Origin of the sequence: Chryseobacterium sp. JM1 (assembly GCF_000737715.1) — a bacterium.
In the GTDB taxonomy this organism is placed as follows: domain Bacteria; phylum Bacteroidota; class Bacteroidia; order Flavobacteriales; family Weeksellaceae; genus Chryseobacterium.
Genome location: NZ_JPRN01000008.1, coordinates 57,672 through 115,342, shown reverse-complemented (window position 1 = coordinate 115,342; position 57,671 = coordinate 57,672). Strand labels below are relative to the sequence as shown.

Sequence of the window (57,671 nt, the reverse complement as noted above, 5' to 3'; positions counted from 1 at the left end):
AGCCACATAACCGTGGGCTTCTTTTGGAAGAAGAACCATTTTCACAGGAGCTCCCAAGTTTTTCAGAGCCTGGAAATATCTTTCCGTCTGCAGAGTGAAAGTTCCCGGATTATTATCCGCATCACCATGAACCAAAAGCATTGGTGTTTTCATTTTGTCTGCATTCATGAACGGAGACATCGTGTTATAGATCTCCGGAATATCCCAGTAATTTCTCTGCTCGCTCTGGAAACCAAATGGAGTCAGCGTTCTGTTGTAGGCTCCACTTCTTGCAATACCACACGCAAAAAGCTTGGAATGAGTCAATAAGTTAGCCGTCATAAAAGCACCATAAGAATGTCCTCCAACAGCTACTTTTTTCTTGTCAATATATCCTAACTGATCCACCGCATTGATCGCCGCTTCAGCGTTGGCTACCAACTGTGGAATGAAAGTATCATTCGGTTCTGTTTTTCCTTCCCCGATGATCGGGAATGCAGCGTCATCCAGTACTGCATAACCTTTCGTGGTCCAGTATACGAAAGATCCGTAGTATGGGAACGTAAAGTCATTCGGATTCTGGGTATTCTGACCTGCTGTATTTTTATCTTTATATTCTGTCGGGTAAGCCCAGATCAGTAAAGGAAGTTTTTCTTTCTTAGCTTTTCTATCGTAATTGGCAGGTAGATAAAGGGTTCCTGTCAAAGTAACTCCATCATTTCTTTTGTATGTGATCACTTCTTTGTAAACATCTTTAATACTTTCAAAAGGATTTGCAAATTGAGTTACGGCTTCTGCTTTATTCGATTTAATATTCTTTTTAAAATAGTTCGGGTAAAGGCTTGGCGACTGTTGAGTCGTTAAGATTTCACCTTTAGACACATTAAGAATATCAATGATTTCTTCTTTACCATTCTTTACGTTGGAAGTGTAGAGTCTTTTCTTTTTAAGCGATTTCACGTCCATTTCGTCGATGAAAGGATGCTGTCCGTCTTTGGTAAATCCGTCCCCGATCAGGTAGGTCTTTCCTCCTTTCATATCAATGACATACCTTCCATACTGGTTTTTCGTCGTATTAAAATTCCCCGGATCACTGTAAACATCCTGATAATTTCTGTCATCAAAAACTTTAGACTCGCCATTATTAAGATCTACAAGGTAAGATTTTGTATTCCTTGTGTCATACCAGCCTTCAGAAACTACGGCATAGTGATCATTGGTCCAGCTTACGCCTTCATATCTCTGTTTTGTCTTAAAGAATGATTTTGGAGCGGCAGCAAACGGTGCTTCCCACGTAAAGATTTCATCTCTATATTCAGCAGGTTTAGACTGGTCACCTCCATCCAATGCCTGAGCATATAATAAGGTTGCCGGTACATCACTTCTCCAGCCCATGCTTCTTTTCCCTTCTCTTACAGACGAAAATCCTTTCGGCATGATTTCATTCAATGGAACGTCGTTTACTACTTTTACAGCATTTCCTTTCATATCATAAACGGTAGCTGTCAATGGGAATCTGCTTAACGGAACAATATATGAGAACGGTTTTTTAATGACCGTAGTCATTAAGTAATTTCCGTCAGGAGAAAAGCTTAAACCGGAATACATATCCTGATCTTTCACTTTTTTTAGGTTTCCACTAAGGTCTACGTTATAAATTTCAGAAGCTGTAAGAACCTCAAAGTTCTTTTCATCCTGAGGATTTTTCAAGAGATCCTGATACGTTCTGTTTTGAGAAACTTTACCATCTGCCGTAGACACAATAGGTCCCGTAGGAAGGTCTTTGCTGGCATCTATCAGCGCTGGTCTGTTCTGAGGAAGCGTTCTGATCAGGATGCTCTGAGAATCATTGTACCAAACGTAAGGAGATCCCAAGTTGGCATTCAGATTATCAGACGTCAATTTTTTAGCGGTGGCCGTTTCCATATCTACGATCCAAAGCTCTACTCCTTTCGCAGTGGTATTGGTAAAGGCCAGTTTCTTTTCGTCCGGTGAAAATGAAGTATACGTAATTTTGGCATTGGCAGGCAGGTTGCTCACCTGAACTTCGTTTTTATCATTTATCTTTCTGATCTTCAGATTATTCGAATAGGTAGCACTGCTCGAAATATTGGTGACCGGATTGATTCTTAACCCCGCAAGTTTCATTTCCTGCTGGTTAAGATCTTCCAGTGTTTTATAAGTTGGACGGTACGTGAAAACCACCCAGTCTTTTTTGCTGTTCATCAGAACGCTTGGGGGTCTTTCGTAATCTGCCAGTTTCAGAATCTCGGCAGAAGGTTTTTGGTAGGTAATACTCTCCTGTGCATCATAGAAATTGAGAAATGCCAGAAGGCAAATAGTCAGTTTTATCTTCATATAAATTCATTTCTACGAATGTAGTGATTTTTGGAATATAACTAAAACAGTTAATTTTAATACATGAAATTGTGATATAATTAAATAATTTTATATTAGCAACATCAAATAATCAAAATACTTACTATGAACAATCTAAAGAAATTATCTAAAGGAGATTTAAAAACAATTATTGGAGGGCAAGTACCTTCATGTCCTACAGGATACAGGCCATGCGTGGCTGGAATAGATGAAAATGACATCATTAAATGGACCTGTGTTTGGTCTTCACTGCCATGTAAACCTTAATAAAAACAAAAAAGAGCATTAGCTGTCTAATGCTCTTTCTTTTGTATTGTAAAGACCGTTTTACCAGTCTGAAGCTCTTCTTCTTTTTTCTATCATATGATCCACCGATACTTTTCCGGCGCCGAACGCCATCAGGAGAAGATAAACGGACAGATAAATAAGACTCATTTCTCTTTTCTCAAAAGGATCTGCTCCATGAACCATAAAAGCAGCTATAACCATTGTAAAGATCAGAAAACCTAAAGAAATTCTTGTAAAAAGTCCTAATATAAGGAGTATTGAACAGGCAAATTCAGCAATGACCGTAAGAACCAGAGTCACCAAAGGACCTAATCCTAAAAAGTCATAAAATTCTATTTTACCGCCTTCCAGAAGCATCTGAAGCTTAGGAAAACCGTGAGAAAGCATAGCAAAACCTACAAACACTCTCACAACGAATAAAATAATATCTTTAGGTACTGAGCTGGAATTTGACTTGAAATAGTTCATTTACTAAAAATTTAGACTAAGGTAATAAAAATCTTTTAATAGAACGGAATCGCAAGCGTTTTTAGTTTATCTGTACCCGAAATTTTTCAGATCCCTGTCGTTTTTACGCCAGTCTTTTTTCACTTTCACAAAAAGATTCAAATGTATTTTCTTGGAAAAGAATTTTTCCAGATCCAGCCTGGCTTCAGTTCCTACTTTTTTGATGGCCTCTCCTTTGTGTCCGATGATAATTCCTTTTTGGGTATCTCTTTCCACATAGATAATAGAATCAATGAAAATAATTCCTTCTTTTTCTTTAAACTGCTCGGTTACCACCTCTACAGAATAAGGAATTTCTTTCTCATAGTTTAAAAGAATTTTTTCACGGATCGCCTCGTTTACGAAAAATCTTTCAGGCTTATCGGTGTACTGTTCCTTGTCATAATAAGGAGGGTTCTCCGGAAGCAGAGATCTTAATTTCGGCAGAATGATATCCGTATTGAAAGCATTCAGGGCAGAAATAGGAAGGATCTCAGCTTTTGGAATCCTGTTGTGCCATTCTTCTACCAGTTTTTCAAGTCCTTCCTGGTTGGTCTGATCTACTTTATTCAGCAGAAGCAATACCGGAACCGGGATCTTGTTCAGTTTATCAATTAAAAATTCTGAAGGTTCAGCTTTGTCAGTGACGTCTACAATGAATAAAAATACATCGGCATCCTGTAAAGAATCCTTTACAAAATCCATCATTTTCTCCTGAAGACCATACTTCGCGTCTAAAACTCCGGGAGTATCTGAAAATACGATTTGCAGGTCCTCTTCATTATAAATTCCAAAAATTCTGTGGCGGGTTGTCTGAGCCTTCTGCGTTACTATCGCCAGTTTCTCTCCCATTAACTGATTTAATAAGGTAGATTTTCCGGCATTAGGCTTTCCGACTATGTTTACAAATCCAGCTTTATGCATATAAATAATATTACGAACTGCAAAGTTAGTAAAAACAAAACTGGTCTTCACGGTATAAGTCGCTTTTTAAAAAAGAAAAAAGCCCAATCTCATTAAAAAATCCGCGGATGCTATTAATTTGGAGGATTCATTCCTATATTTATCTACTAATTTAGAAATTGAATACAATTCAGTTGTATTACATCTCCTAAAACCAATACTTTTGACCTTATAATTCACTTTATGGATATAGACCAGATCCTTGACCGCATTGATGTACTTCCGGAAGCCTCCAAAGCCTCTCTGAAAAAGCATATCACGGAAGTATCACATCCCAAATCGTTCTGCCTTATGGAAGCGGATAAGATCATTCCTCATATCTATTTTATCAGAAAAGGGATTGTGCGTGCCTATGCTTCTACTGCCGACAATGACATTACGTTCTGGTTCGGGAGCGAAGGGGAAACCATCGTCTCCATGAAAAGCTATGTGGAAGATAAACCGGGCTACGAGAGCATTGAACTTCTCGAAGACTGCGATTTATACATTCTGGAAACGGAAAGCCTGCGAAAACTCTTCAACGAGGATATTCATATTGCCAACTGGGGACGAAAATTTGCAGAAAAAGAATTGGTGAAAACGGAAGAACTCATTATTTCAAGACAGTTTAAAACATCCCTGGAACGTTATAAAGATCTGATGACCCACAAAACGGATCTTTTGAAAAGAGTTCAGCTGGGCCATATTGCTTCTTATCTTGGAATTACACAGGTAAGTTTGAGTAGAATTCGTGCGGAGATTAAATAGAAAGGCTGGAAGCTGGAAGAGGGAGGCTGGAAGTTACTGGTAGTCATTCATTTTTAACAGCTTCCTTAAAAATAAATACATTTTGCACTGCAGTTGATCTTTCGGATGGAATAACTTCGGTCTTCTGGTTTCCTGACAAATAAATCTTTTTTTAACAAATGTAAAATCTTTTCTCCTTTCAAATGCGGAAATTAGCAGGAGAGAAAATCAAAAAAAATGAATTGGATTATTTTAATCATCGCCGGAATATTTGAGGTGGCCTTTGCGTCATGCCTGGGAAAAGCCAAAGAAAGCTCCGGATCTGAGATGTATTACTGGTACGCCGGATTTCTGGTAACCATGACGATCAGTATGGTATTGCTGATCAAAGCTACCCAAACACTGCCTATCGGAACAGCTTATGCGGTTTGGACGGGAATAGGTGCGGTAGGAACTGCCCTGATGGGAATTTTCTTTTTTAAGGATCCTGTAAGCTTTTGGAGAGTATTTTTCATCATGACCTTAATCGGTTCTGTTGTAGGATTGAAATCTGTTTCTCACTAAGACCGACTCAACGACTTCTATCTATATTAAATATCCCCGTCTTCGAATATGAAGACGGGGATATTGTTTTATTTCTTGAAAACAACAGGTAAGATTTCATTGTGTCTCAGCCCGTATTTTTTGATTTCTTCTTCTGAAAAATTCTGTGAATAGAAGTTCGGTTCGGTTTCAAAACCGGCTTTCCTCAACCGATCAAAATAATCCATTCCATACCAGCGGACGTGGTCATACTGGCCGAAATGCTTCTGACGTTCTTTAGGATCTTTAATGGTGAAATCTTCATAGGTTTTCTCCAGAGAATTCCTCATCGGAACCTGAAAAATCCCCCAACCTCCCGGCCTCATCACCCTGTAAAGTTCGCTTATGGCTTTAGCATCATCTTCTATATGCTCCAAGACATGGTTGCAGAAAACAACATCAAAGCTTTCATCAGCGAACGGTAAATCAAGGATATCCGCTTTCACGTCTACAATAGGGGAATAAAGATCTGCAGAAATATAATCCAGATTTTTCATCATCTTAAATTTCCTCAGAAACTCCTGCTCGGGAGCAATATGCAGAACCTTGGCATTCTTAATAAAAAAATCAGTATCATTCTGAAGATACAGCCACATCTGGCGGTGTCTCTCCAAACTTAGGGTTCCCGGAGATAAAGCATTTTCACGCTGTTTTCCATAACCGTACGGAAGAAATTTCCGGTAAGATTTTCCATCAATAGGATCAAAAAAATTATCACCTTTGAAAAACTGATAGATAAGAGGTCTCGCCCAGATACTCATTTTAATAAGCATCGGACGGGGTATTTTATTCAGTAAAAGTTTGGTTACTTTTTTCATTAAAAATCCAATTGGAATGGCTTCTCTTCATCACTTACGATTCCTAGAGCTTCGTAAACGTATTTGAATGTGGAAAGCAGTACCGGCTTACCATTGATTACCGCTACATCATGCTCAAAGTGTGCAGAAGGCAGATTATCAAGAGTCGTTACTGTCCAGCCGTCGTTATGGAATTTCACTTTTTCTGTTCCAAGATTCACCATGGGCTCAATTGCGATGGCAAGACCGTCTTTGATGACTTTTCCGCTTCCCTGTCTTCCGTAATTCGGAACCTGTGGATCTTCGTGCATCTTTCTTCCAAGACCGTGTCCTACAAGCTCTTTCACTACGCCATAACCTTCTTTTTCACAGTGTGACTGGATTGCATGGGAGATATCTCCGATTCTTTTTCCTCTCATACACTGCGCGATACCTTTGTAAAGGGATTCTTTGGTTACCTGCAATAATTTTTTAACTTCAGGTTTCACTTCCCCGATCTCAAAGGTATAGGCATGATCTCCTACGAAACCGTTCAGGATAACTCCGCAGTCTACGGAAAGAACATCTCCTTCCTGGATAATATCATTGTTGGGAAAACCGTGAACTACCTGATCATTGGGAGAAATACACAAAGAATTCGGGAAACCGCCATATCCTAAGAAAGCAGGTTCAGCTCCGTGATCTTTGATAAAATCATGAGCCAGCTTATCAAGATACAAAGTATTGATTCCCGGTTTTATTTCTTTAGCAAGCATTCCCAGTGTTTTTGAAACCAGGTGCGCACTCTCCTTCATGAGGCGTAATTCCTCTATTGTTTTTAATTGAATCATTCATATTGTTACATTATTAAATTGTTTCTGTATTAATTTACCAATGTATGAATGTACCAGTGTAACAATCTCACTAACAGATTATTGTTACATTATTACATTGCTATATTGTTACATTATTAAATTGTTTCTGTATTAATTTACCAATGTATGAATGTACCAGTGTAACAATCTCACTAACAGATTATTGTTACATTATTACATTGCTATATTGTTACATTATTAAATTGTTTCTGTATTAATTTACCAATGTATGAATGTACCAGTGTAACAATGTGACCAACAGATTATTGTTACATTATTACATTGCTATATTGTTACATTATTAAATTGTTACATTATAAAACCTACCAGAAAAGTCCTTTTTTCTTTTCTTTTTTAAGTTTTGAATAAGCCAGCACTTCTTTTCCTTCTACACGGAATTCTATTCTGTCCTGGATGATATTATAAATTTCGCCCCAGCCTGGAAATCCTCCTAAGTTTCTGTCATCAATGAACCAGTCTGCATCTAATTTTCTTGATTGATTTTCAGAATCGAAAACTTCACCTTCAAAGCTTGAGTTCACCGCATAAAACTCAATTCCATTTTTTTGGCAGAATTCTACGGCTTCATCTAACGTTTTTCCGTGTCTGTAGGTCCAAAGGATTAGTCTGTACCCTTCTGCCTGAAGTCTTTTTAAGGTTTCGAAAGCGAAAGTTTTTGTTTTTCCAATTGCCGGATATGCGTCATCCACGATGGTACCATCAAAATCAACAGCAATTTTTTTATTATTTAACATTTTGTACCTTTTTTAGCTTTGCAAAGATAAGAAATAAAAAGAGTGCCGAAAACGATGGCACTCTTAAGTTTTATAATTTAATGATAATCCGGAATTAGCTTTTCACCCATTTAAACTGGAACTGAAGATCCGGAGTTGAAATTCTGTCTGTAATTTTCTGAAGTCTTCCTGGAAGTTTCATCAGATATTCCTGTGCTTTTTCAGCTTTTTCAGTAAGTCCTTTTACATGCTCAATCTTCCATTCATCTAGAAGGTCTGATAGGATATTGATGTAGTCATTTCCTGTATACACCATACATCTCTGTGCTGCATCTGAGAAATGTCCCCAAAGCTCTCCTGCTTTCTGACCAGACTGTCTCATCATGTGAGCCGGCATTACGATCTTTTTACGCATCATATCTTCAAATGCAAGAATCATTTCCGAAGGATCTATTTCTAAAATTTTGGTAACGAAATGTTTGTAGGCTTTTGCATGTCTTGCTTCGTCTGCAGCAATTACCCCACACATTTTCGCCAGTTTTCCGTTTCCGGACTGTTTAGCCAACGTTCCTACTCTTCTGTGAGAGATATTGGTTGCCGTTTCCTGAAAACTCGTATAAACGAAGTTTCTGTAAGGGTCCATGCTTGTTCCCAAATCGAAACCGTCATTAATTAAATATTGAGTGGTTACTTCCAGTTCTCTCATGTTGACTCTTCCACACAAATAAAGATATTTGCTCAAAAGGTCACCATGTCTGTTTTCTTCACCGGTCCATGCTCTGATCCAGTTGGCCCAGCCAATTTCATTTTTTTCCTGATCTATTCCGTCTACACCCATCAACCATGATTCATAAGAAGGCAATGCCTCCTCTGTGATACAGTCTCCAATCAACGTTACAAAAAGATCGTAAGGCATTTCACGGGCATACGTCTGAATTTCTTCAAGATCATATTTAAAATCAGCGCTTGACGGATCCGGAAGATAATCGGAAGGCTGCCAGATTTTCTCAATTGGCGTTAAAAATTTATCGAGAAAAGAACCCACCTCCTTTTCCAATATTCCCATTACTTCTTTTCTGACAAGCTTTTGATACATTTTACTATATGGATTTTAATTTACAAAGATATGATTTATTTATTATTTGCCGCATAATAACATATGCAACCCATACCATGACTGACATAAATCATACAAAAATGCCGCCATCTATATAATAACGGCATTTTTGGGACATTATTATTGAATTTTTAGCTGACTAAAATATCACCTGTCATTATTTCCGGAATTTCCACTCCCATTACTTTTAAAATAGTCGGAGCAACATCCCCCAGTTTTCCGGGTTTCAGATTCCAGGTATGCTCTTTATCCATTACAATAAATGGCACCAGGTTCGTTGAATGCTGTGTGTTTGGCGTTCCATCCGGATTGATCATCACATCTGAATTTCCGTGATCTGCCAGAATAAATACGGCATATCCGTTCTCATAAGCGGCTGTTGCTACTTTTTCAATACATTGATCTACAGTTTCTGCAGCTTTTACAGCGGCTTCAAAAACTCCGGTGTGTCCTACCATATCGGTATTGGCAAAATTCAGACAAACAAAATCTGTTGTTCCGTTTTCAAGCTCGGGTACAATAATATTTGTAATGTCATAAGCAGACATTTCCGGCTTAAGGTCATAGGTAGGAACATCTTTCGGGCTCGGGCAAAGAAGCCTTCTTTCGCCGTTGAACTCTTCCTCTCTACCTCCGGAGAAAAAGAAAGTTACGTGAGGATATTTTTCCGTTTCTGCAATTCTGATCTGTGTTTTGCCGTTTCTTTCAAGGATTTCTCCCATTGTTTCCTTTAATACTTCTTCATCAAATACCACCTGAACATTCTGGTAGGTTTTGTCATAATTGGTTAACGTAATATAATGAAGGTTCAGTTTACGCATAAAGAAATCCGGAAAATCTTTCTGAGTAAGAACTTCCGTAATCTCACGACCTCTGTCTGTACGGAAATTGAAGCAGATCACCACATCGCCATCAATAATTTTAGCTACCGGAACGATATTTCCTGTTTCTGTAGTATGAACAAGGATAATAGGTTTTAAAAACTCATCGGTCACATTATTATCGTAAGAAGATTTAATGGCAGCTAAAGCATCTGTAGTCTGAACTCCGATTCCGTCTACCATGGCATCATAAGCCAGTTTTACACGCTCCCATCTCTTATCACGGTCCATAGCGTAGTATCTTCCGATCACGGTTGCCAGTTTACCTACCGTGGTTGCCATATGATCCTGAAGTTCTTCTATAAATCCAAGTCCTGAATGCGGGTCACAGTCTCTTCCGTCTGTAAATGCATGGACGAAAACATTTTCATGCAGTCCGAATTCCTGAGCGGCTGTTAATAAACCTTTCAAGTGATTGATATGTGAGTGCACCCCTCCATTAGAAACCAATCCGATGAAGTGGAGTTTTTTATTTTCTTTTTTCGCGTATTCAAAGGCATCCTGAATGATCTGCTGCTGTCCCAGTGTTCCGTTTTCCACGGCCATATTCAGTTTTACAAGATTCTGATAAACCACTCTTCCTGCGCCCAAATTCATGTGCCCTACTTCAGAGTTCCCCATCTGTCCTGCGGGAAGTCCTACCGCCAGACCGCTGGCTTCAAGTGTGGTATGTGGATATTTTTGATAACAGCTGTCTATAAATGGAGTGTTTGCTTTGTCTAAGGCAGAAACTTCTGGATTTGTTCCCAGTCCCCATCCGTCAAGGATTGCTAATATTGCTTTTTTTGACATTTCGTATAACTTTTTGTTACACAAATTTACCTAATTTCCTATGAATGGAAGAATTTGAGAGGTTTATTTTAAAAACATTCTGGTAAAAATGGTACATATTATTAGTAAAGAATCTACGAATAATTTGCTTTTTTGATCTCGCGCGGATTTCGCTGATGGGGCAGATTTTTAAATTTTATTTGGTTTGAATGATTGTGGTTATTTGTGGAAATTATTTGTAGAGCTGTAACTAAGTTCTGTTTTTTTTAACCTCAGACTGTACAGATTTTCACAAATGAATGGGTTTTATTTGATGTGAATGATCGTGGTTGTTTGTGGAATCATTTGTAATACCAGAGCTAAGTATTGTTTTTATTTTTTTTTAACCTCGCATTTCGTAGATTTTCACGCATGATTGAGGTTGTTCATGTGAATGAGTAGTGCTATTTGTGAAAAATTATTTGTGATATTTGTGTTTAAACATTTAATTTTGCTTTATGGATTTACGAGATCAGTTAAAGAACCTTTTTCCTGAGCATGAGGAGAAGGATTTTGAAATGCCTAAAGAAGAATTTAAGCAGCATGAACCTTTGGTGTGCAAATTTGAGAAGAAAGGCAGAAACGGTAAGCCTGTAACAATTGTTGAAGGTTGGGAAGGCAGTGAGGAAGATTTAAAGAAAATCTCAAAAAAAATAAAAACCACCTTGGGAATAGGCGGTTCAGAAAAAGACGGAACGATTATTATTCAGGGCGATAATCGTGATAAGATCATGGATATCCTTAAAGAAATGGGATATAAAACCAAAAGAGTCGGCGGATAGATCTAGAAATAGATCTGGGTTTCCGGCATCAGGCTTTTTAACCGTTCAATCTTTGCTTTTTCTATAGGGTTTCCTTTAAGAATAAGGGTTTTAAGCTTTTTCAGCCTGGCTATTTCTACAGGAATGTCTTTCAGATTATTATTGGCCAGATTCATACTGGTTATATTTTTCAGTCCCTTTATTCCAGGGGATATTTCTGTGATATGATTGTCACTTGCATTCAAAAATTCAAGATTCTGAGCCTTGAAGAGGTTTTCCGGCAGCTTTACAATAGCATTCTGCTGCAGCTCCAGGTATTTTAAATGTTTAGGAAAAGACAAGTTTCCCAGGTCATTAATCTGGTTTTCGGATAAATTCAGAAATTTCAGATTTTTAATTCTGTATAAACGGTCAGCGATGCTGCTGATCTGGTTTCCCTGAAGGTTAATTTCTTCCAAAGCAGGAATTTCCATCAATGCTTCGGGAAAAACATTGAGGTTATTGGCATCAAAATGCACTGCTTTTAAGTTTTGAAGCTTTGCTACATTGGGATTGATGCTTGTCAGGCTATTGAGATTCATGGAGAATGTATTCAGCTTTTTCAGGTTTCCTATTTCATCAGGAATATATTTAATACTGTTTTCATTCACATTTAAAATCTCCAGTTCACTTAAAGCAAAGATCTCCTGATCCATTTTCTCAAGCTTATTTCCCATGATATTCAGAAAGAACAGGGAGTTCAGTTTCGAGATCTGCGGAGGAAGGTTAAACAATCCTTTTTCCCGGAAACTCATGCTGTAAACAGTCTTTTTACTGCTTAAAGCCTCGTCGATATTGGTAAACGTAGGATATTTTACAGGATCGATCTGTGCCTTAGCGAGACAGATTGAGAGTACGGAAATCAATAGTACAAGCTTTTTCATAGAGATAAATTTCGGGCGGCGGCGGAGCCGCCGCCCGAAATGAGTATTAATAATTTACTTTTTTACTAATTTCACAGTTTTCTGGAAACCTCCTTCTGCTTCGATACTCAGAACCAAAATACGGGATCCTTCAAGCTGATGGGTAAAGTCCAGATCTAATGATCTGTTCAGTCCGCTGAATTTCTTCGTGTAAACGATTTTTCCATCCAGGCTGTATGCTGTTACAGAAATGTCTTTCAATCCTTTTGGTGAATTGATCTTAACCATTCCTGAAGTAGGATTCGGAGCTACCTCAACAGTAGTTTCTGCATTATGGTTTTCAATGGTTCCCAATGACCCTGCTGTTCCTAAGTTTTGTTTTAAAGCAACAACAATCGTAGCTGATTTTCCTCTGTAGTCAATTGTGTTTCCTGTAGCATCGATATCTGTAGAAATCGTAGAATCCGGATGCTGGATAGAGAAGAAACCAAATTTGTGATCAGGGGTAAATGTCAATCCTGTTGGCTCAGAACCTGCCGGCATTGAAGCGAACAGTCTGACTTTAGGATTAGCCTGTGTATGATCTGGAGCAATCACCCAGATGTAATTTTTCCCACCATCCTGAAGAACCCAAAGGTTTCCAAGTTCGTCAAACGTCAGGTTATCATTTCCATCACCCCAAGCTTCGGTTTTCATTCCCTGTGGCGTGTTGAAAGAATACGTTGTAGAAGCACCTCCTACAAAAGTTTCTACCTGAGAAGCCGTAGTTCCGTTATCCTGAAGACGGTATACTTTATCCAAACCTTTTGCCGTAAAGTAGATTTTTCCATCCAATGGGCTGATGTCTACATCTTCCACTCCGTTGAATCTCGTTCCGCCTAACGTCTGGGCAAGAGATGTCGTGTTATTCTGATCTGCTTTTATTTTATTAGGAACCTGAATCCATGTCGCTGTAGTTCCTACCGGATCTCCTGAAGCGCTTAATCCCTGATCTAATTTTAATACATAAAGATTTCCTGAAGCAAGGTTGTTCGGCGTATCCATTATATATTTATACACCATGTGTGTACCGCCATCTTCTCCGTAATACGCTGTAGTTCCTGCATTATTTACCACAACATTCTCGTGGTTCATAATTCCCATCTGCCAAAGTTTTCCTTTGGATCCGTCTGTATTTTTAGAAACAACCTGAGCCGTAGCCGGATCGATTTCCACTAACCATCCGTAATCTTTGTAACCATCACTGTTTACATCATTGGAAGTCACAGATTCTTCTGCCGTAACAATAGTTCCCCAAGGTGTAACGCCACCTGAACAGTTTCTGATCGTCTGAACCAAACTTGGATCTGAGAAGCTTACCGCTCTTGATCTGGTCAGCTGCCAAAGTTTTGTAGAGGCATTGTAATTAATTTCAGCCATCGTTACTCCTCCAGGATTCGTTTCGTGGTTGACGGAAAGATATCCGTTGGTGCTGCTTCCTGTTTTGGCCACATAACCTGTAAAGTCATTCTGACCGCCTACCATTCCACCTCCTTCTGTGTAATTATCACCTTCTTTCAGGATAAGCTGGTATTTATGTTCTGCCGGAATGATTAGTTTATTGGTCTGTGCTGTAGGAACAATAGAAGTAAAACAGCTGATATGCGTTCCTGTACATGCCGGAGGAGGCGTTACAGTAGCTGTTGTTTTTAAATAAGCATCAATTCTAAGATCTGAGCTGGTTCCCGTTCTGTTGTGAAGTTCTACGGAAATCCTGTTGGTTCCGTTTATAAATTTAGATTTCGGAATAGAGAAAATGTTATAAACACTTTCTGCCGCCCCATCTATTGTTGTAACAGAAGGGGTATTGAAAGCAATAGTCCCCGCTGGCATATTGTCTCTTACTACTTCTACTCCATTCAGATACACAACGATTCCGTCATCTCTCATCACGCCCAGTTCCATATTGTCTGAAAGCGTTGCTAAATCCACTGTGAAATCTTTAGCAAAATAAGCCGCTGTAAGACCAGAGCTGATCGTAGTGGTTACCGGATCTCCATATCCTAAAGGTCCGTTTCCTGTAGCCCATGCTGAGACATCAAAAGTCTGGTCTTTCCACGGATCTGCCAAAGCCTGGTTGTTATCTTTGTAGCTCCAGGAAGAGTTCTTATTGAATAAAAACGTCTGTGCCTCTACGCTAAAGCCAGCGACCATAGCCAATGCCGCAATTGTAAGTAATTTTTTCTTCATTTCTTATGATTTATTAGACCTTGCAAAACTATTTTTTTGGCGCTGAACCTCTGTTAATAGGACTTTAAATATAGATCGGGGAATATTAATTAATTCGGAACCCAATGTTAAGGGAATTAAATAATTGTTAAATAACGCCTTTGAGTTGGAGCGTCAGAGTGTTTGAGTGTCGGAGAGTTTGTGGACTACAAAGGTTTTAATAAATTATGATGAAAATTATTTGACCGGAAGTATTAAATCTATGACACAATTTATATTTATCGTTAAAACCTTATCCATTATTGACGATCATACTCTAAACCTCTCAGACACTCAAACCCTACCACTCTCAGACTCTCAGACACTCAAACTCTCCTACTCTAAGACTTCCAAAAATCACTTAGCTTTGCTAATATCCGTCAGAGAATTCAGGAATGCGATGACCTGTTTAATTTCCGTTTTTGTAAGATCCAGTTTATCCGGTGGCAGTGTCTGGTTTTTCATTTTTAAGCCGAGACCTTCACCTCCACCTTCGTTGTAGAAATCCATTACTTCTTCCAGTGTGTTGAAAGCACCATTGTGAAAATATGGTTTTGTAAGCGCGATATTTCTTACGGTAACCGTTTTGAAGGAATAATCATAGATCCATGATTTTTCTTTTTTTACAGGACTGTTTCCTCTCCCCAGATCAGAATCCAATTCAATAGGAAGCTGATTGACAGGTTTTGTGGTTACCCCTAAAACTTCAGATTCATTTTCGTTAAAGAAAGGAGGCACTAGACCTGAAAAATGCGGTGCAAAGTGACAGGTAGCGCAATTGGCTTTTCCCATAAACAGGTTATAGCCTTTTTTGACATCATCTGAAACGTCTTTTTCATTTCTCATAAAACGATCAAAATCGCTGTCAAAAGAATGCAGAGAAGCAGCGTAAGAACTTAATGCTTTGGAAAAATTCTCTTTATTTATTTTACCGTCTTTAAAAGCTGAACGAAAAGCTTTTTTATACTCAGGTTTTGTTTTTAACTTTTTAATAATGTCTTCGTAGCTCGTATTGAATTCATCATCGTTGTAAATCACGTGTTCCGCCTGTTGCTCCAGGTAAAATGCACGAAGGTCGTAGAAAAACCTTTTCGCAAAAACGGCATTGTACAGAGACGGAGAATTTCTTAATACCGTCTTTCCTTCTACATTACTCGGTGATTTCTCTTTAAGATCTGTAAAAGCATTTTCCTGCAAATGACAGGCGGCGCAACTCATTTTACCGTTTTGACTTAAATTCTGGTCATAGAAAATAGATTTCCCTAAGCTACGGAGATCTACATTATCTTCTGAAGACTGAAGCAATGTGTAGAAATACGGGTCCAGAAAATCGCTGCTGAAAAGGTTTTTGCTCTTTACATTCCATCCGGAAAATTCTTTGAGATCATCTGCTCTTCCGTCCCATTTTCCAAACTCTTCATAAAGCGGCTGAATATATTTTTTGTAAAATTCAATCCGGTCGAAATCTTCAAAATCTTTGTTTATTGACAGATAACTAATTCCTTCGGTAAGAACCTGATTGGCTTTCTGAACATCATAGTTTTTAAAATAAGCATCGTCGTTGATGTATTTTTTAATTCCTGTCAGAGCATGGCTGGCTTCTTCAGAGATATTCAGGGAACCGGGCGTATCAAAACCTGTTACGCCAAGGGTGTAAATTCTGATCAATTCGATTCTTAACGGTAATGTTTTGTTGTTTCCACGACTTAAACCGTTCTTTACCGTGCTCAGATAAAAGCTGGAATATGAGTTGTATAGAAAGTCTGTAATGGTTTTTATCTTTTCTTTTTCGTCTCCGGCTTCATCGGAAAAGATCAGTTCATCCAGCACCTGAAGTCCTTCCGGTGGCAATGTATAGGCTGAAGTCCCTGCAGCTTCAATATGAAAAAGCGGAGCGGCATTGAGGTGTGTTTTTGTAAATTCCGGATAATGATAAGCGATATAAAACTCTACTTCTTTAAATGAATTTCTTGTAGCGCTTAAAGAATTCCTGAGTTCTTCAATGGAAATCTGGTCATCAGAGAATTTGTATACATCTGATTTAAGCTGATCAAGCCTGTTTTTAAAATCTGACAGCCCTTTATTGACAAAGGTATTTTCACTTTTTTCTCCCTTGTCAACCGGGTTAAAAGACATGACAGCAAAACCTATCAACACAATCACAGCTAGCAGCGGATACAATCTCATGAATTTTTAGCGGCAAAAGTACCGTTCCGATGTTATGGCAAGTTTAACGGCAGATTAAAAAATGTTTACGTTTTACCACAAGGACTGAAAAAACAAAGCGTTTTTAAACACTAATTTCAAGAATAAGTTCACAAATAACACGAATATAATAAGGAAATAAATTTGTGTGTAATCAGCGTAATCTGTTGGAGATTTTCAGGGAAGCAAAAGGTCCGGCTGCCTCGCTGATGAAGTTATATGTGTACAATATTCACTTCATCGAATCCATTTCTTTACGTGAAAATATATCATGCTTATTTTCATGCAAAGATTATTTTAAAAAGTGCTTAGTTTTGAGGAAGGCAAAGAGTTCGACTGCGTCGCTGATGAAGCTATATGGATAAAGAAGGTCGCTTCATCGAATCAATGAAATTGATTCTCCCTTTGCAGCATTAAAATTTCACATTATAAAAATCAAACTTTGCGTAAAAAATTCTCTAGCTCACATTTTGAAATTAATCCACTATATGGATGTGTAAAAGCAGTTCCTGATTTGAATAACAAAACTTACATTCCGAAATGCCATGAGCTGCTAAAATCTCCGGAAAAAAGTCTCAAATCTCTCATTCTGAAATCTGATGTCTAAGATCTAAAACAAATGTCTTATCCCAAATTCAGGTTAATTTACAATTTGACAAAGCTATTTCAAAAGCGTAAAAATCTACAAACAGCAGTTTCTTATAGAAATATTTTTATTAATTTTAAACCCCGAAATCAAATTCATTATACTTAAGAACGGATGACTTCTTCAAGCCGGGTTTAAAAAATGATGACGAAAGATATTGGGCGAGGATTTTTTTAACATCATTTCAGCAGATTAAAAACAAAATATTATTATGAAAACAAAATTACTATTCGCTGTAGCGGCGAGTTTCCTTTCAGTTCTTGCCTTTTCACAGAAAAAGAAAAACAAAGAAATGGCCGTTTATGCAGAGAAAAAAGGGAACGACTATTATCTGATCCGTCTGGAAGAAGATAAACCGGTCCCTAACGTTTATGTATATTCAAACGGAGTGACAAAACCTTATAAAAATTATACTGACCTTAAAGACATTGTGATGGATTTTCCGGGAATGATGACTTCCAACAATTCTACTAAAGAAGAAATGGTCTCTGTCATGAAAAAAGGAGATAAGTTCTACGAGATCACTTCTCAGCGAAAAGATCCTAACAATTTTGAAAAAACCATTATCACCGTCTATGAAATATTTCAAGGACAGAAAAGAATCGTAGAGGAATATGATACGATCTATGACCTTGCCGGATCTCCTTATAAAGACGCTATTTTCATTAATTAAAAACAAAAAAATATAAATTATGCTAAACAAACTTGCTGCCTCAGAGCTGGTGCTGAATGATGACGGAAGTGTATACCACTTAAATCTTTTGCCTGAAGATATTGCTGATAAGATCATCCTTGTGGGAGATCCGGACAGAGTAGCAAAAGTTTCAAAATATTTTGACAAAGTAGAGATCAAAAAAAATAAAAGAGAATTCTATACCCACACCGGAACTTTGCGTGGAGAAAGAATTACCGTAATGTCTACAGGTATCGGAACTGAAAACATCGATATCGTGATGAATGAGCTTGATGCTTTGGTGAATATTGATCTTCAGAACAAAGAATTCAAAACTGAGCACAAATCCCTTGAGCTTTTCCGTATGGGGACGTGTGGAAGTGTAAACCCTGATGTACAGGTAGATAATATGCTGGTTACCCAGAATGTGGTAGGTCTGGACGGACTGATGCATTTCTACCAGGATTACAGCTTTGAGAATGAATTTTCTAAAAACTTTACAGAAAAATTCCCGTATGAAAAAATCAAACCGATGCTTTATTTCGCAGATTGGGCAGAGGAAATGGGAGCCTATTACAAAGATGCCAAATACCACGGTAATACGGCTACTTTCCCGGGATTCTATGCTCCACAAGGGAGACAGCTTCGTTTAAAGGCACTTGACGATAAGTTCTTAGAAACATTGAATGATCTCGGCGTAACCAACTTTGAAATGGAAACCTCAGCGATCTACGCCCTTTCAAAATTATTAGGCCACAAAGCCATTACCGTGAATAACGTTATTGCAAACAGAAGACGTGGAGAATTCTCTGCAGATCACCATGCTTCTGAGAAAAACCTTATTGATTGGGTATTGGAAAGAATCATTAAATAAAACATTTTAGGTCCTCAGACCTGGAGTTCAAACCTTATAGGCTTTAAAAACCTATAAGGTTTAATTTTAAAGACCACTTTGGTGTAGGAATGATCTCAATGAATTCTCTGCTGATCATCATGCTTGAGAAAACATTATTGATATTTGTACCGGACAGAATTATTACGTAAAATGCCTCAACAAATCCTTTGTATCATAACTCCACAGGAAATTAACCTCCATAAAAGTATTGTTCATTTTAAAATAAATGAACTTACTTTCATCCCTGTTGATTTTTCACTTATTGACAGATTCATTAAAGACTCTCAAAACTTTAGATTTCTGAAGGATTATTTCGAACACATAAAACTTCAGGACAATTTTAAAGAAGCTGTCTTTGATGAAGACGATGAACCGGAAGCTCATTTGATGAAGTTAATTCAAAATTACAGGATTGATCATTTTATCATTGAAGACTATTACGAATGGGAATACACCCCTTTTGAATCATTACGTGAAAAAGGCTACCTGAGATCTTTTGAATATTCTTTTATGTATGTAAAGAATGGTGAAATTATTTCAGCAGATTCTTCCCTGTTTGACGATGAAAATCCACAAATAAGATATGCTGATGCTCAAAAGTACAGAGAAGAACTGGGCCTCGATTTCGATTGGTTATCTCAGGAGAAATTCTATTCTTACGATTGCTCAAAAAAAGAATATTTAAAATAATAGAAATTTCGTTATTACGAAAAGAAGACATGGAGAATCCTTCACAGATTAACCAGCTTCTTGAACTCAAACCTTATAGGTTTTAAAAACCTATAAGGTTTATTTTAAGACTATTTTGTCACAAGAATTAGCTCAATGAATTCTTTACAGATCACATTCGTCTGAGAAAATATTATCGACTGCTTACTGGAAAAAATTATTAAACAAAATATATCATGGGTCAGGACATTACATGCCTTATAACAGATAAAGATATTAAGCTGAACAATGATGTTGTTCACTTTAAAGTGCGCGGCTTTACTTTTATTCCTTTCAATACCTGCTATGATCTTGGGTTGGGTGAAGCAAAAGATTTTGAACTCTTAAGTGATTATATCCTGCACTTAGAATCTAAGGATAATTTTGAAAATTACACCTATGACCGTGATAATGACCATTGTGACCTGGATATTTTCAAAATAATAAAAGACCATCAGATTGAAAATTTCATTATTGAGCATCATTCTGAGTGGGCAGATATTCCGGTTGATTATTATTTCATGCACGTAACAGAAGGCAGAATCATCAAAAACAGTATCGTATTTGATGAAAGTGAGCGATCAAAAAGCAACAAAGAGAATGTTCCGGAATCCAAGAAAAAATTTGGGCTTACTTTTGACTGGCTGGCCAATACTGATTTATTTTATTCTTATTTTCATGCTAACAGGATATATTCCATTCAGCAGACCAAATAAAACTTCACTATTTATAAACCTTAATGAAACGCTCTCGGATCGAGATGCTTAAATACAAAATCCAGCTCTGAGATCAGTTTTGAAGATAAGATTATTTTCCCCTCACTGATCATTTCTTCAGCAGGTGACAGATTTTTCTGAGCATTGATTACCTGAGCTTTTGACGGGTGCTGTGGTGCTGCCACATTGTACAGTTTTCCTTCTGATCCCTTTTCAATCATGACTTCAATCACATTGCAGATATCTTCAAAATGAATGTGGTTTACTGGAGCTTCCAGGTTTGAAATCGTATAGTTTTTTAAGAGACGGTTATCTCCCATCAATCCAGCCAATCTCAAAATATTAACCTGCGGATAGGCGCTTTTAATCATTCTTTCTCCCTGAACCTGATCTGAAGAAAGGCTTTCTTCGGTATATTCCCCCGGAATATCCGGATATACGCCGGTAGAGCTCATCACAAACATCTGCCCCTGAAAATCACCGATAAACGATAATAAATGTTGAATTCTGTTATACAAAGAACTTGCACAACAGCTTTTTCCGGAAAGCGGAATCGTGATGATAACGACATCTATGTCTTTGATTTCATTCCACTGTGTGATTTTTTCCTCCAACTGAAAATCAGGGAAGCTGGCGAGAGTGGCATTAAATCCTTTGGAAGACAGCTCAGCCACTTTATCATTTGTCGTTGCCGTTGTATACATCCGGTATTTGCCCGACATTGAATCAGCAATTCTGGATCCCAGCCAGCCAAAGCCTATAATTCCTATTTTCTTCATACATTTCAAGAATCTGCATTAATGATCCAAACCTTTTCTTCTACATTTAAATAGAACCGGACAGATCACCCACAAAATTAAATCAATTTATGATGCCTACAATGATTTATTTAAAGGGATTAGAGTTTAGAGAGCAGGGATTAGGGATTAGGGATTAGGGATTAGGAAATATCTGACATCTGATGTCTTGCATCTTGGTTCTTGGTTCTTCAATCTACCATTCCCCATTCACTTGCGAAGCAAAATTCACAATTGACCTATTAGAACTCATTGATCATCACATAAAAATGTCCCGAATATAAGCTTTCCGCATTTCCGGAGATATTAGTCAGATTGATAATCACACTTGATGTAGAGGTCATTCTTGGGTTTGAAATAGAGAAAGAAGTATTGCCCGCAAAATCTCCTGCAGGAGAAACGACAATCGCGGCTCTTGTAGAACTGGGCTGCATATTGGAAGGAATAGGAATTTCCAAAGTGACAGATTTTCCCTGAGCTAAATTATTCACAGAAACCGATGGCCACGCTTCAAAGCTGATCTGGTTTTTCTGTACACTTCCCTTTTCACCGAATTTATATTGGCCGTTGATGTCCAATTTAGCAGAAGTATTCGGTGTTCCTGTACCAATTCCTACATTAGCGTTATTATTTCCTATAATGATGGCATTAGCCTGTGAAGTGACAGCTCCATAACCTACCGCTGTGGAAAACTGCCCCAAAGCATTGGCTCCTGATCCTACTGCTGTTGAATTCTGATTATTGGTTACTGTATTATATCCTACCGCAGTTTCACTGTTGGAAGTGGTTTTAGCATTGTAACCTACCGCTGTCGACTGAAAACCGGATGCTGTAGAATTTTTCCCTAAAGCCGTTGCATCGTTGGTGGTTGTTTTAGCATTATATCCTACTGCAATCGACTGAAAACCTGATGCGTCAGCATTGTTTCCTACTGCTGTAGCCTCGTTTACAGTTACCTTGGCATTATATCCTACCGCCGTTGACTGATATCCTGAAATTTTAGAATTCGCTCCCAATGCCACAGATTCATTAGCAGTCACTGAAGTGTTGGTTCCGATGGCGATTCCCTGGTAAGCACTGCTGGAATTCCCCAGCGCAATACCGTTTTGTGCCGCATTGGCTGCTGTTCCGAAACTTATAGAGTTATTGACACCCAATCTTCCTACTGCTGTTGAATTTACTTTAAAGACAAGATCATCTGAGGTATTGGTTCCTAAAGATAGATTCGTATTCACTCCACCGGAGTTTCCACTGTTGGTCGCTGAGTTGTTCCAAACGGCTAATGGAGTAACACCACCGCTGGTTCCGTTTCCGCCATTTCCTGTATTTGTAGAAAGCATATTCCATTTGGATTTACTCCAGTAATAGAATCCGGTATCGGCAAGGTTTCCTGATCCATTGTTCCAGACAATCAGTCCTTCAGCAGGATTTGGAATGGTCGCCTGATCTGTTGATGATGCAAGGGCAACACTTGGAAGCAACATTCCTTTATTCTTAGAATTGATCTGTAGCATGGCTGAAGGATCCGGATTAGGAGTTCCAATCCCCACCTGTGCGTGAATTAAAATTGTAAAGAATGAAAAAAGAGAAATGAGCTGAAGTTTAAATTTGTTTTGCATCACGGTTATTACTGATCGTTTATTTTTCGAGGGTGCAAATATACAAATTTTTAACAAAACGTCATATTTTTTATTAAATCCATAATAAATACACTTATTAGTGAGTAAACCATCCTTTAATCACTTTTAAATGAAACATTTTCCAATATTAACTCAACATTAATTCCCTTTCTATAGTCATTAAGCAGCTTTTAACATTTTAATTTTAAGACATTTAATTATAGTATTTATAAAAAATATCACTAAAAAATGAATAAAATAGAATTCATTACTTTCTAGTGAAACAACTTGCTATATGATCATTAACCATTCCGGTTGCCTGCATATGAGCATAAACCACGGTAGATCCCATAAATTTGAAACCTCTTTTCTTGAGATCTTTTGCGAGAAGATCGGAAATTTCTGTCGTAGCCGGAACATCGGATAAAGCCTGAGGTTGATGATCCATTGGTTTTTCTTCTACAAAGCCCCAGATGTACGCTGAAAAACTTCCAAATTCTTTCTGCACCTCCTGAAACTTCTGCGCATTGGTTAGTGTAGCCTTAATTTTAAGCCTGTTTCTTATAATTCCGGAGTCGTTCATAAGCTATTCAATCTTCTCGTTATTATAAAGAGCGATTTTTTTGTAATCAAAATAATCAAAAGCTTTCCTGAAATTTTCCCTTTTAGAAAGAATGGTATACCAGCTCAATCCTGCCTGAAAACTTTCAAGGATGAGAAACTCAAAAATAGTTTCATCATCATATACAGCTCTTCCCCACTCTTCATCGTGGTATCTTCGGTAGAGATCATCTTTTTCGCACCAGCCGCAACGTATTTTTTCCATAGTCGTTCAATTTTAATTAAAGTTATGACTGATTTAGAAAAGTATAACAAAAGATTAAGAAAATTTTAACAGTGACCGCGGTTTTTAGGAATGGTTCTTGTTTAATTACTGGTACACAACAATAAAATATTACATATTATGAACAATTCAGAATACAACAAAGCGGAAGATGCAGTAAACAACACAGAAAATTCTTTAAAGAATGCAGCAGACAATGCAAAATGGAAAATTGAAGATCTTGCAGATAAAGCAAAGGATTATATCAATGAAAAAAGAAACAGCGATCAGGAAGCTACTCAGGAGGACTGGCTAGATAAGGTGAAAAATAATTTTTCTGATACATGGGATGATATTAAAGATAAAGCCAATGATGCATGGGAAAAAACAAAAGATGCAGCGGAAGATGTAAAAGCAGAATGGAATAAGAAAACGAATTAAAATTTCAGTCATATAAATATTTTCAAAAAAATGGAGTCTTAAATTAATAAGGCTCCATTTTTATTATGTCGCAAACACAAATTATTGCTACATTTGTATTTAAATAAACATTAAAAAATTATGTCATACGGTCTACTTAAAGGCAAAAAGGGAATTATTTTTGGAGCCCTTAATGAGCAATCTATCGCGTGGAAAGTTGCAGAAAGATGTCATGAAGAAGGTGCTGAATTTATCCTGTCCAATGCTCCGATTGCTTTGAGAATGGGAGAACTTAATGGTTTAGCAGAAAAAACAGGTTCTGAGGTGATCGCTGCAGATGCTACTTCTATAGAAGATCTTGAAAAACTTTTTGATGCGGCTATTGCCAAATTTGGTAAAATAGATTTTATCCTTCATTCAATAGGCATGTCCGTAAATGTAAGAAAAGGAAAGCATTATACTGAAATGAACTACGACTGGTTAGAAAAAGGCTGGGATATTTCATCCGTTTCTTTCCATAAAGTAATGCGTGTGGCTTACGAAAAAAACTGCATGAATGAGTGGGGAAGCATTTTAGCACTTACATATATTGCTGCTCAGAGAACATTCCCTGATTACAATGATATGTCTGACAATAAATCATATTTAGAAAGCATCGCAAGAACATTCGGATACTATTGGGGTGAAAGAAAAGTACGTGTCAATACTATTTCCCAATCTCCTACTCCTACTACAGCAGGAAGTGGAGTGAAAGGTTTCGGTGGTTTCTTAGGCTTTGCTGAAGAAATGTCTCCACTAGGAAATGCTACAGCTCTTGACTGTGCCAACTATTGCGTAACCCTATTCTCTGATCTTACTCAAAAAGTAACCATGCAGAATCTTTTCCACGACGGAGGTTTCAGCAATACAGGAGTTACTCAGAAGGTAATCGACAGATATGGTGAATAACTGATCTGAATATAGCTATAAATAAACCGGCGGCCTCTTTGAGGCCGCCGGTTCTGTTTAAAATAATGTTGATATGAAGAAGTTTATTTTTTTTTCAGATTGTTCTTTTGTCTTGAAACAAAATGAACCAAAAATTCAAGGCTGGAATCTTCCGCTAAAAATTAAAACTTGCTCCTAAAATTCCCAAACTCATGCGGATTAATCATTACTGCTTCGGATCAATATTTCGTCCGCACTCAGACAGTGGGAATTTTTTAACGGATCATGTTTTAATTTTCTTAACGCTACAGCTTCCTAGGCCAGTGGTATCTGGAAGTTTTATTAGTAGAATCTTTACCACAATGAAGGTTTCTTACTAATAAGGTAACCCACAGATATGGTGAATAACTGATCTGAATATAGCTATAAATAAACCGGCGGCCTCTTTGAGGCCGCCGGTTCTGTTTAAAATAATGTTGATATGAAGAAGTTAATCTTTAGTAAGGAAGTCGGAGGCTGGAAGATGGAAGTTACTGACTCCGAAAAAACAAATGCAATACAATTTTATTACTATTCTAAGGGCTACATCATCACATTTAATGATGACCTGCAGAAATAATCTGCCCAACAGTAACTTCCATCCTCCCTCTCCCAGCTTCCAGCCAATTAAATCTATAAAATAACCGTCTGGATTGAGTGTGCCGGTGCGGATAATTTAGCCGACATTCCTTCGATCCAAAGGTTGGTTTCAATATCATTTTCGGAATCATTCATAATCACGGTGACCAGTTGGCCGTTTTCATTCATGAAAGTGGTAGACGTAAGCGCCGCTCTGTTTGATGAACTTCCGATTCGCTGAGCATTGGGCTTAATATATTTTGATACATGACCTACATAATAATATTCATAAGTATAATGTACTTCTCCGGTCTTTGTATCTGCGATGATCGGTGCAAAACAGAAGTTTCCTACGTGGTTGGGTCCTCCGGTTTCATCCAGCAATACATTCCAGTCGGTCCATAAAGCGGTTCCTTTGTTGAAATCATTAAGCATATTTTTTCCATACAATTCTCCCAGACTAACATCATAAATTCCGGACATCTTGAACTGTTCCTTACATCCTTCTGTAAACGCAAGAAATTTATCAGGAAAAGCTCTCTGTGTTTCTGCTAAGTTATCAAAAAGCTGTGTTTTGTTGTTCCAGGTTTCATACCAGTGGTACCCGATTCCGTGGGCATACTTTGAAGTTTCAGGATCGCTTAAAGTCGTCGTTGCTCTTTGGTAAATTAAATCTCTGTTGTGATCCCAGATCATTACTTTTTTGTCTTTGTAACCATTTTTCCAAAGTGTTGGTCCTAAATTATTTTTAAGGAATTCACCTTCTTCTTCCGCAGAATAGATACATGACTCCCAGCTTTGGGTAGCCATCGGCTCATTCTGTACCGTAAGTCCCCAGATATTGATTCCTCTTTTTTCGTATTCTTTGATGAATTTAATATAATAATCTGCCCAGGTCTGGTAATACTGGTTTTCCAGTCTTCCTCCTTTGTACAGACTTTTATTGGACTTCATCCATGCCGGTGGACTCCATGGAGAGAAATAAAAAATAAAATCTTTCCCGATCGCTTTCTGAGCTTCTTTAATCATCGGGATCTTATACTTTTCGTCATGAGCTACATTGAAGGTCTTTAAAGCCATATCGTTGTCTTCCACATAAGTATAAGAATCGCTGGAGAAGTCGCATGAATTCATGTTGGTACGGACTACCGTATAACCCAGTCCGTTTTTTCCAAAGTAAGCTTCCAGAATTTCTTTCTGCTTATTCTTCGGCATTTTATAAAAGGTTTCGGCAGATGCGTCAGTAATGGCGCCACCAATTCCAATCAGTTTCTGGTATTTAAAATCCGGATCCACAAAGATACAGGCATCTGTTTCTTTAGGCTGACCAAATTTTTCAAATTTAACCGTTCCTTTATCCGCCATCTTTTCGTTGGTTTTGGAATTGGTTAAAATCACTTTCGCTGTTTTCCCTGCATTTTTCTTCCAGTAGTTCTGTGCATTGGCATTTACAAATGCACCTACCGCCAAACAGCTTACAATTAGTTTCTTCATAATCTTTTTCTTTCTGTTTTTGGACTTTACCGCCCTCGCTTCATTATTTATTTTGATAAACTCTTACATAATCTACATAATATTTTTGCGGAAAAATACGATCATCAATTCCTTCTTTTCCGCCCCAGAAGCCACCGACCGCCAAATTTAAAATCATAAAATAAGGCTGATCAAAAGGCCATGCTTCATAGGTCTTCTCTTTATTTTCATACGTGAAAAACTTCTGTCCGTCGATATAAACATCAATCTTTTCCGGTGTCCAATCTGCTTTATAGACGTGAAAGTTTTCACTTACATCTTTCATCACCAAGGTATCTGTCTTCTGCGTCCCCTGAATATGGTTATACTTTTTGGTGTGGACCGAGGCATGAACAGATCCCTGATTGAACCCCACATGTTCCATAATATCCAGTTCACCATCATCCGGCCATTTCTTCATCTTTTCACTCATCATCCAGATGGCAGGCCAGGTTCCTCGTCCTTTGGGAAGTTTTGCCCTGATCTCTACTGTTCCATACTGAAAGGAGAATTTCCCTTTGGTTAAAAGCCTCGCGGATGTATATTGATTCTTTTCCCAGTTTTCTTTCCGGGCTTCAATAATAAGATTTCCGCCTTCCATTCTGGCATTTTCAAGTCTGTTTTTGGTATAAAACTGAGCTTCCTGATTTCCATAGCCGTCTCCTCCTACATCATAATTCCATTTCAATGAATCCGGAAGACCTTTTCCGTTAAATTCATCACTCCATATCAGTTTTTTTCCGGAATGTGTTTTGTTGGAAACACAGTTTGTAATGGAAAAAAGAAGTAGTCCAGTGAAGCAGAGATGAATGATATGTTGGAGTTTGATTTTCATTGATCAGCAATATTTAGGTTTTGACTAAAGCCTTTTTCTTTTTTGTTGCGTTAAGTTAAGTTAAGCGTGCTAAAGCCCGCTTCTATTGAATATTTTATTTTGCCCAAGTGATTCTTTTTGTCTGTACATTTTGCGAATCTGTTCCAATCATGATATCGAATTCGCCGCTTTCCCAGTCAAAATTTAATTGATCATCATAGAATTTCAGATCTTCCGGAGTCAGTTTGAAATCTACTTTTTGGCTTTCTCCTTTTTTTATGAACACCTTTTGGAATCCTTTTAATTCTTTCACAGGTCTTACGACTTTTCCGAAAAGATCTCTGATATAAAGCTGTACCACTTCTTCACCATCGTATTTTCCGGTATTGGAAACCGTCACGCTGATATTTAATGTCTGGTTTCCCTTAAGGTTTGCAGAACTTAAAACCATATCCGAATATTTAAAATCCGCATAGCTTAAACCGTAACCAAACGGGAATTTAGGATCATTATCAAGATCGATGTATGCGGAAACGTAATTTCTGTCTGTATTGTTTTTGGCCGGTCTTCCCGTATTATAATGATTGTAATAAACAGGAATCTGCCCTTCCGTTCTCGGAAAGCTCATTGGAAGTTTTCCGCCGGGATTCACAGTTCCGAACAGAACATCGGCAATAGAATTTCCTGCTTCCGTTCCCAGCCACCAATTATAGGTTATAGCCGGAATATGATCCGCTGCCCAGTTGAAGATCAGAGGTCTTCCGGCATTGATCATTAAAACGATTGGCTTTCCGGTCTTCGCAATTTCTTTAAGCAGATCTTCCTGAACTCCTGTAAAACCAATGCTGCTTCTGCTTTTTGCCTCACCGCTCATGGCGTGTCCTTCACCTAAAGTCATAATCACGACATCTGCTTTTTTCGCAGTTTCTATTGCTTCTGCAAACATAGATCTGTCCTGATCATCAACATTACAGCCTTTTGCATATAATAAGGTTGAATTTTTATCCAGTTGATTTTTAATTCCGTCAAACTGTGAAACGATTCTTTGATTGTCATCTTTAAATGCAATCGACCAAAATCCGTGATTAGCTACCGTTTCTTTTCCGAAAGGTCCGATCAGGGCAACGGTTTTCACTGTTTTTGAAAGCGGAAGAATATTTCCCTGGTTTTTAAGAAGTACGATACTTTTCGAACCGAATTCTCTTCCGAACTTTCTGTTTTCCTGATTATCAGTTTGCTCTTTCTGTCTTTTTTCGTTGCTGAATCTGTAAGGATCGTCAAAAAGTCCCATCTCGAATTTTTTGGCTAAAATTCTGCCTGCTGCATCATCTACCCATTTTGCGTCTACTTTTCCTTCCTTGACCAATTTAGGAAGCTCCGTCATATAGACACGGCTTTCCATATCCATATCACTTCCGCCCAGAATGGCTCTTTCAGCTGCTTCGTTAGCATCTTTGGCATATCCGTGAGGTATCATTTCCCCGATACTTCCCCAGTCTGAAACCACAAAACCTTTATAATTCCACTTTCCTTTTAACAGTTCTCTCTGAATATATTGATTGGCTGTGGCAGGAATTCCGTTGATATCATTGAATGAATTCATGAATGTCGCTACTCCAGCATTCGCTGCTGCTTTGAATGGTGGTAAATAGATTTCATGCAGCTGTCTTAAACTCATATCCACGGAATTGTAATCTCTTCCGCCGACTGCTGCACCATAAGCTGCGAAATGCTTAGCACAGGCCATCAGCGCATCAAGACTTCCCAAACCTTTCCCCTGAAATCCTTTGATCCGGGCTAAGCCAATCTGGGTTCCCAGATACGTATCTTCTCCGGAACCTTCCATGACTCTTCCCCATCTCGGATCTCTGGCAACATCCACCATGGGTGCAAACGTCCAGTGGATACCATATGCCGAGGCTTCTGTCGCTGCAATCCTTTCTGATTTTTCTATCATCCCCAGATCCCAGCTTGCTGCCTGACCTAAGTTGACCGGAAAAGTCGTCCTGTATCCGTGAATCACATCCTGCCCGAACAGTAAAGGAATTTTCAGTCTGGATTGTTGAGCCAGCTTCTGGAAAGCTCTTGTTTCATCTGCTCCGGCTACGTTCAGCATGGAACCTACTTTTCCTTTTTTTATTTCTTCCAAAACGGCTGCAGAATTGGATTTCTGAGGTCCGGTGGCATATTCGAATCCGCTGTACTGGACCATCTGTCCTACTTTTTCCTCCAGGGTCATTTTAGAAAGCAGCTCAGCCACTTTCTGATCAACCGTTTTCTGCCCGTAAGCATTCATTCCCAGCGCTGAGCAGGCCAGTAAGAAATATACTTTTTTCATACGATGATATTAAAAAACATAAGTTGCTGCCGAATTTCCTGAAAGAATGACGGGAGCGGTCTTTCCATTATATTTGATATTAAAACTTTCTTCTGCAGTGTTTCCATTCTGGACAATCAATACCGTTTTTCCGGCTGGGGTTTTAAATGCCGCCGTAGAAAGGGTTTCTGTCTGTGTAGAAGCAATACGCTGAGAACCTGCAGGCACGAATTTGGAAGCGTGTGCAATGATATAATAGGAAACATTTCTGGTGAAATTTTCACTGTCGGAAACCGTTATTGCTCCTTTACATTCCGTACACCCGCCCTCTGTGTGAGGTTTATACTGCGGATCATTCGCTAGATTCCATTCCAAAGCAATACTGCTCCAGTTTCTCATAGAACCGATGACTACATTTTTAACGTGCCAGTTCAGGTCTTCGTTAAAAGTGCCTTTCGATCCCGTCCACTGCTCGGTAAAATACAATTTTTTATCGGGAAACGCGTTGTGCACCGTGCTTAAAGCTGAAATATCTCCTTCATATAAATGGAAGGCTGAGCCGTCAATGTACTGATAAGCTTCAGGATCTTTCAGAATATCAAGGGCATATTCGGGTTTGTTGCAGTTATGATCGTAGACTACAATCTTTGTTTTGATCTTATGGGATTTAAACACCGGACCTAAATGACCTTTGATAAAATCTCTCTGCTGCTCAGACGGCATAAAGAGACTCGGATTGTTTCCCGGATGAAGCGGTTCATTCTGAGGTGTTACTGCATCAATGGTAATTCCTTCCTTTTTCATTCCAAGGATGTATTTTGCAAAATAGTCTGCATATACCCTGTAAAATTCGGGTTTTAAGCTTCCACCTTTTGATTTCCCGTTATCTTTCATCCAAACCGGAGGTGACCAAGGTGCTGCAATGATTTTAATTTCAGGATTAATGGCCAGAATCTCTTTCAACATGGCAATCAGATTTCTGTCGTTGGCCAGACTGAATTTTGAAAGGGTCGGATCTGTCTGCCCTTCCGGAAGGTCATCATAAGAAAATACGCTGCTATCAAGATCAGAAGCACCGATGCTTAACCTCAGATAACTGATAGAAATCGAATTCTTATCTTTCCCGAAAAGTTCATTCAATAAAGCTTTCCTCTTTGCAGGTGAAAGACGGTTGATTACTTCTACACTGCCTCCTGTGAGGGTATATCCAAAACCGTCAACATATTGAAACTTCTGAGTATCATCAATTTCAATATTTTGCCAGTTGTTGGTACCTGTTACAAACCTAACGGGTGTCTGTTGCTGTAATTTTACACTTTCATTGCCTTTGGTAAGCCAATACTGAACATCACTTTCTTTATCTGCCCCAACGGATGCACACGATAAAGGAAAAAGTACCACGCCGCAAAGCAGCGCGGTACCTTTAAAAAAGAAACTATATAAACTGTGAAACGTCATATTTTAATACAAAGGATTTTGCTTTAAAGCCGTATTGATCAATTCATTGAAAGGAATCGGAAGAATTTCGTTCTTACCTGCCTTAAATCCTCTTGTTCCCAGCTTCGCCGGTGCATCTCCCCATCTTACAAGATCGAACCATCTGTGTCCTTCTCCTGCCAATTCTCTTCTTCTTTCATCTTTGATGGCCTGCATAGAAACCGGTACTGAAGTAAGGCCTACTCTAGCTCTCACCGCATCCAATAAGGCCTGAGCTCTTCCTCCTGCGCCACCCAGTGCTTCAGCTTCCATTAAATAGGTATCTGCCAATCTGATGACGATATAGTTCTGACGGAAATTAAGTTCTGTAACTCCTGGCTGAGTAGACTCATCCACTTTTCTCGGTAAATATTTATTCAGGAAATACCCTGTATCTCTAAATCCGGGAGAATAACTGATTTTATTCTGTTGTTTTAAGCTTTTAGCATTAAAAATAGTTGCATCAAGGCGTGGATCGCCCTGCATAAAGTTAAACAGATCATCTGTGATAGGATTAAATCCCCAACCGGAATGAATACTTGGGGCATCATTATTGGGAATGTTGGTATTGGTTCCATAAGAAATGATTCCAACCATCTGATTGACTGCATTTCCTTCATCTTTACCAGATCCCCAGTTATCCCAGATTCCGTTTCCTTTATTGGTATGCATTGCTTCCAGGATGGATTCTGTGGTAAATTTATTATCTATCACCCAAAGGCTGGAAAAATTAGGAACCAGCTTATATCCATACTGGCTTGTCTGACCAGGTGTACCATTGACCTGTTCAAACTGAGCTGCAGCCTCGGTGTTTTTCTTATCATACAAATAAATTTTACCTAAGATCGCTCTCGCTGAACCTTGTGTAATTCTACCCACTTCATTCATATTAGTGGTAGGAATAGTCATTGGCAGATCTCCAATTACTGACACAATATCACTTTCTATCTGTGCGTAAACCTTTGCCGGATCTTCCTGAGGAATATTATAGTAATCGTCTGTTACTAAAACAGGCTTTAATATTAAAGGAATATTTTTAAACATTCTCAATAATTCAAAATAATATAATGACCTCAACACTTTTGCTTCTGCAATAAATCTTTTTCTTGTCTGATCATTCATGTTGGCATTGGGAATTCTGTCCAATAAAAGATTGGCTTTTGCAATACCCTGATAATAATCTTTCCAATAGCTGGCTGGCATAATCACCGGATTCAGTGTATAATTCGAAAACCCCTGGATCCCTGCGCCATCAGAAGAACTTCCTCCTCCGGAATAGAAATCATCAGAAGCGCCATTGAAAAATGTGACCATATTTTCAAATCCGCCCGAATATTTTCTCATCATATCATACGTCGCCACAAGTCCTGCAAAAGACTGCTCTTCGTTTTTGAAATAATTATTTGAATCAAAGGTTCCTGTATTTTTAACATCTTCCAGATTACCGTCGTTACAAGAAACAGCTCCCAAGCTAATTCCCGTAAGCATTAAAACGGAAATACTTTTATATATAAAATTTTTATTTTTCATTTTTTTAAAGATTAAAATTGAACATTAGCACCAAAAAGGAACGTTCTTGCCTGTGGATAGAAAGCCCTGTCTATACCGAAAGTATCGGCTCCTGCAATTTCAGGATCATAGCCTGTGTACTTTGTGAAAGTCACCAGATTCTCTCCTGTTACATAAAATCTTATTTTGGAAGCTCCAATTGTTTTTGCCACATCTTTAGAAAGAGTATAGCCCAGCTGAACCAATTTGATACGCAGATAATCTCCATTTTGCAGATAATAATCAGACATTGCCGTATAGTTTTGGTTAGGATCATCTTTGGTTACTCTTGCTACCGTATTGGATGTTCCCTCACCTGTCCATCGGTCTAAAATTGAGGTCTGATAATTGGATTCCGGGATATCAAGTCTTCTTAACCCCTGGAAAATTTTATTCCCGGCCTGTCCCTGTGTAAATACCATTAAATCAAAATTCTTATAATTCATGTTTAGGGTAAAACCAAATGTATATTTGGGTACGGAATTACCTAAGTTAACATAGTCCTTGATATCAACAACTCCATCACCATTGACATCTTCTCTTTTGAAATCTCCCGGTTTCGCCTTATCCTGTAGTAATTGTCCGCTTGCGTTTCTGTAAGCGTCAATTTCTGCCTGATTTTGGAACACACCGATATTTCTGTATCCGTAAAAAGAGCCATAAGATTCTCCAACCTGTAATCTGGATACAGTTCCCAATGTTTGGAAACCAGCGAAAGTAACATACTCTCTGTTTCCTTCCAGTCTTAAAATTTCATTTTTTACGAAGGCAAAATTACCGTTTGCGGACATCCCGAAGTCACCCCAACTCTTCTTATAACCCAACGTCACTTCAATACCATCGTTATTCATATCCCCAATATTTCTAAAAGGATTCTGGCTTAATCCTAAATAACCCGGAAGCTCAACTCTTCTTAAAATATCGGTACTCTTTTTTCTGTACACATCCACGCTTAAATCAAAATTCCTCAGAATTTTAAGATCTGCCGCAATGTTAAACTGCGATGTTCTTTCCCATTTCAGATCAGGGTTCTCTAATGTACTTGGTGCATATCCTACATGAATAATATTGTCTCCGAACGTATAATTACTGCCCGGGACAAGGAAATTGGCGAATGCAAAATCATCAATGGCATCATTTCCCAATACACCATATCCACCTCTTAACTTAAAGCTGGTAACAATCTTGTTTTCCGGCCAGAAACTTTCATTCGAAACATTCCATCCTAAAGACATTGCAGGAAAATTACCCCAGTGGTTATTGCTTCCGAATTTTGATGATCCATCTCTACGGATGGTACCTGTGAAAAGATATCTGTTATTGTAATCGTACACTACTCTCGCAAAATAAGATGCTTTATGGGTTTGTTTTCCATCCCACGCATTGGAAGTTTTGTTAGATTCTCCAACATCAAAATTAAACGAAGCTTCTTGCCAATCATTCGTTGGAAGATTCTTATATGTTGCATTCTGTCCGTAGCTGATGTTATATTCATAATAACCCTGACCCAGCAAAACACTTAGATTGTGTTCTCCAAATTTATTTTGATACGTAAGGGTGTTCTCCGTATTCCATTCGAATTTTTTCTGAAGTTCTCTGAACAAACTATTAGATAGATTGTTGTTTGCGGTACTTAGAAATGCTGATGGAGTAAAGGCCTGATTTCCCCAATAAGACAGTTTTCCGTTTACTGTAGATTTAAAATTAAGATTTTTATTTATTTTAAGCTCTCCAAAAACATTGGCCACAATATCATCAGACCATTTGTATCTCCCTCTCTGCGTTTCCTGAAATGCTAACGGATTAGTCATCTCTTTACTTACATACGGTGAAATTCCATAAGGATTCCCATTGGCGTCCCTTACAATATTGGGATTATTCGTATAAACAGGCTGACTAAGATCTGTGGCTAAAACAGAAGTTACGGGATCTAAATTGATGGCAGAGCTTAAAGGCCCTCCAAATTCATTATTATCATTAATTCCCTGAGACTTTGTATGGGTATAAGCAAAAGTCTGTCCTATGGTTAAAAAGTCAAAAACTTTATGGGTTGAATTAAATCTGGCATTAATTCTTTTATAATTTGAAATATCTCTCAATACAATACCCTGCTGGTCATAATATCCGAAGGAAGTATAGAAGGTAGATTTATCATTTCCTCCACTGATGCTGAATTCATGAGACTGACGCTGTGCCGAATTGAAAATTTCTTTCTGCCAATCCGTTCCTGTCCCCAATGCGTTTGGATTAGCAAACATGGGAGGATTAGGAGGATTGAGATTGTTGTACATATTATCATTGGCAATCACTTCATTCATCATATTCCCATACTGTGTCGCATTCAGCAGGTCCAGCTTTTTTGCGGCACTTCCCACTCCAAAGAAACCATTGTAAGAAAGATTCATTTTTCCTTTTGCTCCTTTTTTAGTCGTGATCAAAACAACCCCTTTTGCAGCTGAAACACCGTAAATAGCAGCAGAAGCACCATCTTTCAGAATTTCCATTCCTTCAATGTCAGACTGGTTCAGCCATCCGATGTTGTCCACTACAATTCCATCTACCACCCACAATGGATCATTACTTCCGGCACCAAAACTTGTGATTCCACGTACACGTACGGTAGCTGCGGTTCCAGGTTGCCCAGAGTTGGATACTACACTTATACCGGCCGCACGCCCCTGCATGATTTGCTCAGGTCTTCCCGCCGTAGGAGAATTTTCAATGTCGGAAGCTTTTATGCTGGAGATGGCTCCCGTCACGTTGCTTTTTTTCTGACTGCCGTAACCAATCATTACGACCTCTTCGATTTTATTCTCTTTCGGAACAGTGTCCTTTACGCTGGTCTGGGCATTGAAGTTCGCTGTAAAATACAGCACAGCAACCACCCCCAGGTTTCTTGATATTCTTAGATTCATATACAGTTAGTTTTTTAATTCTCAAATTGAGACAATAAAAATATATTTTTTTTTAATTAATTAACATTGTATTCACAAATATTTTAATTTTTCGTTTATTTTTGGGACTTTAAAGCCCTATATTCGCGTTATAATTCATAAAATTATCTTAAAAATTCAATCTAAAAAGTCCCCAAAATGACAGCCAACCTTCCCAGGATCTCTCTTCCCTTAAAACTGACCTTCCTCATTTTTTCAATGGTTTTAAACTGTATGGGCATTGTAATTCTTCAACTTTCGGAAGAAAAAATCACGTATGAAAAGCTGGGCTTTCTGGAATCATTCAAGGATCTGCCTATCGCATTTATTTCACTTTTTGCAGTGAATTTTATCAGCAAAACCGGCACTAAAAAAGCATTAATTTCTGCCCTTGTTATTGTAGGAATCTGTTCATGTCTCCTACCCTTTGTCCAGGATTTCTGGTTTTACAAAGTTTGGTTTGCCATTATCGGGACGTGTTTTGCTGTGGGGAAGATTTGTGTGTTTGGGATTATCCGGAATAATATTTCAGATGAGAAATCTCTTGCCAAGATGATGAACAGTGTAGAAGCTTCATTTATGGTAGGAATTTTTGTAGTCAATACCGGATTCGGATGGCTGATCTCAAGCCAGTATTCCGAGTTCTGGAAATTTGGGTTTATCTCTATCTCGGTACTTTGTGCCGTTACGATCTATTTATTTTCAAAATTAAATATCTCAGAAGCTAAAAAAACAGAAAGTAAAAGTCTTATTTCTGAACTTTCAGTATTTGCAACACCTGCCACTCTGGTATTTTTGGGCGTTGTTTTCTTTATCGTTTTTGTGGAACAAGGGTTTAATTCATGGCTTCCTTCATTTTATAAAAACCACCTGAATGTCAATTCATTCTTTGCCCTGCAGGCCACTTCTTTTCTTGCCCTTTTTTCTTATGCAGGAAGAACTGTAACCGCTAATGTGATCCACAGATTTTCATTATCAAAGTATTATATTTTATGTATTTCCTTAATTATTGCGGTGCTCCTCATGATTTTAGGAATTCAGTATTTTGATTCTGTAAATTCCAATATCATCTTATTTTTATTCCCTGTGATCGGACTTTTTCTTTCACCACTCTATCCTGTGATCAATTCAAAGATGATTGCCAAGATTGACAAAGAAAAAATCAATCTGTTTACATCCCTAATTGTCATTTTTTCATCCCTAGGCAGCTCTGTCAGTTCTATTATCATGGCTGTTCTGTTCGGAAAACAGCTGTTAAACTACTATCCGCTGTACATATTACTTGCTGTTTCTGTGCTTTTTACGGTGAGTTTGATATATTTTAAGCTATCAGGAAAGAAATTATAGAAAATAATTTTATTTTTACTCCCATGAAAATCAAGGACACCAAAAACAAAGAAACCCTTCAGGAACTTATTGATACAAAAGATTTTGTAGCACACGTATCTGTTGACTGCACAATATTTGGTTTTCACAATAATATTTTGAAGGTTTTGCTTTTAAAGTACCACGATCTGGATCTGTGGTCGCTGCCGGGCGGTTTTGTTTTTAATGATGAAGACCTCCGCGAAGCTGCTGCCAGAGTATTGTATGAAAGAACCCAACTTCAGAACCTTTTCCTAAAACAGTTCCATACTTTCGGAAGGATAGACCGTACGGAGAATAATGTACACCAGATTCTTCTTAATAATAAAGGAATTGAAGTTCCCAAAGATCACTGGATCTTCCAGAGATTCATTACAGTAGGTTATTGCAGCCTTATCGATTTTTCTATTGCCAACACTTTTCCGGATGCTTTTAACGAAAGCTGTGAATGGTTCGAGGTTAATAAATTGCCCAAGATGGCTTTTGACCATGACAGAGTCATAGAAACCGGCCTTGAATACCTTAGGATGAATATCAATACTGAGGTGGCTGCCAGTAATCTTCTTCCGGAGAAATTTACCATGAAAGATCTTCAGTCACTGTATGAAACTATTTTAAGTCAGAAATTCAGGAGAAATAATTTCCAGCGCAAGATATTAAGCTTAAATATTCTCGACAGACTGGAGAAACTTTATGACGGTTCTGCGAACAAAGCTCCGTATCTCTATAAGTTCAAAAGCAAGGTACACAATGCTGCCAACCAGTATCCTATCTCTAATGATGAGGAATCTTAGGAGACTGTATTTTGAGTAAAATCACATAAACACCATATTTATCTTACTGAGAATCAAATGCAATAAAGATTTTCAAAAAAATTTTTCAAACCACACGAAAAGTATTACTTTTAAACAAATCAAAAAAATCATGTCATATTATCCTCTTACAAGCATTCCAGACTACTACGGAATTGATGCTTTACTTACTGAAGAACACAAACTGATCCGTCAATCGGTAAGAGATTGGGTGGAGAGTTTTGTAATGCCACAGATTGATCAGGCCGCGCAAAATCATACAGATATTCCGGGCTTAATGAAAGAATTGGGAAAAGTTGGAGCTTTAGGTCCATATATTCCGGTTGAGTACGGCGGTTCAGGGTTAGATCAGATTTCTTACGGTTTGATCATGCAGGAATTGGAAAGAGGAGATTCTGCGGTACGTTCTGCTGCTTCGGTACAGAGCTCGCTGGTGATGTTCCCTATTAATGAATTCGGTTCTGAGGAACAGAAGAAAAAATACCTTCCTCACCTTGCTGCGGGAGAAATGATCGGTTCTTTCGGATTAACGGAGCCTAACCATGGTTCAGATCCAAGTTCTATGGAAACGTATTTTAAAGATATGGGAGACCATTATCTTCTGAACGGTGCTAAAATGTGGATCACAAATTCCCCGGTTTGCGATATTGCTGTAATCTGGGCAAAAAATGAAGAAGGAAAAATCCAGGGATTAATTGTTGAAAGAGGAATGGAAGGTTTCACCACTCCGGAAACTCATAATAAATGGAGCTTAAGAGCATCGAAAACCGGAGAACTGGTATTCAATGATGTAAAAGTTCCTAAAGAAAACTTACTTCCGGGTGTAACCGGATTAAAAGGACCTTTATCTTGTCTGAACTCTGCAAGATACGGAATCTCTTGGGGTGTAATCGGTGCAGCAATTGACTGCTACTGTACAGCCGTTCAATATTCTAAAGAAAGAAAGCAGTTTGGAAAACCAATCGGTTCTTACCAGCTTCAGCAGAAGAAACTGGCTGAATTCTTAACGGAAATCACGAAAGCACAATTACTTTGTCTTCAGTTAGGAAATCTTAAAAACGACCACAAGGCAAGTCCTGCACAAATCTCAATGGCTAAACGTAACAACGTGAAAATGGCGATCGATATTGCAAGAGAATCAAGACAAATCCTTGGCGGAATGGGAATCATGGGTGAATTCCCAATGATGAGACACGCAGCCAATCTGGAATCTGTGATCACTTACGAAGGTACACACGATGTACATTTACTGATCACCGGTTTAGATATTACAGGAATCAACGCTTTTTAATTAAAAAGCTAAAATATACGGAAAAGGAGTCCGGCCGAATGGCCGGACTCCTTCTTTTACTCACTTTGCGGGGAACTTGTATTCAATGAATAATTATTGATGTATTAATATTCTAACGGTTTTGTTAAAAATATCTAATTTAATCTCAATAAAAAATATTGATATGAAAAAACTATCCACGCTTTTATTAGGTTTAACCGCTCCGTTCTTTTTTGCCCAACAGGCAGGAGATCTTGTAAACGTTGAACAAAAACTGGACCTGACTCCGCAGGGTGTTGTTAATTTTATCGCCAACAGTCTTGGCGAGCAGAACGCTCCGGATTTCGTCAGCTACCTGAATGGCTTCAACGTAGGCCTAAAAGGTTACAAGATCACCTATTACACCAAAAATGAAAATAACGTTCTCGTAAAAGCTACGGGACTGCTGATGTATCCAAACGTCAATTTTAAGCTTTCTACCGTTGTTTCAGACCACGGAACGACAGACAGCAGGAATAATGTGCCTTCCAACTTTAAAGGGGCTTTAACCGCTGGATTTGTTGTCGAACTTTCTTACGTCCTTAACGGCTATATTTTAATGGCTCCTGACTACGTTGGTATGGGAACCGGAGACGGTGTTCATCCTTATGTAGATTATGCTACAGAGGCTGGTGCGACGATAGATTTCGTTACAGCAGCCAACAAAGTTCTGGCTCAGCAGGGAATCAAACGTTACGATGAATATTTCCTGGCAGGTTATTCTCAGGGGGCTCATGCTGCCATGTCCACCTTAAAAAGACTCAATATTTCCAATCCTACCAATCTGAAGTTCAAGTATGCCTATATGGGAGACGGACCTTATGATTTTTCAGGAGTCACTTTAAACAAAGGGGTTCTGGAGAAGGATTTTTATCCGTTTACCTCGTTCCTGGCGAATGTTGTTCATTCCTGTAACAATATGGGCTTTAAAAGTTACACCAATGACATTTCAGAGGTTATTTCTCCGGAATATCTGGATAAATACAACTATCATGTGGTTCAGGATAACGGAGGCCTTCTTTGGGGTCCTGTGATCTGGAGAAAGCTTTTCACTCAGAATTTCATCAACGAAACAACCAACAATCTTAACAGCAAGTTCAGACAATGCTTAAAACCTAAAGATGTGTATGACTGGTACAACAAAACACCGATGACCTTAGGGCATTCTTCTGTTGACCTGGCTATTCCGCCTGAAAACACATCCAAAACCATTGATGTACAGCGTGGCTACTACGCCTGGTGGGATCTGAATAAATATAAACTGGATTCCTTCTTTTGGGGACCTTTAGGACATGTTGGAGGAATTGTTCCATTCACACTGGCATCCAATGCGAAATTTAATACACTCAGAAGCGGAGGCCTTCTCAATCAGTGGGCGATCCTGACTTCAAAACAGCAGGGAAACACTCAACCTGAAACCACAACTTCACTCTACTCTTCACAATTAAAACCGGATCTTGGAAACATGCAGCTGGTTGGCATTACAGATTTCAATCAGGAAAAAGCAGCAAGCAAGTCAGCGACAGGAAACAGTTTATCTTCATTGAAAGATGGTGTTTATCTTCTTAAGGTACAGGAAAACAATGATCAGAAATTACTTCCGTACGTTAAAAACACCCCTATAGAAGTTCCTGAAAATGAGATCATACAGTCTGAAAACAATGGCTTGTTAAAATTAAAAGTTCCTCAGGAAGAACTGATTGCAGTTCATGTTTTTGATGAAAATAAAAACCTGTTAAAAACAGTATCCCAGGAACAGTATGCTTCAGACGGAGGAATTAGCACAAAAGACATTGACAATCAAAATAATACCTTCGAAATCGTTACTCAATATTATAATCTGCAGTTCAAGAAAGCACTGACAGACCGTTCATTAGCCAACAAATCTGAAATATTTACGAGAAGCCGTCAGATCATCGCAAGAGCAGATAATGGTATTAAGAACATCAGCATCTACAGCATATCCGGTGCACTGATCCAACAACAGGAAGTCAACAAATCAGAATTTGAATCAAAAAGCTTAGAATCAGGAATTTATGTTGTTCAAATGAGTGATAGCGATGGAAAAATAACCAACAAAAAAGTAAAACTATAAGACAAAGACGCTTGTATATTCTTCATTTCAAATTGAGTGCACTTCAGCAATGAGGTGCATTTTTTTAATTCGAATAAGACTTGATATTTTCAATAAAACTAAGATCGGGATTTAGAATTTCGAGGATCAGATTTTTCACAGACATCATGGCATCATCAATACTTCCTTTTTCAAACTGTAATGAAACCACTCCTTTTTTAGCTTCTGCAAAACTCCAGATCCCTGTTTCGATAGGAAGCCCCCAGAATTCCGGAAGATTCTGTACCACATAATGATAAATACACAGCTGCAGGGCCTGTTTTCTTTCGCTGTTATGGAAATAATCAGTGACGTTGTTTTCGTCTATTTTTACCGTAAGATTTTTGATTTTTGCGGTCTTATAATCGATAATTCTTAATGTTCCGTTCAGGCGATCTATCCGGTCGATAAATCCTAAGAATGAAATTTTGTCATTAGCATCAAGATAAAAATCTACATTTTCAAACCTTTTTTCAATGTCTAAAATCTCAAGGGTATTACCACTTCTCACCAGTTCAAGATCATGGTTCAGAACATTTTCAATTACCTTTTTAGCAATAGCTCTGTGGATGTAGTTCATCCCTTTTTCATAGAATTCCGGCTGGTGTTTCAGCTTTTCAATCGCGACATTAATATATTGATCTATTTCTTTAATTGAATTCAGTAAATCCTTTTCTTTTAAAACTTTACCTTTAAGCAATTCATATACTTCTTGAAGTGAATAGTGAACTAAATTCCCATAATTCTTGACCGACAGTTCTTCTTCAATTTCATCGGTTTCTGACGTCTTCAATATCTTCGAAAGGTAAAAATCAATCGGATTATAAAGATAGCTTGTCAGGTGGGAAGCTGATACTTTCTCTTTCCACTTCTCAAGTCTTTCCATTACAATTTCCGTCTTGGGAATTTCTATCGGCATGGAAGCAATCGGCTCGGAAGAATTTTCAATAATAAGATGTTCTATCGGATGGGAACTCTCCATTTCAATCTGCGTAATGAAACGACTCTTCTCTCCGGTATTTACCCCGGAACTAAGTGCATTGTATAGCAAATGGACATTTTGAGAATCCTGAATCAGTCTGTAAAAATGGTATGCATAGATACTGTCGTTTTCCAGAAATGTATGAAGATCAAAATACCTTCTGATATCAAACGGAATATAGGTGTTCTGTGAATTTCCCAAAGGAAGCTTCCCTTCATTCACGGAAAGCATGATCACGTTTTCAAAGTTTAAGAGACGGGTTTCCAGAAGCCCCATAATCTGAAGTCCGCGGAGTGGTTCCCCCTGAAAATCTATACTTTCAGAATTCACATGCTGGTTGATCAGAATTTCAAGTGTTTCCATTTTAATTTCAAAATCATATGGACTCACCTGGTTTTTAATGATCCTGAAGGCATTTTCAAAATGGGAAACGTTTTCATACTGAATGTCATCTATTTCCAGCCACTTGATATCGCGACAGAAACTGATCAGCATATCCAGATAAACTCCGGTGTGATCCGCTTTTTTAAGAAGACCATAGTATGAAAGTCCGCTCAGAAGCTCTTCTAAAAGCTTTCTTGATATATAAACGATATTCCTCTCCTCTATTTTTGTTCTGAAATTACTGATAATCGTTTCATCTTCAGCAGATTTCGGAAGCTCTTCAAGGATCGGGAAAATATCTCTGTAGTAATAGGAAGACTTGTTTTTCTCCAGTTGTTTCTGAAGATAAAAAAGCTGTTTCACCGCATTGGAAAAGGAAAGATTCTTCAGCGGAAAACCCATGGTAATATTCAGGTTATCAACTTCGTACATCACATCCAGGCTGGCGGGAAGTAAATTTTCATCCAGTAATACCACCGCCGTATTGGAATAAGTCTTGTTTTCAATTTCCTTAAAAATTTCGGGCAGCACTTTCGTCTGCGTTACATTTCCGGAAACTTCATAGACTTTTATATTTTTAGGCTGGTTAAAATCATCCTCAATCCACTGAAAAGCCCTGTCATCATCAAATTCTTTCCACATTTTATGGTTCCGGAGAAATTTTCCTGCTTCCTGTCTTTCGTCATCAAAATAATAACGGTCCGCCTGAAAAAAACACTGTGCCTTATTCCACTGCAACAGGCTTCTTACCAGCTTCTCTTCCACCGGTGTAAAAGCATTGAAACCACAGAAAACAAAATGTTCGGAAGTGTTTTTAGCAAAATCTACAATCTTCGATTTAGCTGTTTCATGGATCATCCCGGAAGTTGCCCAGTTCTTTTCCTTCAGTTTTTTCTTTAAGACAGGAAGAAAAATGTTCATATTCTGCCAGAAATTAAGGAATTTTTTACGCGGAACGTCATCATCTTCTCCCAGATCCTGAGCCCATTCTTTGATTCGCTCTTCATCAAACATATATTGCAAAACGGCTTCATCACTATCAGAGAACTTCAGGATATCATCCCAGTCCTTCTGAAGGGTTGGAAACCACTTTAAAAAGTCCGCAAAATCATCTTTCGGGATAAGACCAAGGTTCCGGTACACATCAAAGGCAAAAAGCCACAGAGAGATCCCCTGAACCGGCTGCTTATCTGCAATCCTGTCGATCAGTTCTTCTACGGTAAAAAAATTGGGAAGGAATCCTGAATAATTGTTTTCTTCCAGGATCTGCCTGATGAATACGATGGGACGCTTTCCGGGCAGAACGATGTTAAACTCAGACAGGTCCGGATTTTGGGCCAGCAGTTCGTGGATGATCTTATTGAGGAATTTCAAGAGGCTTTATAGCTTTTTAATTGGTCTATTTCTTCGGCGATGAGGGCATTGTATTCTGCCTGTTTTTCTTTATTGATCCCATACTCTGTAATTTTGTCATAGGAGATCTGAAAATTCTTATAATCGTTTGATATTTTTTGATAGAGTGCTTTAAAATTTTTATCGTAATCACCGGAGGTTTTGATCTTCTCTTCTACTTCTTTCCTGAATTTCCGGGTAAATAATTCCGCGATATCGAAATGCTTCTGCTCATGAAGGAGAATATAGTCATTCATCCTTTTGTTATCTTTCCAGGATCTGTCTTCATTGAAAATAGCCGTGATCTCAATTTTTACAGGCGATTTCGGATTGGTAGATTTCACCACAGAATATTCCAAGCCACAATGGGTATAAGCGGCTACATCGGGATTATTTTTCCTGTTCACCGGACTTTTAAAGTCATCCCAAACCAGTTTCCGGTCTTCATTCCAGATGATTTTCTGTCCGAACAGGGTATTCAAAGCAAGCAGGCAGGCAAGTGAAATCAGTTTCATTATTATTCAACTACAATTGTTTTGGTGATCCAGCTGTTGTTGCCGTTCCAGAATTTAAAAACATAATTTCCGGGCTGGCGTGGGCTGAAATTGATCTGGTTGGCCCCTACATGAGCTTCCTGGGCACAAGGTCCTTCAACAGTATATTTGTAGGCGGTAACAGATCTTCCGAGGCTGCTGTCATGAATATAATCATATCCGTAAAACCCTTCACATTGGGACGGATAGGTAGAATACGTCTTAATGCTCTGTATTGTAAACACATCCATGGTATCTTTCATGACCTTCACACTGTCGATCCTGATCTTGGCAATGGACTGTATGGTCTGATAATCATCATCTTCACAGGAGACAAAAACCAGTCCTGAAAACAATACGGAAAATCCAAATTTTAAAAGATTTTTCATACCCTCTAATTTACCGATTATTAATAAAAATTCACTAAAAATCGTTCCTTAATTTTATAAAATTAAGAACTAAAATTACCTTTTGATACATAAATCACTTTTTTAGTATCAAAAAATTCTTCATCAAAATAGTTTTTAAGGTTGAATATTTCACATTTAATTCCGGCCAGTTCTTCAGCAAGATCGCCGCCTTTTAAATATAAAACTCCGTTATGTTTGGGATTTATCTGTTCTTTTTCAAACTTTCCTTTCAGCCATCTCAGGAATTCCGGCATTTGGGTTACGGCACGGCTCACTACAAAATGGAACTTCTCTTTCACCTTTTCTGCTCTTCCGTGAATAGCGGTAAGATTCGTCAGCCCGATTCCCTCTGCCACTGCCTTCACCACAGTGATCTTCTTCCCGATAGAATCTACCAATGTAAATTGGGTCTCAGGAAACAAAATCGCCAGTGGAATTCCGGGGAAACCTCCGCCGGTTCCGATGTCCAGAACTTTTGAACCAGGAGCAAACTCCATCACTTTAGCGATTCCCAAAGAATGCAGAACGTGCTTTTCATACAGCGATTCCATATCTTTTCTGGAAATCACATTGATTTTTTCATTCCATTCATTGTACAGTTTTTCCAATTGGTTAAACTGTTCGATCTGCTTCTCTGTAAGATCCGGAAAGTATTTTAATAGTAACGACGCTGCCATATGAATTATTATAATCCGCAAAAATAAGTTTTATTTCCATTGTATTCAAATCGAGTTGTCGTGACCGGGCTTTAATTTTTCCTTTCCGATCATCTGGCAATACCCGGAATAACAGGAACGCTTAGATTTCCATACTGATCAACCGCCTGTACAGCAAAAATATAATCATCCTTAGAAAGGGGAATTTTAATAGTCAGTTCTTTAGTCCATACCTTTTTCTGCCACAAAGAACTATCAGTATCTCTCACCAAAATATAATAGCCTGCCGGAATTCCTGATTTTGGCTTTTCCCACTGCAGCGTAGTAGAATTAGTGAGTTCCTTCACTTTTATTTCTACCCTTTCAGGCTTTGAAGTGGCTTTGGCAAGACTTGCCAGAACAGCAATATTCGCGGCCACATTCCTTTTCAGATAACCGTAATCGATAAACTCGGGAAGATCACCGTACTGCTTATTATTTTCCACTCTTACATCCTGATGCTGATGGTCATAATTTTCATAATATTCTGTGAGTCTTACTGAAGGAAACCCTTCATTAACAAAGCTGGAATGATCTCCTCCGCGCAGGAACCTGTCGTTTCTGTAGATCAGTTTTACTTCAAGCCCTTTCACATATTTTTCGGCAACTTCTTTGATGTAACGGGCCAACTGACGGGATTCACCGTCGTTTTCAAGACCTATATTTCTTATGTTCAATCCTTTTTTATCCAAACCTACATAAGGTAATCCTTCACTGAAAACTCTAAGAGTCCGGTTATTGATTTCTCCGGTTTCTCCAGCTTTGGGATTTCCGATCATGTCATTATTCAACACGGCTTCTATCTGCAGATTCTCTCTCTTCGCCTTATCTGCCAGAAGCTTAGATCCTAGCAGCGACTGTTCTTCTCCTGAAAAAGCAACAAAAATAACAGAAGCCGGAAATGAAGATCTACTCAGAATTCTTGCCGCTTCTATGACCGCGCTTACCCCACTACCATCGTCATTGGCGCCGGGAGCAAATGAGGTCCTGTTCATCACATCCGTTACTCTTGAATCCAGATGTGCAGAAATCAGGAAGATTCTTTTATCATTGGAATCTGTTCCTTTCAGAAAAGCGACTGGGTTTCCCAGATTGGTCACTTTGTCTACCCGCTTTCCATCAGGCTGAATATCTTCCTGCTGAAGATAAACCTCCATTCTTCCGCCAGAATTTTTGGCATATTCCTTAAATCTCCCAAGTACCCAGTTTCTTGCCGCTCCTATCCCCTGATTTTTATCGTCTGTTGAGCTTAAAGTATGTCTGGTATGAAAGCCTACAAGTTTATTGATGTAAGATTTTAGAGAGTCCGAACTTACTTCGGAAACGTATTTCTTTATTTCATCATCTTTTGAACGGGTCTGTGAAAAACCAACAAAAGGAACAAACAGCAACAGAAGAGAATATTTCATAGGATGGGTATAAGATGGATTAAATATACAAAACATAGAATAAGTTAAGGATAAGATATTCTGTTTTTAATCGTGTCACGAAGCTGGAAGAAGGAAGCTAATGACAGAACGATAGTCTTAATGTGGATATTTGTTGTTGTTATTATTGTTTGTTGGAAAACGCAAGGGCGCAAGGTTTTTAAACTTTACGCATATTTAAGGCGCTAGAAAAATCAAAGATTTCCAGCTAAGGAAGATGTAAGAACATCCAACTATAACACAATCAATTTTATCGGAGATAAAATCCTAGCGCCTTAAAGGATAATCCTTTCTTATTCCTTTGCGACTTTGCGAAAAACCAACACTGCATTAGAATTTCAATTTAAATAATATCTCGTTGGAAAAACACGAAGGCGCAAGAATTTTAAATATCAATGCCGTAGAGAACCAAAGATTTTCAATTTTGTTTCAGATAAAATTCAAAAAAAGACCGCTTTTTCGGCAGTCTCTGTTTATTTTTAATCTTTTTCAATTGGATTATTGGTCATTCTGAGTTTCTTCGCAATCAGAGCGTCCATTTGTTTTCCGCTTTTCTTGAGTTCATTGTAATCCAGTTTGGTTACATAACCGTCTTTCAGTTCCAGCCCAATGACGCCTGCTTTGGAATCTACATTCATCCCGGCAATATCGTCTGCTGATGTAAAGGTGTAATTCTTAATAAGCTTTCTGTATTCAGCATGGGTCATCTGCTTATTGTTTTTTGGAATAAAAGAAGTCACTGTGCTGATTTTTTTAATTTGAACCAAATCAAAAACGTGATCATTTTCACTGTCTTTCACGGAAACAACGAGCCCCGGAAGTCCGGTGAATTTATAAGGGCCATCACTTACCGGAAAGTCTTTGCTGAACCACGCTTCCCATTTTCTGCCTTTATAATCTGCTACGGCTTTCTGACAGTTCATACTGTTGATTTTTTTGAAATCGTTCACAATTTTCCACTTCGGAGCTTCATTGTCCGATGTTATAATGCTTACTGTTTTATATTTGTCGTAGAAATTAATGGTCTTTTGAGCATAATCTTTTTCTACGGTATAATTCAAATTACGGTCGTACTGCCTGCTTTTCAAAAGAGCCGGATAGCTTTTATCCGCGTTATAAGTAGAATCCCGTTCATATTTTACCCCATTCTGGAAATACGATTTTTTCCCATCCGTATCCAGATTCATATAATCCGTTATCACTGAATCTTTCTTCGCGGCATCGGGTTTTATTTTGTACTCGTAAACAAAACGGTAGCTCTGGGCAGAAAAAAAAGAAGCCCATAATAAAAACAAAAGTCTGTACATTTTTGATGATATATTGTTAAAATACTCCTGAACACAGGCTGAATCAGCCATTTCCAAATCTAGTGAATAAATGGAAACCTGACAAAAATCTTTTTTTCCGGCCATACTTTTATTTCCCGGCGAAACGTTTTTATTATATATTTGTTAAAATTCAAAAAGACCCACATGGATAAACTTTCAGATAGAGTAAAGAGATTAGGTTACTCACAGACTTTCGTCATGTCAAACAAAGCAAGAGAAATGAAGGCCGCCGGCATTGATGTGATTAGTCTTACCCTCGGCGAACCGGATTTTGATGTTCCGGATAATATCAAACAGGCCGCTTTTGATGCCATCAACCAAAATTACAGCCACTACTCTCCTGTTCCAGGGTTTCTTGAACTTCGTGAAGCAGTAGCCTATAAATTAAAAAGAGACAACAATCTTGAATATAAGCCTTCGCAAATTTGCGTTTCCAACGGAGCAAAGCAGGCGATTTTAAATGTACTTGCATCGGTTATCAATGATGGTGACGAAGTACTGCTTCCTGCGCCTTATTGGGTAAGCTACGATGAAATGGTAAAAATGATGGGTGGAACTTCCGTGATGCTTCCGACTTCTTATGTTACAGATTTCAAAATAACAGCTGAGCAGCTTGAAGAATCCATCACAGATAAAACAAAAGCAATTCTTTTCAGTTCTCCGTGTAACCCATCCGGTGGATATTATACGTATGACGAGCTTAAGTCTATGGCAAAAGTCATTGCGAAATATCCTCATGTAACCGTGATTTCGGATGAGATCTATGAGTACATCAATTACGAAACAAAAACCACTTCTATCGCTCAGTTCCCTGAGGTCTATGAGCAGACTGCAGTGATCAACGGAATGTCTAAGGCATTTGCGATGACAGGTTGGAGAATCGGGTATTCTGCCTGTCCGGAATGGCTGGCGAAAGCTTGTGAAAAGATCCAGGGACAGATGACCAGCGGAGCCAATACAGTCGCGCAGAGAGCTTCCATTACCGCTTTAAAAACCGATCCTTCGGAATATAAATACATGATCGATGCTTTCCAGAAAAGAAGAGATCTTGTATATGATTTAATGAAAGAAATTCCAGGATTTAAAGTAGTGCTTCCAAAGGCTGCCTTCTACTTCTTCCCGGATGTTTCCCATTACATCGGAAAAACACTGAACGGCACGGAGATTAAAGATTCTGATGATTTCGCGATGTTCTTACTGGAGCACGCCCACGTAGGTTGCGTAGGCGGTGTTTCTTTCGGAAGTCCTGAATGTATCCGTTTCTCTTATGCTGCTTCTGAAGAAGATCTTAGAGAAGCAATGAAAAGAATCAAAGAATTGTTAGCACCTTTCAATTCATAAATTCAATTTAGACTTGTTAAAAATTGAATATAAAGTAAACAAAAAGCTCTGATTTCAGGGCTTTTTTCTTTAAATCTATTAAAAACAATTATAGATTTTATTTATCGATATTCATTTGTTCGATAGATGAAATATTTATATATTTGCACTAGAAATTTAAATATAAAAACAGAAAATTATGTCTTTAGTAGGAAAAAAATTCCCAAATGTAACAATCGATGCTATGTCTGAAATGGGTGACGATCTAAGAATCAACATCCTTGAAGAAGCTACTTCTAACCAACAAAAAGTAATCTTATTCTGGTATCCAAAAGATTTCACTTTTGTATGTCCTACAGAGCTTCACGCTTTCCAGGATGCTTTAGGTGAATTCGCTAAAAGAAACACTAAAGTAATCGGTGCTTCTTGTGATACCAACGAAGTACACTTCGCGTGGTTGAACACTGCAAAAGATAACGGAGGTATCGAAGGGGTAACTTACCCGCTTTTAGCTGATACGCACAGACAGCTGGCTAACATCTTAGGAATCGTAGACCAGGATTTCGAATACAATGAAGATGGAGAAGAAACTTTCACAGGTTCTAATGTAACGTACAGAGCAACTTATCTTATCGACGAAACTGGAAAAATCTTCCATGAGTCTGTAAACGATATGCCTTTAGGAAGAAACGTGAAAGAATATTTAAGATTAATTGATGCTTACACACACGTTCAAAAACATGGTGAAGTATGTCCTGCCAACTGGGAAGAAGGAAAAGATGCAATGAAAGCAGACAGAACTTCTACAGCAGAATACTTAGCTAAGAACTAATCAAAACACTATAACAATGTAGCAATACTAGTGTAACAATATATCAGTGTAGCAATGTAACAATATTTAAAAACCTATATTTTAATTGTTACACTGGTACATTATCTAATTGCTACATTGTTAAATTTCATAAAATTTAACTTATGTACACAGAATTAACAGAAGACACCTTACAAAATATCGTTAACGACAATGAAAAAGTAGTGGTTCAGTACGGTGCCACATGGTGCGGAAACTGCAGAATCATGAAGCCTAAATTCAAAAAATTAGCCTCAGAAAACGAAGAAATTCCATTCTTATACGTAGATGCTGAAAAGCTTCCTGAAAGCAGAAAATTAGCCACTGTAGACAACCTTCCTACTTTCGCAGTTTTTAAAAACGGTGAATTGGTCAACCAGGTACAGAGCAACCAGGCAGAAAGTTTAATTAACCTTTTTAACGAACTACAATAATGAAATTACCCGTAATCAGACAGTTTTATCAGAATCAGACTCCTGAGAATCTCGAAAAAACGTTAGAGGTTTTAGAAAGCTTCTGCGAGTTCAGAGGAACCAGCGAAGAAGATCTGAACGTAGCAGGAGAACTGATCACCAATATTTGTGGTGCTTTGGAAGTACACGCCAGCGTTCAGAACGGAATGAGCGAAAAAGACGCTTTAAATTCTTTTGCACAGAAGGTCTTGGGATCTATTGATAAATAGTTTTTTTCTTTATTTAATCATTTAAAGATTTAATAATTAAAAGATTCAAACACAATACTACTGAGGTTTTCCTCGATACTATATTTTCTCCATTCTTTAATTTCATTGATAACACGTGCTTCAAAGCTTCTGTAATATGCCATTGCTGATGCGATTGACGTTGTTTATACAGATTAAAGAATCCTATTAAAAATCCCGGTGAATATCATCTGGATTTTTTGGGTTTGGTCTGGAAAAATTGAAAGATTGAAGTATTTAAAGATTTAAAAATTCAATTGCGTGGATTTAAAACACGAATGATACTAATTTTTTTCACTAATAACACGAATGCTCTACCCTTTAAATTGTGATATTTGTGGTATTATTTGTGGTATTTGTGGTTAAAAATTGAAAGATTGAAAGATTGAAGCATTCAAAGATTTAAAAATTACAAATAAAAAAATCCTGATGAAATAGATCACCAGGATTGTATATTAAAGTTGGAACGATGTCTTAAAACTCATCATTCATAACTTAAAACTCATCACTAAATTTAGCTTCTTCTGCTCATCAGGATTCTAAGAATATACCAGAACAACAGCATAATAGAGGCAAAAAGCTGTAAAGAAGCTCCCACATACTGTCCCGTCGTATATACATTTTTAAGCTTACTGGTTTCATACAGAATACTTGCAGAAGCCAGCACCATCATTCCTACCGAGAACCAAAGCCCCAGGTTGAATCCGAAAATAGCTCCTGCTACAATCAATCCAATCGAAAGAAAACCTCCGATGATGATGATATTTCTTAAAAATGAAAAATCTCTTTTAGAAGTAAATGCGATCAGTGAAAGTCCCGCAAACATCGCAATCGTAAGCATGGCAGCCTGAAAAATAATATTTCCACCACCCTGCATTCCTGCAGCGATATAAAGCATTGGCATAAAGATCACCGCTTCCAGGATGATGTAAAATCCTAATCCGAAATACTGCGTCGTTCTGCTCTGTGAAAGAGACCATTTCGAAGCCAGCATAGAAGCCAGCCAGAAAACACCGATGATCAGCAACCATGTGTATTTCTGCCCAAACATCATCGCAATGATTTCTACCGGAACCGTTTTCAGTAAAATAGTTTCAACCCCCATAAATGCAAGGATCGATAAAGCAACATGTAAATACGTTTTTCTGTAAAAAGCCGCCTTTTCCACCTCTGAGGAATGAGCAACTAAAACATCTGTCATCATAGTTATTTTTTATTTGAACATTAAATTATTTATCTTTCTTCGCAGGCATCACCCCAAGGATTTTTCCATCCTCTTCAAATACAGCCATAATCACCTCTTTTGAAGAAGAATCTCCAGCGTATTTATAATTGATGCTTGGCAAACTGGACCCATCCATTAATTTGTGGTAACCTGTTTTTAAAATTTCAAGCTTCTTGTTCACATCAAACCCTTCCTTCACCTTTTTCAGGACATCATCCGTAACGATTTCTTTCACTTTCTCTGAAAGAAGTGCATCAACTGCCGGTCGGTCCGAAGCTTTTAGGGCATCAACAAACTTGAGAAAATTGTCATTATACAGATTAATCTTCTCTTTGCTAAGCTGTGCAGGCACCTCTTTCTGAGCCTTCTCAACCTTTACTCCAGTCACTTTCTGAGCAAACATCAGCTGTGCCGCAAACAATGTAAGTCCTAAAAATATTGTCTTCATAATCTATTTGGTATTTGTTGAAATAAGTGAGTTAAGATACGAAAATCAGACCACTTCCAAAAATTTCATCGTATCTACATTGTCGGCATACGTATTCAGAGCCGGATGCTGAGCCTCACCAAAAGGAATAGAGTCTAATCCTAGCTCTTCTTTAGCTACAATACACTGGATATCTCCTTCGTTTTCCGCAAGGAAACTTTTCACTTCATCAAGTGATGGATACCGGCTGAAATTGATCACGGAAAGCGGACTGAAAAGTTTATCATCTTCTTTCAGCATCACAAAATTATTATCCCAGAACAGATCACGGTTCAGAAGGTAAACCGCTCTGTTATAATCGTAATTGTTGGCATATTTATGATGATTGATGATATCCTGGAATCCTGTAAAACTTTCAAACAGTCTGTCAATCACAAAATCCTCCGGAATAAAAATTCTCGTCACATTTCTGCATCCAAGCCCGAAATATCTGAAAATATCTTCGGCCAGAAGCTGAAGTTCTTCGGGAGTCTCATCTCCTTTCAAAACCGCTGCAGAAGTTCTGTTTTTTCTGATGATGTTCAAATGATCTTTAAAATAATATTCAAGATATCTGGCTGTATTGTTGCTTCCTGTCGCAATCACCGCATCGAAATTCTCGAGCCTTTCAACGAATTCAAACGGAACGGTACCACCGGAAAACTCATTCCACTTTTCCAGCAGGAACGGAACCATTCGCTTATCCTTTGAAGATAATTTGATCAATGGAATGTGACCGCTTACAACCACAGATATCACATCGTGAAGCCCAACCAGAGGAATATTTCCGGCAAGGATGAGTCCTACTCTTTTTGAAGCTTTTGAAACGGAATAGTTTCCGATCCAGTTATTTATATTTTCCTGAGTAAGCAGCTGGGTCCATTCATTCAGAGCAAACTTTTGGTTTTCCATGGTGAACCACGGATTTTCTATTTCGGATCTTTTCAGCAGCGATTCAAACTCGTTATCATGATCATTATAATCCGCGGAATCCTTTGCTAAGAACTCTTTTATATACTCGCTTAACTTAATAAGTCCTAAAACTTGATTTTCGATATTCATAATTACTTTTAAATTGGGGAATATTTTGTAATTTTGTGCAAATTTAAAAAAAATTAGCGATGGCTATTAAAATAACTGATGAATGCATTAATTGTGGTGCCTGTGAACCGGAATGCCCAAATAATGCCATATATGAAGGGGCCGTAGACTGGAAAGCTTCTGAAGGTACTGCTCTTGCGGGTACTGTAACCTTGCCGTCAGGACTTACTGTAGACGCAGATTCGCCGCAGGAACCTGTGAGTGATGATGTATATTTCATTGTAACCGATAAATGTACGGAATGTAAAGGATTCCACGAAGAACCTCAGTGTGCAGCGGTCTGCCCGGTAGATTGTTGTGTCCCTGATGAAGACCACGTAGAATCTGATGAAGCGCTGCTTAATAAAAAAGCGTTCTTACACGGTGAATAATAAAGGCTCCGTCTCAGCGTTGAGGCGGTTTTTTTAACTACAAATCTCAAAGAATCTAGTAAAATATCAATAACAAAATCGCAAGTCCGTAAAATTCTTGCACAACCAAAAAAGTAAAAATATGAGCAAAAAGCACAACTTCAGCGCAGGGCCATGCATCTTACCTCAGGAGGTATTCGAAAAATCAGCAGAAGCTATTTTAGATTTTAACGGTATTGGATTGTCTCTTCTTGAAATTTCGCACAGAAGTAAGGATTTCGTTGCCGTAATGGACGAAGCGCGTGCCATTGTGAAAAGACTGATGAACCTTGGCGATGATTATGAAGTACTTTATTTAGGAGGCGGTGCAAGCCTGCAGTTTGCGATGGTTCCTTACAATCTGTTGAAAGTAGGTGGAAAAGCTGCTTACACCGATACGGGAACATGGGCGGCAGGTGCTGTAAAAGAAGCTAAAAAACTGGGAACTGTGGATGTGGTAGGTTCTTCCAAAGAAGAAAACTACTCGTTCATCCCTAAAGATTATACAGTAGGTTCAGAATATGATTATTTCCACTGCACCTCAAACAATACCATCTACGGAACTCAGATGAAATCTTTCCCGGAAGTGGATACACTGATGGTTTGCGATATGAGTTCTGATATTTTCTCAAGACAGCTGGATTTTTCTAAATTTGATCTGATCTACGCAGGAGCTCAGAAAAATATGGGACCTGCTGGAGTAACTTTAGTGGTTATCAAAAAAGAAATTCTTGGAAAGACAGGAAGAGAAAACATGCTGTCTATACTGGATTATTCTCAGCATATTTCAAAAGAATCTATGTACAATACCCCTCCTGTTTTCCCTGTTTACGCCTCTCTTCTGACGTTACAGTACCTGGAAAAGAATGGCGGTATTGCAGCAGCGGAAGCAAGAAATGAAGCAAAAGCAAAACTTTTATACGATGAGATTGACAACAATCCTCTTTTTGAAACGTTCTGTGTAAAAGAAGACCGTTCTCTCATGAATGTCTCTTTCAAACTGATCGACGAGAGCAAAAAAGAAGAATTTGACATTGCATGGAAAGCTGCTGGAATCAGCGGACTGAACGGACACAGAAGTCTTGGTGGATACAGAGCAAGTTTATACAACGCTTTACCTATTGAAAGTGTGCAGGTTCTGGTAGACGTGATGAGATCAATTAAATAATTTAAGCATAAAAAAATTCAAAGATTGAAAGATTTAGAGCAGTTAATAAAAATTTATTAATTTGCGCCCCGATTTAATAATGATTAAACAGCTGGATTTTTCAATCTTTAAATCTAAATAACACATGAAAGTTTTAGCAAACGACGGAATCTCAAAAACAGGAGAACTGGCCCTTACAGAAGCAGGATTTGAAGTCCTGCCCAACAGAGTGGCACAGGATCACGTGATCAATTTCATTAATGAAAATAACGTGGATATTCTTTTGGTAAGAAGCGCGACGAAAGTAAGACAGGACATGATCGATGCATGCCCAAGCCTAAAAATCATAGGACGCGGAGGTATCGGAATGGACAATATTGACGTAGATTATGCTAAAAGCAAAGGCATCAAAGTGATCAACACGCCTACAGCATCTTCAAAATCAGTAGCTGAACTTGTTTTCGGACACTTTTTCGCACTGGCAAGATTCCTTCACGAATCGAACCGGCTAATGCCATTGGAAGGGGAAACTCATTTCAATGCCATGAAAAAGTCATTCAGTAAAGCATATGAACTTTCAGGAAAAACACTTGGAGTGATCGGCTTTGGAAGTATAGGTCAGGAAGTGGTGAAAATGGGAATTGCATTAGGAATGAAAATCAAAGTATTGACAAAAAACCCGAAAACAAAAGTTCTTACCCTGGACTTTTTCGACGGACAGCGTCTGAATTTTGAAATTACTTCCACCAATGATATGGATGCTTTCCTTAAAGACACAGACTTCATCAGCATCAATACCCCAAAAACGAGTGAATATATCATAGACACGCCTCAGTTTGAAAAAATGAAAGACGGCGTCTACATCGTGAATACTGCAAGAGGCGGTGTCATCAACGAAGTAACCCTTCTGGATTTCATCGAATCTGAAAAAGTGGCGGGAGCGGCACTGGACGTTTTTGAAAACGAGCCAAGTCCGGAACTTCCTTTGCTGATGAACCCTGCGCTATCCCTTTCTCCTCACGTAGGAGGAAACACCGTGGATGCCCAGGAAAAAATCGGCGCAGAACTTGCAGAACAAATTATTAAGCTACAAAAAGAAACCATAAGATAAAATATGCCTGTTTTTAAACCTTTCCGTGGAATCAGACCTCATAAAGACTTTGAGAGCACTTTCCCTACACATCCGCTGGACAATTTCACCCAAGAGGAGATTGCAGAGAAAGCTCAAGTTGAAAATACTTACATCAACATGATTAAACCCTACGTTGTAAGTAAATCTAAAGATATTGACCGGAATTTAAGGAAAATCCGATCAACGTTTGAAGAACTTCTGGATGAAAAGAAACTGATCCAGGACAGTTCTGCGTACTATCTTTATGAGCAGATCTATCCCAACAAACAGGTTTTCAGAGGCTTGCTTGGATTAGCAAGTATTGAAGATTTCTGGAACGGAAAGATCAAAAGACATGAAAGTACCATTCCTCAGAAAAAGGAAAAACTGGCTCATTATCTGGAAAAAGTAAGCCTTCAGGCTGAACCGGTGCTTCTTACCTACCCTTCCAATTCCAAG

51 protein-coding genes and 1 pseudogene (2 of these 52 cut by a window edge) are annotated in these 57,671 nt (G+C 38.3%); 23 read left to right on the top strand and 29 right to left on the bottom strand.

Annotation, left to right across the window (positions count from 1 at the left end; translation table 11 throughout):
• Positions 1 to 2,337: the 5' portion of an alpha/beta hydrolase family protein gene (locus IW22_RS14570; protein ID WP_034727666.1), read on the bottom strand. It extends 66 nt beyond the left edge of the window; only the first 2,337 of its 2,403 coding nucleotides appear in the window; the start codon lies at positions 2,335 to 2,337; its stop codon lies beyond the left edge, outside the window.
• Between the two features lie 126 nt (positions 2,338 to 2,463).
• Here IW22_RS14570 and IW22_RS24820 point away from each other — a divergent pair, with 126 nt between their 5' ends.
• The gene (locus tag IW22_RS24820) at positions 2,464 to 2,625 is read left to right on the top strand and encodes a bacteriocin-like protein (RefSeq protein WP_410492853.1); all 162 of its coding nucleotides are present in this window, start codon (positions 2,464 to 2,466) and stop codon (positions 2,623 to 2,625) included.
• A gap of 60 nt (positions 2,626 to 2,685) precedes the next feature.
• Here the strand turns inward: IW22_RS24820 and IW22_RS14565 are convergent, their stop codons facing one another.
• Together IW22_RS14565 and era are read right to left on the bottom strand one after the other, a co-directional pair.
• Positions 2,686 to 3,114, bottom strand: a complete 429-nt coding sequence (locus IW22_RS14565; protein ID WP_034727664.1) for a DoxX family protein — start codon at positions 3,112 to 3,114, stop codon at positions 2,686 to 2,688.
• 66 nt (positions 3,115 to 3,180) lie between these two features.
• Positions 3,181 to 4,056: a GTPase Era gene (gene era, locus IW22_RS14560; protein WP_034727661.1), complete on the bottom strand. Its 876-nt coding sequence runs from the start codon at positions 4,054 to 4,056 to the stop codon at positions 3,181 to 3,183.
• 222 nt (positions 4,057 to 4,278) lie between these two features.
• On the opposite strand from era, the gene IW22_RS14555 reads away from it, so the two are divergent.
• Entirely contained in the window at positions 4,279 to 4,842 is a 564-nt protein-coding gene (locus tag IW22_RS14555; RefSeq protein ID WP_034727659.1) for a Crp/Fnr family transcriptional regulator, read from the top strand.
• A 216-nt stretch (positions 4,843 to 5,058) separates the two neighbouring features.
• The gene (locus IW22_RS14550) at positions 5,059 to 5,385 is read left to right on the top strand and encodes a DMT family transporter (protein ID WP_034727656.1); all 327 of its coding nucleotides are present in this window, start codon (positions 5,059 to 5,061) and stop codon (positions 5,383 to 5,385) included.
• A 68-nt stretch (positions 5,386 to 5,453) separates the two neighbouring features.
• Here IW22_RS14550 and IW22_RS14545 read toward each other — a convergent pair whose 3' ends face one another.
• The 5 genes from IW22_RS14545 to gpmI form a co-directional block, all read right to left on the bottom strand.
• Entirely contained in the window at positions 5,454 to 6,221 is a 768-nt protein-coding gene (locus IW22_RS14545) for a class I SAM-dependent methyltransferase (protein WP_034727654.1), read from the bottom strand.
• Entirely contained in the window at positions 6,221 to 7,030 is an 810-nt protein-coding gene (gene map / locus IW22_RS14540; RefSeq protein WP_034727651.1) for a type I methionyl aminopeptidase, read from the bottom strand. The genes IW22_RS14545 and map overlap by 1 nt, the downstream gene beginning before the upstream one ends.
• 347 nt (positions 7,031 to 7,377) lie before the next feature.
• Positions 7,378 to 7,809, bottom strand: coding sequence for a BT0820 family HAD-type phosphatase (locus IW22_RS14535; RefSeq protein ID WP_034727649.1), 432 nt, complete (start codon positions 7,807 to 7,809; stop codon positions 7,378 to 7,380).
• 94 nt (positions 7,810 to 7,903) lie between these two features.
• Positions 7,904 to 8,884 carry an acyl-ACP desaturase gene (locus IW22_RS14530; protein ID WP_034727646.1) on the bottom strand — a complete coding sequence of 327 codons (981 nt, stop codon included), beginning with the start codon at positions 8,882 to 8,884 and terminating at the stop codon, positions 7,904 to 7,906.
• A 152-nt stretch (positions 8,885 to 9,036) separates the two neighbouring features.
• Positions 9,037 to 10,578, bottom strand: a complete 1,542-nt coding sequence (gene gpmI, locus IW22_RS14525) for a 2,3-bisphosphoglycerate-independent phosphoglycerate mutase (RefSeq protein WP_034727643.1) — start codon at positions 10,576 to 10,578, stop codon at positions 9,037 to 9,039.
• Positions 10,579 to 11,054: 476 nt separating this feature from the next.
• Here gpmI and IW22_RS14520 point away from each other — a divergent pair, with 476 nt between their 5' ends.
• Complete coding sequence (locus IW22_RS14520; protein ID WP_034727641.1) at positions 11,055 to 11,378, top strand: translation initiation factor; 324 nt, start codon at positions 11,055 to 11,057, stop codon at positions 11,376 to 11,378.
• Between the two features lie 2 nt (positions 11,379 to 11,380).
• Here IW22_RS14520 and IW22_RS14515 read toward each other — a convergent pair whose 3' ends face one another.
• The 3 genes from IW22_RS14515 to IW22_RS14505 all read right to left on the bottom strand — a co-directional run bounded on the left by IW22_RS14515 (position 11,381) and on the right by IW22_RS14505 (position 16,693).
• Positions 11,381 to 12,280: a leucine-rich repeat domain-containing protein gene (locus IW22_RS14515; RefSeq protein ID WP_034727639.1), complete on the bottom strand. Its 900-nt coding sequence runs from the start codon at positions 12,278 to 12,280 to the stop codon at positions 11,381 to 11,383.
• A gap of 54 nt (positions 12,281 to 12,334) precedes the next feature.
• Positions 12,335 to 14,488: an alkaline phosphatase PhoX gene (locus IW22_RS14510; protein WP_034727637.1), complete on the bottom strand. Its 2,154-nt coding sequence runs from the start codon at positions 14,486 to 14,488 to the stop codon at positions 12,335 to 12,337.
• 375 nt (positions 14,489 to 14,863) lie between these two features.
• Positions 14,864 to 16,693, bottom strand: a complete 1,830-nt coding sequence (locus tag IW22_RS14505) for a cytochrome-c peroxidase (RefSeq protein WP_034727634.1) — start codon at positions 16,691 to 16,693, stop codon at positions 14,864 to 14,866.
• An 875-nt stretch (positions 16,694 to 17,568) separates the two neighbouring features.
• Between IW22_RS14505 and IW22_RS14500 the strand changes: the two genes are divergently transcribed.
• The 4 genes from IW22_RS14500 to IW22_RS14485 all read left to right on the top strand — a co-directional run bounded on the left by IW22_RS14500 (position 17,569) and on the right by IW22_RS14485 (position 20,349).
• Positions 17,569 to 18,030 carry a hypothetical protein gene (locus IW22_RS14500; protein ID WP_034727631.1) on the top strand — a complete coding sequence of 154 codons (462 nt, stop codon included), beginning with the start codon at positions 17,569 to 17,571 and terminating at the stop codon, positions 18,028 to 18,030.
• Between the two features lie 19 nt (positions 18,031 to 18,049).
• Positions 18,050 to 18,904, top strand: coding sequence for a nucleoside phosphorylase (locus tag IW22_RS14495; RefSeq protein ID WP_034727630.1), 855 nt, complete (start codon positions 18,050 to 18,052; stop codon positions 18,902 to 18,904).
• A gap of 171 nt (positions 18,905 to 19,075) precedes the next feature.
• Positions 19,076 to 19,615 (top strand): hypothetical protein, encoded by a 540-nt coding sequence (locus IW22_RS14490; protein WP_034727629.1) that lies wholly within the window; start codon positions 19,076 to 19,078, stop codon positions 19,613 to 19,615.
• Positions 19,616 to 19,830: 215 nt separating this feature from the next.
• Entirely contained in the window at positions 19,831 to 20,349 is a 519-nt protein-coding gene (locus IW22_RS14485) for a hypothetical protein (protein WP_034727626.1), read from the top strand.
• A 20-nt stretch (positions 20,350 to 20,369) separates the two neighbouring features.
• Here the strand turns inward: IW22_RS14485 and IW22_RS14480 are convergent, their stop codons facing one another.
• The 3 genes and pseudogenes from IW22_RS14480 to IW22_RS14470 all read right to left on the bottom strand — a co-directional run bounded on the left by IW22_RS14480 (position 20,370) and on the right by IW22_RS14470 (position 23,591).
• Entirely contained in the window at positions 20,370 to 21,128 is a 759-nt protein-coding gene (locus IW22_RS14480) for a hypothetical protein (RefSeq protein WP_034727624.1), read from the bottom strand.
• Between the two features lie 260 nt (positions 21,129 to 21,388).
• Entirely contained in the window at positions 21,389 to 22,765 is a 1,377-nt protein-coding gene (locus IW22_RS14475; protein ID WP_034727621.1) for a hypothetical protein, read from the bottom strand.
• Between the two features lie 268 nt (positions 22,766 to 23,033).
• Positions 23,034 to 23,591, bottom strand: a pseudogene (locus IW22_RS14470) (DNA-3-methyladenine glycosylase I).
• A gap of 138 nt (positions 23,592 to 23,729) precedes the next feature.
• On the opposite strand from IW22_RS14470, the gene IW22_RS14465 reads away from it, so the two are divergent.
• The 3 genes from IW22_RS14465 to IW22_RS24425 all read left to right on the top strand — a co-directional run bounded on the left by IW22_RS14465 (position 23,730) and on the right by IW22_RS24425 (position 25,554).
• Entirely contained in the window at positions 23,730 to 24,029 is a 300-nt protein-coding gene (locus IW22_RS14465) for a hypothetical protein (RefSeq protein WP_034727619.1), read from the top strand.
• Positions 24,030 to 24,149: 120 nt separating this feature from the next.
• On the top strand, positions 24,150 to 24,956 hold the full coding sequence (locus IW22_RS14460) for an enoyl-ACP reductase (RefSeq protein ID WP_034727618.1): 807 nt from the start codon (positions 24,150 to 24,152) through the stop codon (positions 24,954 to 24,956).
• 460 nt (positions 24,957 to 25,416) lie between these two features.
• Complete coding sequence (locus tag IW22_RS24425) at positions 25,417 to 25,554, top strand: hypothetical protein (RefSeq protein WP_165571893.1); 138 nt, start codon at positions 25,417 to 25,419, stop codon at positions 25,552 to 25,554.
• A 53-nt stretch (positions 25,555 to 25,607) separates the two neighbouring features.
• Here IW22_RS24425 and IW22_RS14455 read toward each other — a convergent pair whose 3' ends face one another.
• The 6 genes from IW22_RS14455 to IW22_RS14430 form a co-directional block, all read right to left on the bottom strand.
• Positions 25,608 to 27,047, bottom strand: coding sequence for a glycoside hydrolase family 30 protein (locus tag IW22_RS14455; RefSeq protein ID WP_034727616.1), 1,440 nt, complete (start codon positions 27,045 to 27,047; stop codon positions 25,608 to 25,610).
• A 43-nt stretch (positions 27,048 to 27,090) separates the two neighbouring features.
• On the bottom strand, positions 27,091 to 27,900 hold the full coding sequence (locus IW22_RS14450) for a family 16 glycosylhydrolase (protein WP_034727615.1): 810 nt from the start codon (positions 27,898 to 27,900) through the stop codon (positions 27,091 to 27,093).
• A 94-nt stretch (positions 27,901 to 27,994) separates the two neighbouring features.
• The gene (locus IW22_RS14445; protein WP_034727614.1) at positions 27,995 to 30,217 is read right to left on the bottom strand and encodes a glycoside hydrolase family 3 N-terminal domain-containing protein; all 2,223 of its coding nucleotides are present in this window, start codon (positions 30,215 to 30,217) and stop codon (positions 27,995 to 27,997) included.
• A 9-nt stretch (positions 30,218 to 30,226) separates the two neighbouring features.
• The gene (locus IW22_RS14440; RefSeq protein ID WP_034727613.1) at positions 30,227 to 31,654 is read right to left on the bottom strand and encodes a glycoside hydrolase family 30 protein; all 1,428 of its coding nucleotides are present in this window, start codon (positions 31,652 to 31,654) and stop codon (positions 30,227 to 30,229) included.
• Positions 31,655 to 31,657: 3 nt separating this feature from the next.
• Positions 31,658 to 33,202, bottom strand: coding sequence for a RagB/SusD family nutrient uptake outer membrane protein (locus tag IW22_RS14435; RefSeq protein ID WP_034727612.1), 1,545 nt, complete (start codon positions 33,200 to 33,202; stop codon positions 31,658 to 31,660).
• An 11-nt stretch (positions 33,203 to 33,213) separates the two neighbouring features.
• Positions 33,214 to 36,135: a SusC/RagA family TonB-linked outer membrane protein gene (locus IW22_RS14430; protein ID WP_034727610.1), complete on the bottom strand. Its 2,922-nt coding sequence runs from the start codon at positions 36,133 to 36,135 to the stop codon at positions 33,214 to 33,216.
• A 177-nt stretch (positions 36,136 to 36,312) separates the two neighbouring features.
• Between IW22_RS14430 and IW22_RS14425 the strand changes: the two genes are divergently transcribed.
• The 4 genes from IW22_RS14425 (at position 36,313) to IW22_RS14410 (ending at position 41,734) form a co-directional block, all read left to right on the top strand.
• Positions 36,313 to 37,500, top strand: a complete 1,188-nt coding sequence (locus IW22_RS14425) for an MFS transporter (protein WP_034727609.1) — start codon at positions 36,313 to 36,315, stop codon at positions 37,498 to 37,500.
• 23 nt (positions 37,501 to 37,523) lie between these two features.
• Complete coding sequence (locus IW22_RS14420) at positions 37,524 to 38,312, top strand: NUDIX hydrolase (protein ID WP_051891248.1); 789 nt, start codon at positions 37,524 to 37,526, stop codon at positions 38,310 to 38,312.
• A 130-nt stretch (positions 38,313 to 38,442) separates the two neighbouring features.
• Complete coding sequence (locus IW22_RS14415; RefSeq protein WP_034727607.1) at positions 38,443 to 39,621, top strand: acyl-CoA dehydrogenase family protein; 1,179 nt, start codon at positions 38,443 to 38,445, stop codon at positions 39,619 to 39,621.
• Between the two features lie 163 nt (positions 39,622 to 39,784).
• Positions 39,785 to 41,734, top strand: a complete 1,950-nt coding sequence (locus tag IW22_RS14410) for a T9SS type A sorting domain-containing protein (RefSeq protein WP_034727603.1) — start codon at positions 39,785 to 39,787, stop codon at positions 41,732 to 41,734.
• Between the two features lie 64 nt (positions 41,735 to 41,798).
• Here IW22_RS14410 and IW22_RS14405 read toward each other — a convergent pair whose 3' ends face one another.
• The 6 genes from IW22_RS14405 to IW22_RS14380 form a co-directional block, all read right to left on the bottom strand.
• On the bottom strand, positions 41,799 to 44,492 hold the full coding sequence (locus tag IW22_RS14405) for a PD-(D/E)XK nuclease family protein (protein ID WP_034727600.1): 2,694 nt from the start codon (positions 44,490 to 44,492) through the stop codon (positions 41,799 to 41,801).
• Positions 44,489 to 45,025, bottom strand: a complete 537-nt coding sequence (locus IW22_RS14400; RefSeq protein ID WP_034727597.1) for a hypothetical protein — start codon at positions 45,023 to 45,025, stop codon at positions 44,489 to 44,491. The genes IW22_RS14405 and IW22_RS14400 overlap by 4 nt, the downstream gene beginning before the upstream one ends.
• A 2-nt stretch (positions 45,026 to 45,027) precedes the next feature.
• Positions 45,028 to 45,432, bottom strand: a complete 405-nt coding sequence (locus IW22_RS14395) for a hypothetical protein (protein WP_034727594.1) — start codon at positions 45,430 to 45,432, stop codon at positions 45,028 to 45,030.
• 62 nt (positions 45,433 to 45,494) lie between these two features.
• Positions 45,495 to 46,130 (bottom strand): 16S rRNA (guanine(527)-N(7))-methyltransferase RsmG, encoded by a 636-nt coding sequence (gene rsmG, locus IW22_RS14390; RefSeq protein WP_034727591.1) that lies wholly within the window; start codon positions 46,128 to 46,130, stop codon positions 45,495 to 45,497.
• Between the two features lie 89 nt (positions 46,131 to 46,219).
• Positions 46,220 to 47,557 (bottom strand): M20/M25/M40 family metallo-hydrolase, encoded by a 1,338-nt coding sequence (locus IW22_RS14385; RefSeq protein ID WP_034727588.1) that lies wholly within the window; start codon positions 47,555 to 47,557, stop codon positions 46,220 to 46,222.
• Positions 47,558 to 48,054: 497 nt separating this feature from the next.
• On the bottom strand, positions 48,055 to 48,987 hold the full coding sequence (locus IW22_RS14380) for a GLPGLI family protein (RefSeq protein ID WP_034727586.1): 933 nt from the start codon (positions 48,985 to 48,987) through the stop codon (positions 48,055 to 48,057).
• 60 nt (positions 48,988 to 49,047) lie between these two features.
• Here IW22_RS14380 and IW22_RS14375 point away from each other — a divergent pair, with 60 nt between their 5' ends.
• The 4 genes from IW22_RS14375 to IW22_RS14360 all read left to right on the top strand — a co-directional run bounded on the left by IW22_RS14375 (position 49,048) and on the right by IW22_RS14360 (position 51,755).
• Positions 49,048 to 50,244 carry a pyridoxal phosphate-dependent aminotransferase gene (locus IW22_RS14375; RefSeq protein ID WP_034727583.1) on the top strand — a complete coding sequence of 399 codons (1,197 nt, stop codon included), beginning with the start codon at positions 49,048 to 49,050 and terminating at the stop codon, positions 50,242 to 50,244.
• A gap of 178 nt (positions 50,245 to 50,422) precedes the next feature.
• Positions 50,423 to 51,055 (top strand): peroxiredoxin, encoded by a 633-nt coding sequence (locus tag IW22_RS14370; protein WP_034727580.1) that lies wholly within the window; start codon positions 50,423 to 50,425, stop codon positions 51,053 to 51,055.
• A 143-nt stretch (positions 51,056 to 51,198) separates the two neighbouring features.
• Complete coding sequence (locus IW22_RS14365) at positions 51,199 to 51,507, top strand: thioredoxin family protein (RefSeq protein ID WP_034727578.1); 309 nt, start codon at positions 51,199 to 51,201, stop codon at positions 51,505 to 51,507.
• Entirely contained in the window at positions 51,507 to 51,755 is a 249-nt protein-coding gene (locus tag IW22_RS14360) for a DUF6952 family protein (RefSeq protein ID WP_034727575.1), read from the top strand. Before IW22_RS14365 ends, IW22_RS14360 begins: the two co-directional genes overlap by 1 nt.
• Before the next feature lie 532 nt (positions 51,756 to 52,287).
• Here the strand turns inward: IW22_RS14360 and IW22_RS14355 are convergent.
• From IW22_RS14355 to IW22_RS14345, 3 genes are read right to left on the bottom strand one after another with little or no spacing between them, the layout of a single operon-like run.
• Positions 52,288 to 52,977 carry a Bax inhibitor-1 family protein gene (locus tag IW22_RS14355; RefSeq protein ID WP_034727569.1) on the bottom strand — a complete coding sequence of 230 codons (690 nt, stop codon included), beginning with the start codon at positions 52,975 to 52,977 and terminating at the stop codon, positions 52,288 to 52,290.
• Positions 52,978 to 53,002: 25 nt separating this feature from the next.
• Positions 53,003 to 53,446, bottom strand: a complete 444-nt coding sequence (locus IW22_RS14350; RefSeq protein ID WP_034727566.1) for a hypothetical protein — start codon at positions 53,444 to 53,446, stop codon at positions 53,003 to 53,005.
• Between the two features lie 45 nt (positions 53,447 to 53,491).
• Complete coding sequence (locus IW22_RS14345) at positions 53,492 to 54,526, bottom strand: acyl-CoA reductase (protein WP_034727564.1); 1,035 nt, start codon at positions 54,524 to 54,526, stop codon at positions 53,492 to 53,494.
• A gap of 59 nt (positions 54,527 to 54,585) precedes the next feature.
• Here IW22_RS14345 and IW22_RS14340 point away from each other — a divergent pair, with 59 nt between their 5' ends.
• The 4 genes from IW22_RS14340 to IW22_RS14325 form a co-directional block, all read left to right on the top strand.
• Positions 54,586 to 54,936: a 4Fe-4S binding protein gene (locus IW22_RS14340; RefSeq protein ID WP_034727562.1), complete on the top strand. Its 351-nt coding sequence runs from the start codon at positions 54,586 to 54,588 to the stop codon at positions 54,934 to 54,936.
• 121 nt (positions 54,937 to 55,057) lie between these two features.
• Entirely contained in the window at positions 55,058 to 56,122 is a 1,065-nt protein-coding gene (gene serC / locus IW22_RS14335; protein ID WP_034727559.1) for a 3-phosphoserine/phosphohydroxythreonine transaminase, read from the top strand.
• Positions 56,123 to 56,246: 124 nt separating this feature from the next.
• Positions 56,247 to 57,212, top strand: coding sequence for a D-2-hydroxyacid dehydrogenase (locus IW22_RS14330; RefSeq protein WP_034727557.1), 966 nt, complete (start codon positions 56,247 to 56,249; stop codon positions 57,210 to 57,212).
• 3 nt (positions 57,213 to 57,215) lie between these two features.
• Positions 57,216 to 57,671, top strand: the beginning of a protein-coding gene (locus IW22_RS14325) for a DUF1015 domain-containing protein (RefSeq protein ID WP_034727556.1). Its footprint extends 789 nt past the window's final position; only the first 456 of its 1,245 coding nucleotides appear in the window; it begins with the start codon at positions 57,216 to 57,218; its stop codon lies off the right edge, out of view.

Bases quoted from the DNA above. Each gene is read 5' to 3' on its own strand.
- IW22_RS14340 (WP_034727562.1), top strand. From the start codon at position 54,586: ATGGCTATTAAAATAACTGATGAATGCATTAATTGTGGTGCCTGTGAA.
- IW22_RS14555 (WP_034727659.1), top strand. From the start codon at position 4,279: ATGGATATAGACCAGATCCTTGACCGCATTGATGTACTTCCGGAAGCC.
- IW22_RS14445 (WP_034727614.1), bottom strand. From the start codon at position 30,217: ATGAAAAAAGTATATTTCTTACTGGCCTGCTCAGCGCTGGGAATGAAT.
- IW22_RS14465 (WP_034727619.1), top strand. From the start codon at position 23,730: ATGAACAATTCAGAATACAACAAAGCGGAAGATGCAGTAAACAACACA.
- serC (WP_034727559.1), top strand. From the start codon at position 55,058: ATGAGCAAAAAGCACAACTTCAGCGCAGGGCCATGCATCTTACCTCAG.
- IW22_RS14530 (WP_034727646.1), bottom strand. From the start codon at position 8,884: ATGTATCAAAAGCTTGTCAGAAAAGAAGTAATGGGAATATTGGAAAAG.
- IW22_RS14350 (WP_034727566.1), bottom strand. From the start codon at position 53,446: ATGAAGACAATATTTTTAGGACTTACATTGTTTGCGGCACAGCTGATG.
- IW22_RS14395 (WP_034727594.1), bottom strand. From the start codon at position 45,432: ATGAAAAATCTTTTAAAATTTGGATTTTCCGTATTGTTTTCAGGACTG.
- IW22_RS14370 (WP_034727580.1), top strand. From the start codon at position 50,423: ATGTCTTTAGTAGGAAAAAAATTCCCAAATGTAACAATCGATGCTATG.
- IW22_RS14440 (WP_034727613.1), bottom strand. From the start codon at position 31,654: ATGACGTTTCACAGTTTATATAGTTTCTTTTTTAAAGGTACCGCGCTG.
- IW22_RS14355 (WP_034727569.1), bottom strand. From the start codon at position 52,977: ATGATGACAGATGTTTTAGTTGCTCATTCCTCAGAGGTGGAAAAGGCG.
- IW22_RS24820 (WP_410492853.1), top strand. From the start codon at position 2,464: ATGAACAATCTAAAGAAATTATCTAAAGGAGATTTAAAAACAATTATT.
- IW22_RS14565 (WP_034727664.1), bottom strand. From the start codon at position 3,114: ATGAACTATTTCAAGTCAAATTCCAGCTCAGTACCTAAAGATATTATT.
- gpmI (WP_034727643.1), bottom strand. From the start codon at position 10,578: ATGTCAAAAAAAGCAATATTAGCAATCCTTGACGGATGGGGACTGGGA.
- IW22_RS14385 (WP_034727588.1), bottom strand. From the start codon at position 47,557: ATGAAATATTCTCTTCTGTTGCTGTTTGTTCCTTTTGTTGGTTTTTCA.
- IW22_RS14330 (WP_034727557.1), top strand. From the start codon at position 56,247: ATGAAAGTTTTAGCAAACGACGGAATCTCAAAAACAGGAGAACTGGCC.
- IW22_RS14430 (WP_034727610.1), bottom strand. From the start codon at position 36,135: ATGAATCTAAGAATATCAAGAAACCTGGGGGTGGTTGCTGTGCTGTAT.
- map (WP_034727651.1), bottom strand. From the start codon at position 7,030: ATGATTCAATTAAAAACAATAGAGGAATTACGCCTCATGAAGGAGAGT.
- IW22_RS14450 (WP_034727615.1), bottom strand. From the start codon at position 27,900: ATGAAAATCAAACTCCAACATATCATTCATCTCTGCTTCACTGGACTA.
- IW22_RS14455 (WP_034727616.1), bottom strand. From the start codon at position 27,047: ATGAAGAAACTAATTGTAAGCTGTTTGGCGGTAGGTGCATTTGTAAAT.
- rsmG (WP_034727591.1), bottom strand. From the start codon at position 46,130: ATGGCAGCGTCGTTACTATTAAAATACTTTCCGGATCTTACAGAGAAG.
- IW22_RS14460 (WP_034727618.1), top strand. From the start codon at position 24,150: ATGTCATACGGTCTACTTAAAGGCAAAAAGGGAATTATTTTTGGAGCC.
- IW22_RS14495 (WP_034727630.1), top strand. From the start codon at position 18,050: ATGCTAAACAAACTTGCTGCCTCAGAGCTGGTGCTGAATGATGACGGA.
- IW22_RS14375 (WP_034727583.1), top strand. From the start codon at position 49,048: ATGGATAAACTTTCAGATAGAGTAAAGAGATTAGGTTACTCACAGACT.
- IW22_RS14510 (WP_034727637.1), bottom strand. From the start codon at position 14,488: ATGAAGAAAAAATTACTTACAATTGCGGCATTGGCTATGGTCGCTGGC.
- IW22_RS14515 (WP_034727639.1), bottom strand. From the start codon at position 12,280: ATGAAAAAGCTTGTACTATTGATTTCCGTACTCTCAATCTGTCTCGCT.
- IW22_RS14420 (WP_051891248.1), top strand. From the start codon at position 37,524: ATGAAAATCAAGGACACCAAAAACAAAGAAACCCTTCAGGAACTTATT.
- IW22_RS14520 (WP_034727641.1), top strand. From the start codon at position 11,055: ATGGATTTACGAGATCAGTTAAAGAACCTTTTTCCTGAGCATGAGGAG.
- IW22_RS14410 (WP_034727603.1), top strand. From the start codon at position 39,785: ATGAAAAAACTATCCACGCTTTTATTAGGTTTAACCGCTCCGTTCTTT.
- IW22_RS14490 (WP_034727629.1), top strand. From the start codon at position 19,076: ATGCCTCAACAAATCCTTTGTATCATAACTCCACAGGAAATTAACCTC.
- IW22_RS14365 (WP_034727578.1), top strand. From the start codon at position 51,199: ATGTACACAGAATTAACAGAAGACACCTTACAAAATATCGTTAACGAC.
- IW22_RS14545 (WP_034727654.1), bottom strand. From the start codon at position 6,221: ATGAAAAAAGTAACCAAACTTTTACTGAATAAAATACCCCGTCCGATG.
- IW22_RS14400 (WP_034727597.1), bottom strand. From the start codon at position 45,025: ATGAAACTGATTTCACTTGCCTGCCTGCTTGCTTTGAATACCCTGTTC.
- IW22_RS14475 (WP_034727621.1), bottom strand. From the start codon at position 22,765: ATGCAAAACAAATTTAAACTTCAGCTCATTTCTCTTTTTTCATTCTTT.
- IW22_RS14550 (WP_034727656.1), top strand. From the start codon at position 5,059: ATGAATTGGATTATTTTAATCATCGCCGGAATATTTGAGGTGGCCTTT.
- IW22_RS14435 (WP_034727612.1), bottom strand. From the start codon at position 33,202: ATGAAAAATAAAAATTTTATATATAAAAGTATTTCCGTTTTAATGCTT.
- IW22_RS14505 (WP_034727634.1), bottom strand. From the start codon at position 16,693: ATGAGATTGTATCCGCTGCTAGCTGTGATTGTGTTGATAGGTTTTGCT.
- IW22_RS14480 (WP_034727624.1), bottom strand. From the start codon at position 21,128: ATGAAGAAAATAGGAATTATAGGCTTTGGCTGGCTGGGATCCAGAATT.
- IW22_RS24425 (WP_165571893.1), top strand. From the start codon at position 25,417: ATGAAGAAGTTAATCTTTAGTAAGGAAGTCGGAGGCTGGAAGATGGAA.
- IW22_RS14345 (WP_034727564.1), bottom strand. From the start codon at position 54,526: ATGAATATCGAAAATCAAGTTTTAGGACTTATTAAGTTAAGCGAGTAT.
- era (WP_034727661.1), bottom strand. From the start codon at position 4,056: ATGCATAAAGCTGGATTTGTAAACATAGTCGGAAAGCCTAATGCCGGA.
- IW22_RS14415 (WP_034727607.1), top strand. From the start codon at position 38,443: ATGTCATATTATCCTCTTACAAGCATTCCAGACTACTACGGAATTGAT.
- IW22_RS14425 (WP_034727609.1), top strand. From the start codon at position 36,313: ATGACAGCCAACCTTCCCAGGATCTCTCTTCCCTTAAAACTGACCTTC.
- IW22_RS14485 (WP_034727626.1), top strand. From the start codon at position 19,831: ATGGGTCAGGACATTACATGCCTTATAACAGATAAAGATATTAAGCTG.
- IW22_RS14535 (WP_034727649.1), bottom strand. From the start codon at position 7,809: ATGTTAAATAATAAAAAAATTGCTGTTGATTTTGATGGTACCATCGTG.
- IW22_RS14380 (WP_034727586.1), bottom strand. From the start codon at position 48,987: ATGGCCGGAAAAAAAGATTTTTGTCAGGTTTCCATTTATTCACTAGAT.
- IW22_RS14500 (WP_034727631.1), top strand. From the start codon at position 17,569: ATGAAAACAAAATTACTATTCGCTGTAGCGGCGAGTTTCCTTTCAGTT.
- IW22_RS14360 (WP_034727575.1), top strand. From the start codon at position 51,507: ATGAAATTACCCGTAATCAGACAGTTTTATCAGAATCAGACTCCTGAG.